We start from the raw sequence: 56,786 nt of genomic DNA, 5'->3' as shown, positions 1-56,786 counted from the left end.
CGCGTGCTGTTCGAAGCTGCCCTAAGACGTTAGCTCAGCAGTCCGACGCCTCCGATGGCAATTTCACGCCGAGCACGAAAGTTGTTGGATGAAATCCGACAATCAAGCCACCTTTATCGCGATATTCTGTAGATCGAAGCCGCTGCCGTCCCCCGCGACATCATGGAAGAACGACACGCTACATTCGCCCGATTGCGGATTAAGCGTGATGATGTCGTAACACATCGGTTTGCCCTCCGCGCCAGTTGACGAGCCGCACCCGACGATCGTCATCTGCTGGCCACCGCGCGTGATCGAGGCGAGGTGTGGGACATGCTTATGACCGTGCAGCACAAGACTAATGCCGCGACGCTCGCACCAGGTGAGGAACGCTTTGGCATCCTTGAACTCTATCAGCCGATCGCCTAATCCGAAGGGGGCCAACAGCTTCTCGTAGAAGGCCGTTGGCTGCCCAGAATAGTTTACCGGATGATGGTGGACAAGCGCGACCTTGAGATAGCCATTGAGTTCGGGCCGTTTGCTCAGCAAGGCATCAAACTTTACCGCGCGATCTAGGCGCTGGCGCTGATTGACCGAGCCCTGCGCGGCATCACCGTCCTCGCTCGAATTGAATGAAAAGAAGACCGTTTGCAGATCGTCGTCGATCTCGAGCGGTGACCAGCCCAGATCGATTACTTGGTCCGCTTGGCGACCAAGCGGTCCCCAAGCATTGCCCTTGATGCGGACGTCGTGATTGCCCGGAATGACGAGTAGACTCTTTGTTGTCAGGCGTTCGACATCGAGCCGTAGCTCGTCGAATGAAGTCCGGTATTCCTCCTTCGGCGTATCAAAGAGATCACCCGTGACCACGACGCGATCAATGCCGGGGAGCACGCCTGCCAGATGCTGTTTCAGCCACGAGCGACGCTGTGTTGCTTCTGGCCGTCCAATATGGAGGTCGCTCAGATGCAGGATCCGTTTGCTCTGCTGCCGTTGAGCTACTCGTCGGATTGCATCGTCTACCTGTCGGCGACCATGACGCAGAGCGGTCACGATTGCGTCGCGATAAAAGGTGCGTGCATCTTTGAGCGGCAGCGCACAGGCACCTCCAAAGGGTGTCCAAAACAGGACCCAAGGCGGGGCAACCGGATGGTCGGCAAGTTCACGCAGCGCGGGGAAGGGATCGACGAACTGCGCCACACCGTTTTGGGGCAGTTCGTCGGGCAGCAGGATCAGTCCAGATTTCTGCGATCCGATCGCCGCTTCGACGAAGAATGAAAAACTCTCCCGATCCTGGTCCCCCCGTCCCTGCGGGAGAACTAGCGCAAAGAAATCATATCCCGTGAAATAGGGACGCAGCGGATCCAACAACGCTCGAACTTCAAATGGTTCGACAGGGCTTCGGTCGCCGAAATTGAACTGTGCACGTCTCAGACAAGTCTCAGCGATGTTCCGAACTTGATCGGTCCAGTCGTCTGACGTGCCTTGGGTCGAACTGATAAGATTCTGGCCATACGCAAGGGACATCAGGAAAGTGCCCAACGTCTCGCGGTCCACTCTCGGCGCCTTGGCTTGCCCTTCAGTCGTGCAATACCCAATGAGATTAGTATGCTTTACAGCGAATTTTGCGCCCATGTTTTCCCCTTTGCAATAGCAATATATCGTCCTTGAGCCGCTGCGGCTAGTCTTGGCACCCATATCACTTTACCAATGCGAGAATGTTCCCGGCGAGCATGTGTCTGTCGTCCGTTCGACATGACACCTTAGCTATCTTGATACACTTTCTGGTTTATTTTGCTCTGTGTCGGGAGGCTGATCGCCTTCGCTACGATTGCGTTGCCTGAATGGATAGCCGCTTTTGTGGATCTGAAACCAGATTCTGGCCGGTCTCCAGCGTGCGCCTCTACCGACGCACGAGGCGCAAGGTCAACGTCCTCTTGTGACAGCAACAAGTCATCCGCTCGGGCCGCTGAGAATGGCAAGAATATCCCAAACGTGGTCTATCACGACTTGCCTGACAATGTCGGCTTTCGGGCACCCGCCACTATCACTTTGATGCCTGCCTTGTAGGCGTAAGCAGACCCTTGCGTTGATAAAAACGCGATCGCGTTTTGTAACCTAATTAAGGGATTTTTTCGTATCAATAAGGAACATTCGCATAATTAAGGGTATCAATAACGTGCTGAAATGTCGGAATATTGACTAACATAATTAAGGAATTTCGACACACGCCCTATGAATACATCTGCAAAATATGGACTTCAGAACCAGATCGATTCATCATCAACCCACCCCATCAAACCCCGGGACTAAACACCTAGATCGCTGCAGAAGGTTGGCGCACCTTTTCTTGATTGCTTCATCATGGCAACCCGCTAAGAATGAAAAGCATTCATACCATAATTGTTGATTGATAATATTTTTTATTCATGTCAAAAAATTATGTGTTCTGGTCGATTGCACAATAGGAAATGAGTTTATGGCAAGCCTAAAAAAATAATATTAGTACAGAAAATATAAAAGTAGAATAAATCATATAGTGAAAGGATTCTTATGCAAAAGTTAGAGATAAGAGGGTTCCTTGGTATTAAGGAAGCAGACATTATCATTGATGGACTTACGGTCTTAATAGGCCCCCAAGCATCCGGGAAAAGTATTATTGCAAGACTTTTTTATTTTTTTAATGAATATTTTTCGGATTTTGACGATCTAGCTCTTATGAAAAACGAGCACAAAAAAACATATGACAAAAGGAAAAAGGATACATTTTCTCAATTATTTCCTCCTTATTCGTGGGAAGGTGAGACTTTTGAAATAAAATTTGAACGACACCCTCATAGTGTGAAAATATTTTCCAAAAAAGGGAGTTCAAGCATAGAATTACAAACATCAGAAAGTGTCGCACAGCATTTTAGAGAATTAAAGAGAAAATTCAGTGAATTTGCTAAGTCTATAGAGGAGCAAGACGGCAACAAGACGATACCTTTGGCTAAATCGAAAATAATAAGACATTTTCGTTTTATGAAAGAAGAGTTGAATGTCGACACGTATGGTCAAGCTCTATTCGTACCTGCTGCTCGATCTTTTTATGCCGCCATTAGGGAAGAAATATTCTCCATACTATCAATAGATGAAAAAATAGATAAAATAATTATACAGTTTGGAGAATTCTATGAGAGTGCAAAAAATTATATGTCTAGTGATAGTTTCCATAGAATAAATAGCAGAAAATCAGCGAATAACTATCATATTGATTACTTTAATAGTGTTATTCGTGGAAAATATGTACGCATAGATTCAAAAGACTGGATAGAAATGGATCGCGGTAGGATAGAGGTCAGTAAAGCTTCTTCAGGCCAGCAAGAAGCACTTCCTCTGCTGGTGGCGCTGACGCGTTTCCCAAGGAGTGGACGTACTTTAATAATAGAAGAGCCTGAAGCACATTTATTCCCAGATTCTCAAGTAAAAATACTTGAATTTATCGTAATTCAATCCATGAAACGAAACACTGATATATTAATAACTACTCACTCCCCATACATACTATCATCTCTAAATAACAATATTCTAAAAGGCCGCATAAACAGAGATCTTCTAGGATCCATACCTATCGATAAGGTAAAAGCTTACGCGATTCAAAATAAAGTTGCAAAATCTCTAATAGATGAAGAAACACAACTTGTATCTGCTGAATACATAGATTCTGTATCTGAGCATATATCTAAAGAATTTTATGAGCTTTTGGAGAAATTAGATGAGCAATGATATTCTGGATTATAAAAATAGTCCATGCTGTCGAATAGACAGCAATAAATTAGTCAATGAAGAAGAGAATGGAAAAGTATTTTCTATAAGAAATGACGACAAAAAACCAATTATAGTTTGCCGCGTTGATAATTGTTTAATAAGTAGCAACAATGATGAAAAATGTGATTTTATGTTTATTGTAGAAAATGACAAAAAAGAAAAATATATATTGGTAGAATTGAAAGGGAAAGATTATACCAAAGCAGTTCGGCAGATAATAAATACGGCAGAGAAATTAAAATTTTCTTCCTTCGATAAGAGCATCGTTAAAGAGAGTTATATTGTTGGGTCTCCAGCCCCCAAAATGGCAACAACATTTCAAAATGAGTTACTGAAACAGAAAAAACGATTTACAGCAGCAAATATTTCTCTTCCTGTACGGAGAAACAAAAAAATAGAAATATCGTGTTAGTTATCAAAACATTCGATAATTAGGCTCAGGGCTCGTAACCAGAACATAACAGTGCAGCGAGACAGATGGCGAAAAAGAATAGGTGGGGGCATCTGTCATAGCGAATAGCGACACACCTATAGGGTTTTTCGAACCCTCCACATGATAATGAGGCTGCGGCTCTTTTTCGGGACTGATATAGGAAGCTTGGTTTTCGCTGTCTCAAATGGGCGGCACTAGCTGGCTTGATCGATTTGATGAAAGACGCGTTCCAGCTCTCTTTTTGAATAATTCAGCGCACGAAGTTGTCATTTAGGGCCAGGATTGAACCGTACCGGGATTGACAGAAGCCAATCTTGACACACCGCGATCCATGTCCGCTTCGGGAAAGCATAGCGCTGCGCTTTAATGTCCGAAAAGAGGGCGAGAGTTGCCTGTCTGCATTGTCCATGTAGAGCGGACCACCGGTTAGACGACAAGCGCGCTGTCAGCTTAGTGGCTTTTATTGATAATTCCCACTCGATTGTCGTTTAGAACAAAAATATATTTTAAATCAATGTATTGTAAAGCAGTTTCCGTTTGATGCCATGAAAAATACCATCCAACACCAAGGGAGTATTGAGCCAGTATCGTCAGCCTTGACGATACTGGCCAGCCCACCGGTGCGCCATCTACCCTTTTGACAGTACGCGGGGCCAGGTCGCCAGCTCATCGTCGGTGAGACCCTACCAGGATTTTGGACAGTTTCTTGGTAATGACGTGGCTTGGCGGCTAGAACACATGTCCAGCCGCGATCAGTTCGGCCTCGACTTCCTCGGTGATAAAGAACGGTTCGTTCTCATCATGCATGTTTCATGCTGTCACCCTATCAGCTTTCCCGTCAGAACGAGATGCTGTCATCCGACGCCGTGGCTGCTCTGGTTGCCGCTGCCTTGGCCTTAATTCTGGTCTCCAGGGACTTGATGAAACGGATCGAGGCTGCGACGTGGTTAAAGATCAACAGGCTTTCCTCGTAATTGAGGATCGGGTTGTCGTGAGCGAGGCTCTTGTTATTGCGCACATCATTGAACGCCTCCAGCACTGAGATCGAGGACTTCAAGATGCGCTCGGTCATGGCCGATTCGAGGTGGCCACCGTCGCGCAGAGCGCGCACATACTCCCCGAACACGCTGTGCAGCGGCTTATTGCGGTTGATCTCGATGCCATGAGGCTCACAGGCAATGCGCACGAACTTGATAACGAACGTATGCAGCCGATCCAGTGCACCCTCCGGCTGGTTCTTCTCAATGGCTTCGCGGACGTGCTCCGCCACCACCTCAAAGTCACGCTCATCAGCGGTCGCTGCAAGCGCGTCCAGTTCGGCCACGGGCTGGTCACTGAGCAAGCGTTGGGCAATCTTTCGGCAGTCCTCGATCAAAACCGGGTTGCTATCGCCGAAGCAGCTCTCGTCAGTGGCATAGTCGATCAGACCACCAATGACGCGACCGGCAACATAGTTCGCGTCCAGTTCCCAATGTGCGCGCATGCGGTTGGCTTTGGACGTACCCCGCGTACGGTAGCGCTCGGCGTCAATCTCGACCCTGTACTCGTCGAAGAAGTCGCCGAAGGTGCGGTCGGAGAAGTTGAGGACGTACCCGCTGCCCATGCCAAGCAGCTTTTCCAACTTCCGGCGTTCACTCCCGCTGAGGTCTGACATGAGTGCGCCTCACACCGTCGCCAACTCGACCCCGGTCGTGTCCGGCTCATTATCGCCATTCCCGCCCCCTGGACCAACGAGCAGCCGGATTTCCTCCAGATCGATCTTGATTTCCTCAAACCCCAGATCACCGGCAGCTCGCGCGATCAAGGTCTGCGCTGCCCCAATTACGAAGCGATCGCCCGCCGAGATGCGAAGTCCGGCGGTTTGCAGTCGCGCTACCAACGTATCAACGGTCTGGCGCACATCTTGAAGAGCGGGCGACTGGTGCTGAGCAAACGCCTTCTTGCGACACACCAGGATCGCATCAAGGCTGATCGGGTCTTTGGCCGCTGTCTTGGGACTCGCCGCGCGCAGCTCAGCATGAACTGGATGCGCCGCGACCACGGCCAGACCTGCCTTGTTGATCGCCTCATAGATGGCCGCCCACCCCTCTGCGCGCGAGTGGTGGAAGCTAAAAGCCAGCACACCATCATCCTTGAGCACACGACACGCCTCGGTAAATACCGATGCAAGCTGCCGGGCGAACACGCGCGGGTCTTTGTGTTGCACCTCGCCTTGGTCAGACGAGTCCTCGCGGGCCATCCACGGATAGCGCTGCCGCAGCGCAGGGGAGAGCCATGCAAAGAAGAAGTCGCTCAACTCCGAATAATGTACGAAGTCGAAGTAAGGCGGATCAGTCACAACGGCATCCACCGAACCCTCAGGGATCGGGAGCTTTGAGCTGTCGCCATTGAGGATCATGAGGCCATAATCTGAAGCCGCCAGTTCCTGCCAAGTTTCGACGCGCCGGGCGCAGATCGGGTGGCTGGCCACCGTCTTGCGCGAGCCTGCACGGTTACCATCCTGGTCATGGTCGAACGCGATCTCGAACGGTTCATTGAGGTAACGCTTTGCCCGTAACAAGCGAGATTCAAACAGCGTGCTGAACGTCCCGCTGCTTTTGTCAGTGCCCCACACGGAGTTCTCCAGCGGGGTACGCTCAGGCTTGAGGATATGGTTGGAGAACATGTGCCGAACGGCACCTGTCCCCTCACCCTTGAAGCTGCAAAACAGATTGTTAAATTCCAAAGTGCTGGAGAACAAGCACAGCATCTGCTCTTGGATGTCCAGTTCGTCGATGGTCAGAATTTCCCGTAGCAGCAGGCCGAGACATAGCAATTGACGCGCATTGAAAAACTCGCGCCATTGGGTGTAATTATAACCTCGCGCTTGGTCGGTGTTGTGGCCCGAACGAACAGAGGTTTCCGGCAGCGGCAGCACCTCGGTTGCGAGGCGCTCCTGGGCCTCCACGTAGAGGGCCAAGTCCTCATCTCGCACTGGCAAATAGACTTTTGATCCATCAGCACGCAAGGCCATCATCGCGTACATGCGATGAGCGGGTGGCATGCCATTCTTGGGCAGCAACTCCTTGATGCGATAGCGCTGGCCGCTTTTCGTGGTAACGTACTGACCTGCGGCAGGACCTTTCTGCGGATTGAATTCGTGGCCACAATGCTGACAATGCAGGTCGGTCGCGTCATAACGATCCTCCAGCACGCCCCAGCAGCTAGGGCACACGATCTGCGCTCGCGGTTTTTTCTTCGGGTAGGCGTCCTGCGAAAACACGTAGCGTGACAACAATGGGACGACTTCGCCCTCGGGCGTCGTCACCGTCTTGACCCAGAAGTAGTACAGCACTTGGATCAGCTCGCCTGTCAGAGGATCGCGCGTCTGGTAGTAGTGCCGAATCTCCGGTGCAACATTACGCTCCAGCCGCTCAAACGCGGTGCGCAATTCGGCCTCGGACACCGGCGTGAACGCTTGGCGTACGAGAAAAGTACTAACTGGATTGATGTCGCAGCCAATAGCTTTGGCACCCACCTTAACTGCCTCACCGAGCGTCGTACCGCTACCCATGAAGGGGTCAAGAACAACCTTGCCCGCCAAGTCGTGCGTCTTGTAGAACTGCGCCCAAATGTCGGTGCCAGGCTGGCTCAATGTACCAAGGACGATGCCACGAAATACTGACCCAAGTCGAGTCGCCCACCACTTATGAATGTGATAAATTGGCCGATTGATCTCCTTTCGCCAACTTTCTTGTTCCGCAATTTGGCTGATTTCAACCAACGGGAAGTCGCCCTCCAGCGCGGTCGCAGCGGCGGGAGGAGTGAACCCGATCGTGTCGGCGATGGCGCTCATTCGCATCCGTCTGCAGGCTGGTAGTTCTCGTCCGGCTGCACCGGTGTGCCAGTCATGGCGACAGCCTTGCCAGCCTGCCCCTTGAGCCGATAAGCAACAAATCGGTGCTCATTTCCCTTTTTGGGATTGGGTACGCGATCGGCCTTCAGTTCGTTCGTGCGCAGGTCGAAGTTGTAGCCGACCACCAGTGTTTCGGCTTCGACGCGCGTGAGGCTGCCAACAATCTGGTAGCGATCATCGCCGCCGAAGTCCTCTGGGAGGATCAAGGTCATCAGGCCCGTCGTGCCCTCAGTAAGCGCAAATGGCGTCGGCGCGACGTACATCTTACGGTCGCGAATCATGATGTCGCCGTAGGTACCAAAGCCCTTTACGCTCTTGTTTTTGTGAACATAGTTATGATCGGCGTTGAGGAAGTCGCCGTGGCAAACCACAAGGTCAACCACTGGGTACTGCCTGCATCCGTTGCCCTGATCGGCATAGCCAGATAGGTCAGCCGGGTAGCGGCCGAACACGTAGAAGATTTGGCGCCCGTTGTGGTGTCCGGTCGGCACCTGGCTGTTCGAGTCGTAGTCACGCTCGCGGCCAGGCCATGCAAGACCTTTGATCTCATACCCCTCGGTGTGCTCCACCAAGCAGAAATCCGGATAGGTGTTGCGGCCAGACCCTTCAAAGTGCATCGAGAGACTTTGAAGTCTCTTCTGAAACCAGTTCTGGAAATGAAATTCCTTGTCCTTCGCAGAAACGGATTCGATCAGTTCCCCGCCCTGAATTGCTTGGACGCATTTCTCGAACACGTCGAAAGCGGTTGTCTTCTTGGCCATGTTATCCCTTCAATCAATTCGCTCGGCGGCACCACACCGCAATACTTATAAATCGTTGTTCGTGAAACTCTGTAGTCACGAAGCACTTCGGCTACCCTATGCGTTGATTCATTGACTGAATCAGAACACTGAAAAATTGACGTGTATATTAACACTCATCAACAGCTTCGGCGATCCCACATAGGAACTCCGCGGAGTGTCTAGAAAGCCACCGTTTTCTGGACAACACGCGCAATTTATAAAAAACCAACCGAAGAGCTATGAACAGTAGAGCCTCTCGATTGAGTAATGCGCCGTCTGGCAATCTCCGGACAGAAATGATGCCTGCTCACTTAGTGCCTGTGCCATAAGCAGATGATCAAAGGGATCACGGTGATGCATGGGCAGTCCCATCAGGATTTTCAGGTGCTCGGGGGTAATCTGTAGTAGCGTGAACCCTTCCGCCGGAATCGCATCCGTGATCTCGTTGAGATCTGCATCCAGTTTCCCAATCTGGATTTTGATTGCGATCTCCCAGAGCGAGATAATACTAATCAGAATGTCGCGGGCCGGATCCGCAATAATCTCACGTGCTGCAGGTCCCAGCTTATCGGAATCTGACAACCACCATAGCAACGCGTGTGTATCGAGCAGAATCTTCACAGACTTCCATCCATGCTGTTGAGCATGTCCTGCGGCGTCTGGTCAAAATCATCACTCAGCTTGATCCGCCCGCGCAGCCGACCCGGCTGGCGACGGGGCCGATAGGACGGGGATGGCGGGTGCAGCTCGGCCACGATCTCATCATGGGACGTGACCAGGATCGTACTACCCTGTCGCACCTGACGAAGGTAAGCGGTCAGGTTACCACGGAATTCTCTTACCCCGATTTTCAGCGGCGTACTCTGGCTACCAAAAAGCTGTTCGCTCATGTGACTCCCCCTATGCGTCATCATACCATGTACACACATAGGGAGAGAGCAAACGGCAAATGCAGAAAGACGTCATATGCCTAATGCAGCGTTTTCAGTCGTCGTGCAACCGAAGCTCCAGATGCTTTTCGATTTCCTTCGCAAGGGCTTCCTTTCCTTCGTCAGTACGAAGAATCCTGTCGAACTGGCGAGGTCCAAGAGCCGGAGTCCCTCGGTCAGTAACCAGAAGAAGAAAAAAATAGTCCTCTGGCATGAGAATCCGAATTTGGGCGCATAGAAGGTAGGAGGTTGGTGTACCTTCAAACTTGATCGTCGTCTGCTGGATGCGTCCCTGGCTATCCTCGAAATAGACGAAATATCTCATGGCTTTGGCTTCCCGGCCTAGGATTGACGTTTCTTCTTCTCCTTGGCGATGATCTCTCGCGCATGCTCCAGATAGGACTCGGATATATTGGGGAATGGATTTTTGGGGTCGGTTCCGGCCAGTCTTTCTTTCACCATGAGTAGTGCCGCGAGCAGGCGCTCTCGATTGCCTTCAGGCAATTTGGCCGCCCGGACTGTGGTTCCCAGGAGAACAAGCTTGTGTGCTCTTTGCGCGCGTGCCCGATCGTCAAAGCGTTTTTCGACTTTTGCTGCACGGGCAGCAGACTCGCGAGCATCAGCGCGAAGACGTTCGGCCTCAAGAAGGGCGAGCAGAGTTTCCTTATCGATCGATGTTAATTCGGTGAGCGCTAGAATTTCCCTGATTTTTCTGCGACGGCCCTTGAGCACCGAAATATCAGCGGCCGCAATTTCGGCGATGAGCGCCTGATTTTTTGGGTGTCCCCAATTATTCTGAGCCACTGGATCGTCCTCCGAACGGAAAGTGATTCGCATCCCTATTTTACCAGTGATCGGTGAAATTAAATCCGAAAAGGCACGCTAGTGACTTGATAAAATCCTCCCGCCTTCGGCTCCGGATTTGATAAAGTCGCGTGATGAGGGAAACCCCCATACCCCGGCCTGCGGCATGTCAGCATTTTGTGTCTTTTTATCTTCGGAATGAGGCCCATGGAAACGACAGCGCACTTCCATTTCCGGATTAAAAACTTCGGCCCGAGAGCCCTGAGCGATCGCTTGGATTACATTACCCGCATGGGAGCCTCCCGAGATCGGGAGGATCTTGTCACCGTTGAGTCCGGCAATCTTCCGGCTTGGGCGACCTCCGCCAGGATGTTCTGGGATGCGGTGGAACGGCGGGAAACCGGCAACGCCGCCGACTCATTTATTCTCTCCGTGCCACGCAATTTGAGTCCGGAAGCCATTGCGAGACTTCGAGAGCGCTTCGGCCAGACGCTAGCCCAGGGCCGTCCCTATACACTTGCCGAACATTGTGATGTTGCCGGTGACTATGAAGAAAACCGCCATTTCCATGCCCTGGTGAGCCCGCGAATGCTCGACAGCTTCAACCGACCGGAGGCCCAGTTCTTTACGCGTTATCGACCAAAACATCCGGGAGGGGGAGGCGCACGCAAGAACACACGCAAGGGGCCGAAAAAGGAACGCGAGCAGATCGTCTTCGGCATCCGTGAACGATGGGCGTCCGAACTCAACCGGGAACTCGAAGCTGCGGGTCTGCCCCCAGTCGACCCGAGATCTCTGAACGACCAGGGGATCGACCGGAAACCGATCAGGCGTCAAAACCCCGAAGCCCTCGTCCGCGCCCGTGAGGTCCAGGGCCGGGCACGCGGTGCCGCATTCAAGTTGAGGATGGCCGCGAAACAGGCGGAGGCGCGAGCCGACGCCATAGTCATGATACGCGAGACGCCCCTCCAGGCAAGAACGCGCTGGGATCATCAGGACGAGTTCGCGCGTATGCTGGACAAGGTTCGCCGCAAAAAAGCGGTGGAACTGGCCAGACAAACGAAGGAACGGGTCGCTCAGTCGACACGCGGTGACGACGCCGTCGTTCTTCAGGCCAGAGAGCGGGCTCAGGCATTGTTCGATGCACGTCTGAGGCGCCCCGAGGAGCTCGAGCGCCTGATCCGGCATTACGGTTGTGCATCCCCTGGCGCCGCCACGCTCCGCATCAACATGCCGCAGCGGATCGGTGCCGTCATTCCGGAGGTTCTCATGGGCTCAGTCCATATTCCGGACCCCAGGATCTACAATCACGTGGTGGTGGGGCACGTCGCGATCGAAAGCCTGGCCCGGAACCTATCACGCGCCTCCCGGACGACGATCGAAGAGACGCTCAAAATCATTGTTCATCATGGGCTCGAACCCGTGCCCGACCGACGGGCTGTCAAGAATGCGCAGCAGGGACGCGATGCCGTATCGAGAGCGCAGGATGAAATCGAACGGCAAGCCGCCACAGGAAAAGCCAGAGGATGGAATATGGATTTCTGATTTCGGGATTTTTTATTCCTGTATTGCGGTCGTTCTGTATGACGGCCTGAGCGGTGTTTCGAGGGTTCTTGTCTTTTCTCGTCGTGAGGTCTCATACCCGTAATTCCCCAGAGGATTTGTTGTCTTCTGGAGTGTATCGGTCGTGTGGGTGTGAGCCTCATTCTTCCAACATCGAATGAGAAAATCTTCATGTCTCAACACATCATCTTATCGTCCCGCGTGGAAGCGGACATCATGCAGATCGCCGCATTGCACGGTCTTCTGGATTTCGCCCTCAGCGAATGCCTCGCTGGTAATGACGCCGACGGCACGGTCCTCGAAGGGGCCGTCGTGCTGACGCGCCACATCCGTAAGAAGTTCAGGCACCTGACCAGCGCACTCCTGAGCTGTGATGCCGTAAAGCGCGACTGAGCGCTTCACGCCAGACCGACGGCAGGCTGCCGTCACCTTCTTGTCTTCCCTTACAATTCGCGCGTTTTTGCATCGGGCTCATGGACCCGAGGGAGACGTGCGCCGTTTCTGGACTATCGTCATGATCAACGACCACCTGAACAATGCCCTTCCAAACTGGGTCTCCCGCAATCTTTTCCGCGACGAGGATCTGGACCGCTATGCTGCTCTGTCAAAGGAGCTTCTCGTCACGCCGACGCAACAGATGCTCGAGTTCTGCGGTGGCGGCCACGCTCTGGTCGACCGCTACAGCCGCGACAAGCCTCTGTGGAAGGCTTTCCGTCAGGCCGTGACCCAACGCCATCCGACGCTGCCGGCCTGGCAGGGCGACGTCCGGATCAAAGGCTATCGCATTGAATCCATCGTCGAACTCGCCGTTTATCGCCGGATCGAGCGCATCTGTCCGCAAGCGGTGCGCGTGATGGTTCAGCCGCCTGTCAGAGAGAGTGTTGTCCAGGCGCGAGCCGACTTCGGGCTCTATGTCCGAGGGAAACCCACGTTGTATGTCGAAGTGGTCGGCACCGTCACCCGTGACGGACGCTCGGTCTCAGAAGACGCCGAAGGCCTCCGCAACGCTATCGAGGAACGCCTGCTCCGCTATGTCGGGATAGCTCCGGTCGAAATCCTTCACATTGATGAGGTGTGTGATCCTGCCACCCTGACGGCGCGTTTAGGTCAGGCTTTTGCTAGGGCTCAAGCCTTGTGAGCGCCTAACCTCAGTGAAGGCAAACGGGGGCGTGCATCAGGACAAGCCCCCGTCGGCTCCGGGTCAATGATGGAGCATGATGAATCGTATTAGCAAGGCCGCAGCGATCAGATAGAAAATGAGTGTCTCCAGTGCCACTGGAAGAGGCTGGGAACAGGCCCGACCGCGACGCGTTGAACCGCAAGGTCCACCTGATTCCATATCAGGGACATCCGCCCGGACCACCAGCTTGAGGACGTCCGCCAGAAGGAAGAGCGTTTTCCGGCCGAACTTGTATTTCGGGAGGAGCCCCTTGGCGACGTATCGGTCAACCGTCGCAACGTCGCATCGCAGATAAATCTCTGCTGCCTCGAGCCGGGTGATAAAGCGCCCCAGTAGGCCAGACGTCTGTATGTCGTGCACCGCATGCACTCCTCAAGCCATGACGGTCGACCATCGACCGTCTTGTCGAACCACCTTGCCGAGGAGCTGGGGTGATTGGAGCTGGGGCTGTCTTGGGGAGGACGTTTGCCCTCGGTCACGAGGGACTATGCTATGTTCTGTCGGGATGGGGGAATATTAAACGAAAAGGCTCCTCAGCGCATTCTTGTTTTGTTCTATCAGAACACGCGGCGTTTTGCCAACAAAAATCGTTCCGACACGGTTTGAGGCCGCCCGACGCTGCAGGAAACCGCAAACCATAAGGTGGGATGGATGATGGGAGCGTAAAATAAATCACTCGCAACACACTGATTTGTTTGATGTTTTTTGATTATGTTGGCGGAGGGGATGGGATTCGAACCCACGATACGGTTACCCGTATAACGATTTAGCAAACCGTCGCCTTCAGCCTCTCGGCCACCCCTCCGCAAGAAGAGTATGAAGTGTACACGACGTTTGCAGGGACGCTTTTAGGGGGTTCTGAGCATTCCGTCAAACCCCCTGAAAGACTTATTTGCAGGATATTTTAACCCCCTGCAAAAATTTTACACCGGGCTGTGGCCCTCAGGCGTCCAGCTTGGACTTAAGAGCGCCATTCACCAGCGCGGGGTTGGCTTTCCCCTTGGTTTCCTTCATCACCTGCCCGACAAAAAAGCCGAACAGCTTGTCCTTCCCGGAGCGATATTCAGCCACTTTATCCGCGTTTTTGGCCATAACGGCGTCAATCGCGGCATCAATCACGCCGGTATCCGTCACCTGACGCAGGCCTTTTTTCTCCACGATGGCATCCGGGCTTTCACCCGTTTCCACCATGTCTTCAAACACCTCTTTGGCAATTTTGCCGTTGATGGTGCCGTCCGCAATCAGGTCCAGCATCTGGCCTAGCGCTTCCGCGCTGACAGGGCTGGTTTCAATGGTCTTGCCAGTGCGGTTCAGAGCAGCGAACAGATCCCCCGTTACCCAGGACACAGCCAGTTTGCCATCCCGCCCTTTGGCCACGGTTTCATAAAAATCCGCCACAGACTGTTCAGCCACCAGCACACCCGCATCATAGAACGGAATGCCGTAGTCAGACTGGAAGCGGGCGCGTTTGGCATCCGGCAGTTCCGGCAGAGCCGCTTTGAGCGCATCCACCCAGTCCTGTTCAATCACCAGCGGCAGCAGGTCCGGGTCCGGGAAGTAGCGGTAATCATGCGCATCTTCCTTGGAGCGCATGGTGCGCGTCTCACCCCGGGCAGCGTCAAACAGGCGGGTTTCCTGATCAACCTCGCCGCCATTTTCCCAGATTTCAACCTGACGGGCGGCTTCCACCTCAATGGCCTGCATAACAAAGCGGATGGAGTTGACGTTCTTGATCTCACACCGTGTACGGAACGGCTCACCCGCCTTACGCACGGACACGTTCACGTCCGCCCGCATGGAGCCTTCTTCCATATTGCCGTCACAGGTGCCCAGATAACGCAGGATCTGGCGCAGCTTGCGCAGATAGGCCCCGGCTTCTTCCGGTTCACGGATATCCGGTTCACTGACAATTTCCATCAGCGCCACACCGGCACGGTTCAGGTCCACCATGGATTTGGTGGGGTCCTGATCATGGATCAGCTTGCCGGCATCCTGTTCCATATGCAGGCGCGTGATGCCGATTTTCCGGGTTTCACCGCTGGATAGCTCGATTTCAATCGTGCCCTCACCCACAATCGGGTGTGCGAACTGGCTGATCTGATAGCCCTGCGGCAGATCGGCATAGAAATAGTTCTTCCGGTCAAACCGGCTTTCCAGATTGATGCGGGCATTCAGCCCCAGTCCGGTCCGCACGGCCTGCGCCACACATTCCCGGTTGATCACCGGCAGCATGCCCGGGAATGCGGCGTCAATCAGACTGACCTGAGAATTCGGGTCCGCCCCGAAGGTGGTGGAGGCACCAGAGAACAGCTTGGATTTGCTGACAACCTGTGCGTGGACTTCCAGCCCAACCACAATTTCCCAAGACCCGGTTTTGCCTTCAATCACGTAGCTCATACGCCTGCCTCCGCATGCAGGGCGGGCTTGTGGGCAAAGCCCGCAGCCGCTTCCAGCGCGCCGCCCACGGACAGCACGGTTTCTTCATCAAAATGCCGGCCAATAATCTGCAACCCAAGCGGCAGACCTCTGGAATCCAGCCCGACCGGCACGGACATTGCCGGAACCCCGGCCATGCTGGCGGGCACGGTGAAGATGTCATTCAGATACATCTGCACCGGATCATCCATATTTTCACCCTGCGCGAAGGCAGCACTCGGGGCAGTGGGGGTCAGCAGAACATCCACCTGCTCAAACGCCTGCACAAAATCCCGCTTGATCAGGGTGCGGACTTTCTGGGCCTTCAGATAATAGGCATCATAATACCCGGCAGACAGCACATAAGTGCCCATCAGGATACGGTTACGCACCTCCGGACCGAAGCCTTCCGCGCGGGTGCGCTCATAAATGCCATCCAGCGTGGCGGCATCCTGACGCTCACCGAAGCGAATTCCGTCATACCGCGCAAGGTTGGAGGAGCACTCAGCAGGGGCAATAATATAGTACGTAGCCAGACCATATTTGGTGTGCGGCAGAGACACATCGACTACCTCACACCCGGCCTCACGCAGCCAGGCGATGCCCTGCTCCCACATTTTGGCAATTTCTTCCGGCATACCGGGCGCGCGATATTCCGCAGGGATGCCGACCCGCAGACCTTTTACGCTTTTGCCAACCGCTTTGGAAAATTCCGGCACGGGGCGGTTTGAGCTGGTGCTGTCTTTTTCATCAAAGCCAGCCATGGCTTCCAGCATCAGCCCGGCATCGGCCACGCTACGCGTCATCGGGCCAGCCTGATCCAGAGAACTTGCAAAGGCAATGGTGCCCCAGCGGCTGCACCGGCCATAGGTCGGCTTCAGCCCGACAATCCCGCAGAACGCCGCTGGCTGACGGATAGAACCGCCCGTATCCGTACCGGTTGCGGCCAGCGCAAGGCCAGCCGCCACAGCAGCGGCGGACCCGCCGGAGGAGCCGCCGGGCACCAGAGCGGCATCATCACCCTGACGCTTCCACGGGTTCAGCACCGAGCCGAACGCGGAGGTAATGTTGGCGGACCCCATGGCAAATTCATCAAGGTTGGTCTTGCCCAGAAAGACCGAACCCGCCTCCAGCAGGCGCGCCGTCACGCTGCTTTCATACGGCGGCACGAAGTTGGCCAGCATCTTGCTCGCAGCGGTTGTCTTGACACCTTTAGTGCAGAACAGGTCCTTCACGCCCACCGGCAGGCCGTCCATCAGCCGCGCAGCGCCACTGGCGTAACGGGCGTCTGCGGCATCGGCCGCGGCCAGAACGTCCTGCTCCGGCAGCACCGTAATATAGGCATTCAGCTGCGTGTTCAGGCGGCCAATGGCGTCCAGATGCGCCTGAGCAAGCTCACGGGCAGAAAATTTACGGGCCGCAAGCCCCGCGCGCGCTTCAGTCAGCGTCAGTCCGGTCAGCATTATTCAACAACCTTGGGTACTGTGTAGAAGGGGCCGGATTTTTCCGGCGCGCAGGAGAGGATGGCGTCCCGGCAATTGCCGTCCGTCACCACGTCGTCCCGTTGGCGCAGCGCCTCAGTCTCGGTGCCCACCATGGGGGGCACGCCCTCAACATCCACCTCGGAGAGCTGATCAACCCAGCCCAGGATGCCGTCCAGCTTCTGGCGGACAGTTTCAAGCTCAGCATCTTCAAGGCCGATGCGGGCCAGTTTTGCAATACGTCGGGTGGTCGCGAGGTCGAGCGACATGAAAGCAGACTCTCTTCAGCTATGGAGGAAAAAAGCCCTAGCATAATCGGGCGCAAGGCAACATACCGTGCAGACATGGCTCTGTTCAACCTTACCGACCTCGCCGCCACTCTGGCCCGTGATGACCGCCTGCTGGGCATTGACCCCGGCCGCAAGCAGGTCGGGCTGGCGCTGTCCGATGTCTCCCGCATGGTGGCAACCCCGCTGGAGACCGTAAAGCGCGGCAAGCTGGGCGCCATGGCGGAGCATATCCGCGCGCTGGCGGCAAAGCATGGCATTGGCGGCATGGTGGTGGGCATTCCGCTCTCGCTGGATGGCACCTTCGGCCCCGCCGCGCAGGCCAGCAAGGACTGGGCGACTGCTCTTTCTGAACAGACTGGCCTGCCCGTGTGCCTGTGGGATGAACGGCTCTCCTCCTCTGCCGTCAACCGGATGCTGATTGAGGAAGCTGACCTCTCACGCAGCAAACGCAATGAAGTCGTGGATCAGCTCGCCGCAGCCTATATCCTGCAGGCAGCTCTGGATTGCATTCCCCGCACCTGACGAAACCTTCTGGCAGTTCAAGACGTTACGCCGTGAGGACTGAAGCGAGGTCACGCTCTGCCCCGGCATGGGCTGATCTCATATTTGCCATAAAGCCACGGCAAGACATTTGTAACGTAGCGAAAATCGTATGGAGGCTATTTCAATGACGTTTGCGACATTCCGGACCGCCCTGACCACAATGCTGGGGGCTGCGGCCTTCACCCTCACCCTGCCCGCAGCCCATGCTGAAGAACAGGGCGCCGTGAACCGGGCATGGAACGACACACGTCAGGCAACAGATAACGCGTGGGATAAAACCAAAAGCGGGTCTGAGAAAGCCTGGGACAAGACCAAGCAAGGCACCAGCAACGCTTGGGATAAAACCAAAAGCGGGTCCGAAAAAGCCTGGGACAAGACCAAGGACGGCACCAGCAACGCCTGGGATAAAACCAAAAGCGGGTCCGAAAAGGCCTGGGATAAGACCAAGGAAGGCACCAGCAACGCCTGGGATAAAACCAAAAACGGGTCCGAAAAGGCTTGGGACAAGACCAAGGAAGGCACAAACAACGCCTGGGATAAAACCAAGAGCGGGACTGAGAAAGCCTGGGACAAGACCAAAGAAGGTACGTCTGACGCCGCAAAATCCACCAAAAACTGGGGCAAACGGACAGGCAAAGCTATTGGTAACTGGGGCGATAAAGCCGGAAAAGATATCAGCAACACCTTCTCTGGTGACAGCAAATAACAGCACTGAACGGGGCAAGGTTTTCTTGCCCCGCCTTTGTAAAAAACCCCGCTCTCCTCAGGAGGCGGGGCTTTTTTACAAAATGGCTAAACGACCCGGCTATGGCTCAGACCACTCCCCGGCCACGCACCATTCACGCAACATTAAAGACACCCGACATTTTCTGAGCAGGCGCGCCGAAGCCTGCGCCGTTGCCGGATGGAGAGACGGACTTTGCGCACCCCATCCTTTAAAGCCAGCCAGTACGCCCAGAATGCCGTCATGATATCCTCTCAATACTGTGATCGTTCAAAATAATGGGCAATAATGGCCCCAGTATGACGCTCTTTGCTGCGTATATTAACAAAATGTTTCTTCTTTTTATTTCATAGAAACGTCACATCCGACCTGACATGATGGTGCTAGAACGCCGTCAGTTCCGCTTCCAAACAGCAGAAGACACTTGCTATGACACGCCTTCAGCCCACGACCGGCTCAGCACCTTCCAATGAAAAATGGCGCGAAGCCGTTCATGAGACACTTCGCAAAACGCTTCTCTATATCTGGGAACAACCCGATTACACTCCGCTTCAGGCCCGCCGGGACGCACAGAACAGCAAAACGCATTCTGCCTCCACCGCACTGGTTCTTTCCGGCCACATCGGGGGCTAACGCGCCGCGCCCGTTGTGGCTCCCTGCCAGAGAGCAACGCGCGCCTTAAAATTTAGGGAAACAGAGGACCTGTCCGGACGTCTCTATACAGACATGCCTGCACCAAAGGCATTCTGAGAGAAGGAGGAGAGGGTTCCAGATGCACTATTTATCCCGCCTGACGTTTGCAATCGGCAGCGTCATGCTCATGCTGCTTGCGGTGCTTCTGGCCGCATTTGGGATGTCTGGCCTGATAGAAACACTCCTGCATTCATGGCAGGACGGACAGAAGGCGGTGGTGCATGCCATCAGCTACGTCGTTATTTCCATGGCGGTGTTTGATGTCGCCAAATATTTCATGGAAGAAGAAGTCATTCTCTCCCGTGGCAAGCAGACTTTGGCAGAAGCACGGACCAGCCTGACAAAATTCATCACATCCATTATTATCGCTGTGTTTGTTGAAGGGCTGGTGGGTATTTTTGAAACAAACAAGGAAAGCCCCGCGACCATTCTCTACCCCGCCTCTCTGCTGCTTGTCGCCACGGGGATCGTGCTTGCGCTCGGCATCTATCAGAAACTGAGCGTGACAGCCGAACGCGAGAAAAAACAGGAAAATTTAACAGATTGAGAAAAGCCTTCCTGTGAAACAGCAATCAGTCACAAGGAAATTTTCTGAGGGCATGCGTCAGGCACAGATTCACAGATCAGGCAAAGCCTGCATGCAGCATCCGGATGCCACTAACGAAACTATTTTTTGGGGAACAAATTTTCTGGATAAAGAAGCAGAAATCACCGGTCAAAGATGGTGGGCGCAACAGGGATTGAACCTGTGACCCCTACCATGTCAAGGTAGTGCTCTACCGCTGAGCTATGCGCCCATCTTTGACCGTGGGCCGCGTTCTATCGTGCTTGCGTTCAAAGTGCAAGCCCTCAATGATAGCCGGATGAAAAATATTACGCATAGCCTGATTCAACGGGGTCTGGCCCGTGTCTTACCGGGCGTGCCCGCCAGCCTTCCGCAGGAGGCAGACCGCGTGCAGGCCCCTGCTCCTGTGCTGGTCTCCGGCCAGCCGGACACCCCTGTGGTGCTGGCCTCCCCGCATTCCGGTCGCTTTTACCCTGAGGCTTTTGTACAGGAGAGCCGCCAGCCGCTGAACATTCTGCGCAGCGGAGAAGACAGCTATGTGGAAGAACTGGCGGCCAGCGCGCACGCCCTCGGCCCCATATTTGTCCACGCGACCTTCCCTCGTGTTTTCTGTGATGTGAACCGGGCCGCGTGGGATCTGGACCCACGCATGTTCAGCACGCCGGTTCCGGCATTTGTGCGAGCCACATACCGGGGGTTGGCGGGCCTTGGGTCCGTACCCCGCATTGTGGCTGATAACCGCCAGATTTACCGCGCCCGGATGCCATTCATGGACGCCGCCCTGCGAATCCGGGATTACTGGATGCCCTACCACGCCACTCTGGCCGCAGCCCTGCGCAAGACCCATGCCCGGCATGGCATCAGCTTGCTGCTGGACCTGCATTCCATGCCAGACGCGCCGGAGGCTGGAAGCCCGGACTTTGTGCTCGGAGACGCGCACGGCGCAAGCTGCTCTGGCCTCCTGGTGCAGGCCGCTGAGAAGGTGCTGCAGAGCATGGGCTTTAAAACATCCCGCAACACGCCCTATGCAGGGGGATATATTACGCAGCATTATGGCCGCCCGCGTGAGGGCCTGCATGCCTTACAAATTGAAATGCGTCGTAGCCTGTATATGGATGAAAAAACGCGGGAAAAACACACTGGCTTCTCTGACCTGCAACACGCTCTTGCCCAAATGACAGAACGCCTGACCACCGCCCTCCAGACGCGCGAAATCAACGGCTAGAGCGTGTGTTTTCAGAAAGCGCTTAAAAAGCGCTCTGGAATTCTGTGCAGGCCGCTTTCTCCCCCGGCAGTGACAATCCCGGCAAGATCAAGCGTGTCTAAAGATGTTTCTGAACGGGTTTTCTGAAAAGCTCTGATAAACCCGACCATTGCCTGATCTTCCATACGGTGCGATTCTCCGTGCCGCAAAGCCCGGGCCTGCGCACTCCATGGCAACGCACGAGTAACACTGAGACGCTTGAGCACGACGTCTTCATCCGCATATTTCAGATGAAACATCCACAATGCTGTATCCAGCGTTTTGTGTTCTTTACAGTCATGGAAGCCCGGCCCCCACGTCAGAGGCACGGAAGACAGCAGGGTTTTACAGGACCAGACTCTGACCGCGCCATAAGGCCGCTGCCCCAAAATGGGATGATCCCACTGCACGGGCGGAAGATCCTGCGCAGCCGCAATCACATCTACCCCAACACAGCGGATACTGGCCGCTGGCGCATGGGCCGCATACGCCTGCAAGGACGCAAACCGCGCAGGGTCCGCTACCAGAAATTCATCACAATCCGTGAAAAGCACCGTCCGATATTTTTTGAGGAGCTTTTTCTGAAACGCCTGGATCTGCGCACAGCGGTCAACCTCATCCAGTTCGGCCCGTTTGAGGGGTGTAACCTCACATCCGGGCAGATCGGGCAGGCTGTCACTCCCGTGATCGAGAACGAAAATATTTCCCGCCCCTGCCTGTGCGCGGTAATATGCGGCCCAGACAGGCAACATACGGTGTTCATTATAAACCATGGTAAACACGGCCAGCGGCTTACGGGCGTCAGGCTGCTTCTGGCCCGGCCCGTGGCGGAACACCTGCGCAAAGGCGGCTCTGACTCTTTTCCAGATGGATGCCACAGGGCCCTCCGTTTTTGAGTGTGAGAGAAATTTGACGAGAGTGCCGCATTTATACCCTGATGCCGTGATGCTTTCAGCGCAGGACATGCCGCACGCACCGGGCTGGCTGGCACGCGACCAGAGCCATATTCAGGAGAAGACACACATGATCAACGTATTTTCTGCCTTTTTGGGCACACGCCATAAAAAACTGACCGGCACGGCCATGCTGGGTGCGGCCATGCTGGCACTGGCCGCGTGCCAGACAGCCCCCGCCACAGCCGGGGAGCCTGCAAACGGTTCCACCTCCGGCGCCGCTCTGCCACAGGGCGTGACCACACAGACAGCCCCTGCCGCAGGCACCACGACCACACCCGCTGCAACCTCCCCGCAGCGCAGCAAGCTGATTGGCATGGCAAACCCGGCCTCCGTCCACTGCATCAACGCAGGCGGCAAGCTGGAAATCCGCACCGGGGCCTCTGGCGGGCAGTATGGCATCTGCCACATGCCTGATGGCAACAGTTGCGAGGAATGGTCCTTCTTCCGTACGGGCAAATGCACGGCTGAAACCCTGAAAAACCGATAACATTCTGCACCGGGAGATATTGAAAAAATCTCCCGTTCATCTCATTTCTTAGCTCATGCAGGAGGTGGCAGCATTTGGCCTGAAGGCAAAGGCTGCTGCGCTCATGATGCAGTATGACGCATGAATGCGGGGAATGAGATGACTGAAACAGCCACGGGCGCCACGCCCGCACAGGGCAGCGAAACACGGGAATTCAGCGCGGAAGTCGGGCGGCTGCTCGACCTTGTTGTGCATTCGCTCTATTCCGAACGGGAAATTTTTCTGCGTGAACTGGTTGCCAACGCAGCCGATGCCACAGACCGCCGCCGTTTTGAGGCTCTGACCGATGGCGCCCGCGCGCTGCCGGAAGATGCCAAAATCCGCATCAACCCGGAAAAAGACGCCCGCCTGCTGACCATCAGCGATGATGGCGCGGGGATGAGCAAGGAAGAGCTGGTCTCCAATCTGGGCACAATCGCCAAGTCCGGCACGCGGGCCTTTGGCCAGAAGCTGGAAAGTGCAAAACCGGAAGACCGCCCGAACCTGATCGGCCAGTTTGGCGTGGGCTTTTACGCCGCGTTTATGGTGGCGGACAAGGTTGACGTCGTCTCCCGTCGCGCAGGCTCGGACGAGGCCTGGCGCTGGACGTCTGACGGCAAAGGCTCCTACACGCTGGCCCCCGCCACGCGGGAAAAAGCCGGGACGGACATTACGCTGCATATCAAGGAAGACGCAGACGAGTTCCTTGATAGCTGGCGTCTGGAAGCTGTTATCCGCAAATGGTCTGACCATATTGCATGGCCTGTCACCATTACAAAAGACGGCAAGGAAGAAGCCGCGAACGAGGGCACGGCCCTGTGGCGCAAGCCGCGCAGCGAAATTACGGACGATCAGCTCAACGAGTTCTATCGTCACCTGACCCATAATTTCGATACCCCGTGGGATACGCTGCACTGGCGCGCGGAAGGCACCATTGAATTCTCCGCCCTGCTGTTTGTACCGGGCAGCCGTCCGTTTGAATTTGCCGAGCAGACGCGCGAAAGCCGCGTCCGGCTGCATGTCCGCCGCATGTTCATCACGGATGAAGCCGAGATCCTGCCCACATGGCTGCGCTTTGTGCAGGGCGTTGTGGATACGGAAGACCTGCCGCTGAACGTCTCACGTGAAATGCTTCAGGCCACCCCGGTTCTGGCCCGTATCCGCAAGGCCGTGACCAACAAGGTGATGGGCGAACTGAAAACCCGCGCAAAGGATGAAGAGGCCTATGCCAGCTTCTGGGAAAACTTCGGCCCGGTGCTGAAGGAAGGCATGTGGGATGACCCGGCACACCGCACGGAAGTCGCAGCCCTCAGCCGCTTCCGCTCCAGTGCTGTCGAAGGGCTGATCTCTCTGGATGCCTATATCAGCCGCATGAAGCCCGAGCAGGACGCCATTTATTATCTGACGGGCGATAACGCTGAAACACTGGCGGCGTCCCCGCAGATTGAAGGCTTCAGGGCGCGTGGCGTGGAAGTCCTGCTGCTGTCTGATGCGGTGGATTCCTTCTGGCCGGAACGTCTGGGCACGTATGAAGGCAAAGCCCTGCGCAACGTGGCACAGGGCCAGACGGACCTTGAAAAATTCGGTGCGCCAGCAGAAAGCGATGCAGAAAAAGCCGACATGGAGACGCTGGTCCCTGCGCTGAAAACCGCTCTGGGTGAAACCGTGTCCGACATTCGCGCCACAGACCGTCTGGTCAACAGCGCCATGGTGCTGACAGCACCAGAAGGCGGCCCGGACCTGCAACTGCAAAAGCTCATGCAGCGCAGCGGCCAGAGCCTGCCGCCTGTCACCCCGGTTCTGGAACTTAACCCGGCCCATCCGATCATCCACCATCTGGCGGGACTGGTTAAAGACGGAAAATCTGTGGACACACTGGCCCATATCCTTCTGGATGTTGCCAGCATCCAAAATGGTGAGCCGCCGAAAGACGTGAATGCGTTCTCCCGCAGGCTGATGGACTATCTGGCTGGCGGCGTTGAAACCGCAGGCACGGAAGCGCCGTCCAAAGACTGATCAGCCCACCCTCTGTTCACGTGATAAAAACCGGCTCCTTCCTCAGAGGGGGCCGGTTTTTTACATTTTAAAGTCCCTGTTCAGCCGTCACGCTTTTTAACGCGGTTCCAGACATCATCCAGATACGCCACTGGTTCATCCTGCATGGACCGGCCTTCTGCCGCCAGTTCCGCCTCCACCGCCTGAAAGCGGCGGGTAAACTTGTCACACGCCTGACGCAGGCAGGCCTCCGGGTCCAGCTTCAGCCGTCTGGCCAGACTGGCGAGCGAGAACAGGACATCCCCCAGTTCATCCTGCATTCTGGCGCGGTCATTTGCCTGCATTTCCACAGCAAACTCTTCCATTTCCTCATGCACCTTGGCCACAACGCCCTGTACATCCGGCCAGTCAAACCCGACGCGGGCCGCCCGAGACGCAATTTTTGAGGCCCGCAGCAATGCGGGTAAGGCGGGTGGAATACCGGCCAGCGCGCTGGACTTCTGGCCCGGCGCACTCAGCGTCTGTCGCTCTTTTTCTTTAAGCTGCTCCCACTGTCCCGGCATCGCGTCGGCCGTTGTCCGGACGGCAGTTTCCTGCTGCCCGGCACCCAGCACATCCGGCCCGAACGTCACATGCGGGTGGCGACGAATCATTTTCTCGGTAATCAGGCGGGCAACAGTCGCAAAATCAAAATGCCCCTCCTCTTCCGCCAGACGCGCTTGATAGACCACCTGCAACAGCAGATCCCCCAGTTCATCCGGAAAGGCGTTCCAGTCCTGCTTCTGGATGGCGTCTAGAACCTCATACGCCTCTTCAATGGCGTAGGGGGCTATGGTTTCATGCGTCTGCTCTTTATCCCACGGGCAGCCATGCTCCGGGTCCCGCAGGCGGGCCATCAGCGCCACAAGGCGCGTTAGCTCACGGGCCGCATCCGTCTGGCCGACTGTTTCAGGCAAAACAGCCCCTGAACTGGCAATATTTTTTGCGACCATGACCCCCTGCGCTCCCTTCAATTCTGTGTGTTTTCCCGCATATCAGCCCTGCACCGGCAAGGTGTTTTTCACGCATCCCCCTTCCGCCACAAGGGACTTACCCCGTATATGCGGAAGCAGAGAGACCGAACAGCCCGCACGCCACAACTCCGTGGACAGGGCGGAGACAGGGAGCCTCCCGGTATCAGGGTGAGGATAAAGGCATGACACAGCAGCCCGTTATTTTTATCGATGGGGAAGCAGGCACCACCGGTCTGGGTATTCGGGACCGTCTGTCTGCCCTGCCCGTGCGCATCCACTCCATTGACCACACCCGCCGCAAAGACCCGGCTGCCCGCAAGGACGCCATGGCGGCGGCGGATCTGGTGGTGCTGTGCCTGCCGGATGAGGCATCCCGTGAGGCTGTGACCATCGCCGAAACACTCGGGAAAAACGCCCCCCGTATTCTGGACGCCAGCACGGCGTTCCGTACAGCGCCGGGCTGGGTCTATGGTTTTCCGGAACTTTCTGCCGCACAGAGCGAGGCCATTCAGGCTGCCCCCCGTGTTTCAAACCCCGGCTGCTATCCTACGGGAGCCATAGCACTTCTGCGCCCGCTGATTGAGGCGGGCATTATGGAGCCGCATTATCCGGTCTGTATAAATGCGGTCAGCGGCTATTCCGGCGGTGGCCGCACGATGATTGAAGCACATACGCGGGACGGTGGACCGGCTTTTGAGCTCTATGGCCTCGGGCTGGAGCACAAGCATGTGCCGGAAATCCACCTGCATGCCGGTCTGACGCGCCGCCCGGTTTTTGTGCCGTCTGTCGGGCATTTTGCACAGGGAATGATTGTTTCCATCCCCCTGCATCTGGATGACCTGAATGGCGGCGTGACGGTGGAGGACCTGCACACCGCACTGGCGGCCCGTTATACGGGGCAGGACCGCGTGCATGTGCTGGCCGCGGAGCCAAAACTCTCGGCAGAGGCTCTGGCGGGGCGTGACACCATGGAACTGCGGGTGCATGGCGCCCCCCATTCCCGGCAGGCTGTGCTGACAGCGCGGCTGGACAACCTTGGTAAAGGGGCGTCCGGCGCGGCGTTGCAGAATATTGCCCTCATGCTCGGCCTCCCGCAGGCCTGAGCGTTCGTCCCCTTCTTTTTTTCAAACAGGAGTTCTGAGCATGACACAACGTGTAGCACTGATCACTGGTGGTAGCCGCGGCATCGGGGCCGGTATTGCGGAAGCTCTGGCTAAAGACGGGTTTGATATTGCCCTGACCTATGCCCGCAACGCAGACGCAGCCGAAGCCACGGCCGCGAAGGTCCGCGCGCAGGGGCGCAAAGCTCTGTGTATTCAGGCTGACGGCACCACGGTGAAGGGCAACCAGACAGGCGTTGCTGAAACGGTTAAGGAGTTTGGCCGTATTGATACGCTGGTCTGCAACGCCGGGACGTATCCGTATGGCCCGATTGGCGAAATGAGCGTTGAGCAGATTGAGCATGTGCTGAACCTGAACGTGCGCGCCGTGATGGTGGAAACCATGGAAGCGGTAAAGCACATGAAGGAAGGCGGCCGCATTATTTTCATCGGGTCCGCTTTTGGCGCACGCGCGCCCTTCCCCGGTATTTCTCTCTATGCTGCCACCAAGGCGGCCCTGCGTGGCTTTGCACAGGGTGTTGCGCGGGACCTTGGCCCCAAAGGCATTACCGCCAACGTGGTGGAACCCGGCCCGATTGATACGGACATGAACCCCGCAACAGGGGACGTTGCCAAGCTGATCAGCAGTTTTGTGGCAACAGGCAAATACGGCACCGTGCAGGATATTGCCAGCATGGTCTCCTTCCTCGCCAGCCCGCAGGCAGGATACATCACCGGTGCAGCCCTGCCGGTGGATGGTGGTCTGGAAGCCTGATTTCCAGCACTGACGTTTTTAGACGACCGGTTGAGAATACCGGGGGAGCAAAAGCCGCTTTCCCGGTATTTTTTTATGTCTGCCTTGCGCGCCCTCACCCGGCGTTTTCAGGGGCAGCCAGTCTGACCAGAATACGGCCTCTGATTTTGCCGTCCAGAAGATCCGCCGCGGCCTGCTTCACGTCCGGCAGCGTAATTTCTGTCAGAATACCGTTCAGCTTTTCCGGGTCGATCAGCTCGGCCAGTTGCTGCCATGCGGCAAGACGCTCTTCCTTCGGACAATAGACGCTATCAATCCCCACCAGCGTGACCCCACGCAGGATGAAGGGCGCAACCGTCGCGGGAAAATCCATGCCCGCCGCAAGACCACACGCCGTCACCACGCCCTGATATTTCATGGACGCACAGATGGCCGCCAGCACGGCTCCCCCGGCCACATCGACCGCACCGGCCCATTGTGCTTTTTCCAGAGGACGTGTCATCCGCAGCAGCGTCTGACGCGGCAGAATATCCGAAGCCCCGAGCTTCCGCAGCACCGGTTCTTCTTCCGGGTGGCCGGTTACGGCCGTCACTTCATACCCCAGCTTACTCAGCAACATCAGCGCAACACTGCCGACGCCACCGGACGCGCCCGTCACCACAATCGGGCCGCTTTTGGGCGTCACGCCTTCACGGATCAGGGCGCGTACACACAGCATGGCGGTATACCCCGCCGTCCCGAGCGCCATGGCCTGCCGGGCACTCAGGGCAGAGGGAAGCGGGATCAGCCAGTCTCCCGGCACGCGCACCCGCTCAGCCAGACCGCCCCAGTGACTTTCCCCGGCCCCCCAGCCATTCAGCACAACACGCTGGCCAGCCACCAGACCGGGGTGGGAGGACGTCTCAACCGTTCCCGCGCAGTCAATGCCCGGCACCATCGGGTAAGACCGCACAATCGGCCCCTTGCCGGTAATGGCGAGGGCATCCTTGTAGTTCAGGGTAGACCACTCGACCCGTACCGTAACATCCCCCTCGGGCAACTGAGCGTCTGACAGAGACTGCTCGCTGACATTCTGGGCACCTTCGGACGTTTTTTCGATGAGCAAGGCTGGGAACATGGTCTATCTCCTTCAAAACGCTCAACGCCCTTTTTGCGTTGAAGATCACCCCACTACGCTCTTTTTTAGAAAAGGGTGATCACAAAGCCGCTGGGCGCTCAGGGCTGCTCGGCCAAATCTGGGAAAATAAATTAGGATTTTAAAAAGGCCGAAGGTATAACCTTGCCCAATAAGCTGTTTCTTATTGAACCCCGAGCGTGTCTTGATCCTTTTTCTTTCCGGTTTTCTCGCCCTCTTCCTGCTGATTGCTGTCAGTATCCTGATTTCTCTCTCCGAGATTTCCTTTGCCGCCGCCCGGGACGTCCGTCTCCGGTCCCGGGCAGAAGCGGGTGATAAGCGGGCACAGGCCTTTCTGGCCCTGCGCCGGAATAGTGGTCAGGTTATTACTGTTCTCCAGATCTGCCTGAACGGGGTGGGGATTCTGGGCGGTATTGTCAGCTCGGAAATGCTCTCTCCGCCCTGCGGCGCGCTGCTGCGCTACTGGGGCCTGCCGGACGGGCTGGCGGAAAAAACCGGCTCTGCCGTCAGCTTTATTATGGTCACGGGCCTGTTCGTGCTGTTTGCCGATCTGCTGCCCAAACGCGTCGCCATGAACGCGCCGGATAAAGTCGCGCTGTCCATCGGCTGGTTCCCTAAACTGGCCCTGCGGGTGCTGTATCCGTTTGTATGGATTTTCTCCAAAGTCTCGGATGCTGTTCTGCGGGCCATGAAAATCCCCGCGGCATCCGCTGTGGAGCCTGTCACACCAGAAGACCTGCGCGCCATTCTGGCTGCCGGCACGGCCTCGGGCGTGCTGCTGGAGCAGGAACATCAGATGATCCAGAACGTACTGGGTTTGCAGGACCGTTCCGTCACCTCCGCCATGACCCCGCGTGATGAAATTGTCTATCTGGACGTGCAGGACAGCGCGGAAAACAACCATGAAAAAGTGCGGGCCAAGCCCTATTCCCGCTACCCGCTGTGTGACGGCGGGCTGGACAAGGTTATTGGCTCCATCCGTGCGGAAGACGTTCTGGCCTCTGTGGTGGACCCGGCCAGCATTCCGGAAGGCCCGGCCCTGCGCGGCAACCCGATTTTCCGGATGCGGCGGGATGTACTGTCCGTGCCGGAAACACTCAACCTGTGGGATACGCTGGCCCAATTTGATACGCACGGCGTGGGCTTTGCCCTGATTGTGAATGAATACGGGCTGGTTGTTGGGCTGATTACGTTCAAGGACATCATGGGCGCGCTCATGGATGGTCTGGCCAACCCGTTTGAGGAACAGGCCATTGTGCGGCGTGATGAAAACTCCTGGCTGATTGACGGCGCCGCCCCGATCGGGGACGTCATGCGGGAACTGCATGTGATTGAACTGCCAGACAGCGCCCAGTTTGATACCGTTGGCGGGTTTGTCATGCACCGCCTGCGCCGCATGGCCCGCAAGGCGGACCGTGTAGATGCGGGCGGTTTCCGGTTTGAGGTGGTGGACGTGGAAGGCTTCCGCATCAACCAGCTTCTGGTCACCCGCCTGACCTGAGCAACCCTGTCCGGGGGCAGCCGGGCCTGAACCATCAGTGCGGCCCCTTATGCGTGCAAAAACGGAAAACCGGGCCAGCATCCCCTGATGCACTCAGTCTGTGCTATGCAGACTTATGCTTTCTGTCCGCTTTCTGTCCTGCCTGATCCTTGCAAGCTGCGCCGTCAGCCTCACCGCGCCGTTCAGCGCCCATGCCGAGCCTGCCCGGGCTGCGGCCCCCTCTTCCGGCGCGGTGCTGGAAAAAGTCCTGCTGGTTTCCCGGCATGGCATCCGCAGCCCGACCAAACCCCTTAGCACGCTGGAAAAGCAGACAGGCCGGGTCTGGTCTGTCTGGCCCGTCCCGCCGGGTGAACTGACGGACCATGGTCGCGCCAATCTGGCCCTGATGGGCACGTTTCTGCACCACTGGTACGCGCCTCTGATCACGCAGTCTTCCACACCCTGCGCCTCTGCCGCCGCCATTTTTGTGTGGGCGGATGCCGCGGACAACCGGACCCGCCAGAGCGGCGATATTCTGAGCCATGCCCTGACGCAAGGCTGCACCAGCACGGCGCACAGCCTGCCCGCTGGCCAGCATGACCCGCTGTTCAATGCTCTCGCCGCCGGGCAGGCACGCCTTGACCAGCAGCGCGTCATGCCGCCCCTCGCCCATGCCTTTCAGCAGGCCACCAAACCGGGCAGCCCAGAGGCAAACGCCGAGGCAGCCCTTCAGGCGGCCTTTGCGCCCGCCGGGTGCCAGCAGCGCACCGGCCCCTGTTTTTCAGCCCCGGCTGTACTGTCATGGAAAAAGGATCAGCCCCACACTACTGGCGGCCTGACTCTCAGCAGTTCCACAGCGGAAAATCTGCTGCTGGAATATGTGCAGGGCCTCCCCTCCACAGCCTTTGCCAACGCGGCTTTAACACCAGAGGACAAGGACGCCAGAACGCGCCAACTTCTCGCTGCGGTTCTGCCTGCTCATGCGCTGCTGAGTGACAGACTCAGGCGGCTCCCGGCCATTGTCGTGCCCCGCGGGCAGGTTCTGGCCGACGCCCTGCTTAAAAGCCTCGCTGACGAGCCTGTGCCTTTGCCAGATGGCTCAGCTCTGCCACCCGCTGCCCGCCTGATCCTGTTTGCCGGGCACGACACAACACTGGACATGCTGGCTACACTTTTTGGGCTGGACTGGTCCTTTACGGACCAGCCGGACCGGACCGCCCCGGATACCACGCTGGCCTTTGAACTGTGGCGGTTACCGGATGGGCAGAAAGATGTGCGCTTCCGTGTCTTCCATCAGTCTCTGGAACAGTTACGGCTGGCCCGGCCCATACACCCGCAGGCGGGAGAAGGCGCGCCACTCCTGCTGCACAGCCGGTTCTGCTCTGCCGCCGCACAGACGCCGTGCAGCCCGGAGGCGCTGGCCCTCGGTCAGAAAAGCCTTACGGAATAAGCGTGCAGGCCGTCCCCCGCGCGCCACAGACAAGCTGCTGCGGCTGCTCATTAAATGATTTGCCTGTGCTCAAAAAAATGCCAGAATCTGGTGTTTAACACGTGTCCAATTTCAACAAGAGTGTGTGTCATGAGCTTCAAAAAAGCGTCTCTCGTTCTTCTTCCGGCGCTTCTGCTGACTGCCTGCGCAGAAACACCGATGGGCCCGACCGCCATGGTGCTGCCCGGCCCGGGCAAGAATTACGCCACGTTCCAGCAGGAGCAGAATTTCTGCCGCTCTCAGGCCAGTGCCGCTGTGCAGGGGCAGGCAGGCAGCCAGAACCGTAAGGCTCTTTACGGCGGTCTGGCCGCAACGGCTCTGGGTGCTGGTCTGGGTGCTGCTGCGGGCGGCGGGGCTGGCGCAGGGATTGGTGCCGGTGCAGGGGCTCTGGGTGGCGCGCTGGGTGGTGGGGCATATTCCCGCAGCCAGCAGGGTGACATCCAGACCCAGTACAATAATGCCTATGTGCAGTGCATGGTGGCGTATAAGAACGTCCTGCCCCGCTAAAACCGGCCAGCGTCCGGTTTATTGGGCTTTACGGTCAGGTGGCTCGCGTCTAGCGGGCCACTTTTTTTATGCGGCGGAAAAGCCCTTGCCTCCCCAAAGCAACAGGCCGATGCTCCGCGGTATGAGCGCCTCTCTCCCTCTCCCCCGCATTGCGGCCCTTGTGCTGGCAGGTGGTTCCGGCTCCCGCCTTGGCGGATGTGATAAGCCCCTTCTCCCCCTTTCCAGGGCCCAAACGGTGCTGGATTACGTGCTGACAGCACTCCGCCCCCAGTGCAGCGCGCTGGCCATCAGCGCCAATGGGGATGCCGCGCGTTTTGCACCGTGGAACCTGCCTGTTTTGCCAGACACCGAGGCCGACATGGGGCCACTGGCAGGTATTCTGGAAGGCCTGCGCTGGGCAGAGACCCAAGACTGTTCCGTGCTGATCACGGTCCCCGGAGACACGCCGTTTATCCCGGCGGACCTGCCCCACAAATTGCTACCTGCGCCAGCTGTTGCCGTCACACAGACCCGGCGGCATCATCTGGTGGCAAGCTGGCCCGTGGCGTGCCGGCCTGCTCTGGAACACTGGCTTGAGCAACCGGATAGTCCGGACAAACGCCGTATCCGCTGTTTTGCCACATCGCTGGGGGTGCAGGACGTTGTGTTTCCTGACCACACTCCGGATCTGTTTTTCAACATTAACACACCCGATGATTATGCCTATGCCCGCGCACTGGCCCATGGAGGCCTGACCCATGTCTGACTTTGTCATGACCCACTGGCCTGTCACCCGTTTTACCGAGACGGAAACAGAGACCACCATACTGGCCATTGCAGAAGAAACCCCGGTCAGCTTTGTGTTTAACAGTGTGCCCTACGCGGTGATGATGGCAAGCCTTCAGGATCTTGAAGACTACGCCTATGGGTTTTCCATTACAGAGCGCCTTGTCTCGCACCCCTCCTCCATCAAAGCTGTCAGAACAGAGATCGGGGAGGATGGCGTAACCCTCTTTCTTGATATTGCCGGAGAGGACTTCCGGCGGCTGTTACAGTCTCGCCGCGCCATGAGGGGCCGGACAGGCTGCGGTGTTTGCGGGAGCGAGGATCTGAAAAGTCTGCACATAGCCCTGCCGACTGTGCCCGCCATGCCCCCCATCCCTCTTGCGGCTATCCGGCACGCCGTCAACACTCTGGCGGGGCATCAGACGCTGAACGCACAGGTGCATATGGTACATGGTGCCGCATGGTGCGCGGCAGATGGCAGCCTGCGCGTGATCCGTGAAGATGTGGGCCGCCATAATGCACTGGATAAACTGATTGGTGCAGGCCTTCGTCAAAATGTCTGTTTTTCTGAAGGATTTTGTCTGATTACCAGCCGCTGCTCTTTTGAAATGGTGCAGAAAGCCATTCTGGCGGGTTTTTCAACGCTGGTCGCTATTTCCGCGCCAACCACCCGCGCTTTGCGGCTGGCGGAACAGGCTGGTCTGACCATTGTGGCGCTCGCACGGCGGTCCTCCCAGTCTCTGTTTACAGGGACTGTTGGATAACTGCCTTTTCCCAAAATACTATTTTCAACAAAATCATTCTAAAAATCAGACCATAAAAAACCCCCTTCAGGCTACCCTGAAGGGGGTTTTTTATCATTCGGTCAGAACAAGCGTGCTGAAAGAGCCCCGGTCAGGCCTCTTTCAGACCGTGTTTTAGAAACCTGCCTGAATACGGGCAGCAACGGAGTTACCCGTGCGACCGTAGATGTTTGTGGCCTGCATGCTGCGGGACACGATGAAGTGGCTGTAATCAAGCATGATGCGGAAGTGGCGGTTGGGATACCAGTTCAGGCCACCCGTCCAGACCGTCTGCTGACCACCACGCACAACATTCTTCGCGTTGGCATCGTTCAGGCGGCTGTTGAGGTCGATCACACTGTAATGGCCGACAACTTCCAGCGCACCCCAGTGGTTACGAGCGGGGTCAAATTCCTGAGCTTCCGGCACGCCCGGAGCACCGAAGGCACCTTCTTTTTCATTATACAGACGCGGATTGCCGAACAGCGTGTAAGCCGCAGAGCCATACCAGCCCTGGAAACCAGCAGATTTCAGGCCCGGCGCGTCACGCTGAACACCCACGTGATAGTATTCACCCTTCACAATCAGGCGCTTCCAGCGAACACCCAGTTCCGGACCAGCAGCCCAGACCTGTGCGGCATTGCTGATGCCACCGGTTGCAGCCAGGTTGGCTTCACCAATGTCAAACTCAGGACGCTGGCCGAAAGATGTGGAGCGTGAGCAGTGATAGGCATCCGTGGAGTTACAGGCCAGACGGAAGGCAGAAATCCCGGAAGCGCCCATATGCACATCCCAGTTTTTCGTCGCAACCGGACGCCCGGCAACACGCAGGGTTGCACCAGTCTGGCTGTCCACCGTAGAGCCGCTGCCACCACCGTAATACGTGCTGCTCATGTCAGACGCGTTGCGGTGACCCCATTCCTGACCGGTGAAATAGCCTGCAATCCACCAGCGTTTTTCATAGTGCAGACCACCAACGCTAAAGCGGGCGTCACCCGCGGCGATGTTACGCACCATGTCGGTAATGCTGGGACGCTCAAGCGTGAAGAAGTCGTTGGAGCTTTCAGAATCTTCTTCCGTCACGCGCGGCTGGAAGTAGCCTACCGTCAGGATGGTGTTGTGCAGGCCGGTATAGTTCAGGTTACCTTCATACAGGCCGACATACCCGTCGTTATGGTTTGCGCCAAAGTCAGGTGTCACAGCCGCAACAAAGTTTTTGTAGCGGAAGGTGAACGGGATACGCAGGCGGCGCATGTTGCTGGTAAAGCTGTTAAACGCGCCACGCGCTTCGTTCCCGCGCGGCCCGGAATTAAAGAAGCCGCCGAAATCTTCATGGAACGCCAGACCGATGGACAGGCCGTAAGCACCATCTTCAGACGCAACCGTGAAACGACCTTTCGGGAAGCCAACGATCATGCCGCCGACATGCACGTTTTCATCACTCTTGGTGGCAGCGCGGAAAGATTTCCAGGACATAACGTCCCCGCGGTCAGACGTCGGGGTGCCGGCATTGGCCAGATGAATGCGGTTTGCAAAGGGAGCGGGTTCATTGAACTGCACGCTCGGGTCAACCGGTCCGGAGGCAATCTCACGATGAGCACGACCGCCATGAGCTGATGCGGTGCTCATGTGGTCCTGTTTGTGAGAGACGCTTTCTGTGCGGGCGAGACGGGATTTCAGCGTTGTGATCTGCCCCATCATCTCTTTGCGCATTTGCGCCATTTCAAGGCGAAGAGCGCGGATCTGCGCATCATCAGAGGAGGATGCCATTGCGACGGGGGCTGCGCCACCCATCAGAAAAGAAGCAAACGCAAGAGATGAAATAACCGGTTTACAGCGCATCATTGCCATTCCAGAGGAGAGAAGATGAACGCTGAATATCCCGGCGAACGCACTTTGTGCGTGATGGTTTCGTGATGCTTTCGTTACAGTTGTATGACAAAAAAGGCGGGCTGAATAATTCAGCCCGCCTTCACATATCAAAAGACTTTATGAACAGGATTTTTTATAAAGTCTTCTAAAAAGCATTTATAAAATAAGGGAAGGATTATTTTGCGCTTTTCCATGCGGACAGGATGCTGGTTTTAACAGCCTGCGGCAGAGCAACATAATCCAGCTTCTGTGCTGTTGCATCACCCTTTTCAAACGCCCAGGTGAAGAACGTGCGAACGGCTTCACCGCGTGCAGCATTTTTCGGAGCGATCGGAGTCAGCACATAAGTTGCGGAAACAATCGGCCATGCCCCTTTACCCTGCGTATCGAGCAGGTTGACCGCAAAGTGAGACGCATGCTGCCAGTCGGCGGCTTCTGCTGCGTGGGCAAAACTTGCCTGATTTGCAGCAACATCTTCACCCGCACGGTTGTGCAGCTTGACAGTCGTCAGATGGTTGCGGCTGGCATAGGCATATTCAACATAGCCGATAGCGCCTTCCGTGTTCTGCACGGTTGCAGCAACACCATCATTCCCACGGGCACCCAGACCACCGGGCCATGAGATGGAGGTGCTGGCACCCAGAGAATCGTGCCATGAGGCAGAAGCCCCGGCCAGATAGGACGTGAAGACAAACGTGGTGCCAGACCCGTCCGCACGGTGCACAGGGGCAACCGGCATATCAGGCAGTTTTACACCCGGGTTGAGGGCTGCAATTTTCGGGTCATTCCATTCCGTGATTTCACCGGAATAAATGCCAGCCAGCACAGCACCGCTCAGGCGCAGCGCATCAGCCTTGATGCCCGGGATGTTAATGACGGGCACGATGCCGCCCATAACCGTGGGGAACTGAAAGAGACCGGCGGATTCAATCTTTTTTGCATCCATCGGCGCATCGGAAGCACCGAAATCAACCGTTCCTGCCAGAACCTGATTCTGTCCGGCGCTGGAGCCAACGCTCTGGTAATTTACCGTCACGCCAGCGGCGGTCTTGGCGGTCTCACCCCAGGCTTCATAAATCGGGGCGGCAAAGCTGGAACCCGCGCCAGTGACGCTTTCAGCCCGGGAGATGCTCGGCAGTGCAGCGGTCAAGCACGTTGCAGCAAGCAGACACAGAGCAGGCCTGAAGGAAAGACGCATTTCGGTTTTATCCCTGGACATCATAAATAACGACGCAAATCGTTACGTCGGGGACAAGCCTTAGCGGGTTTAGCTTCGCCACGGCATGACATGTTCAAGACTGTTTTATGAAGGTTTTGTGACAGCAGACGCAGCCGCAAGCGGCAGCCAGATTTTGCATGTTGTGCCCTTGCCCACCGTGCTTTCCACCGCAAAGCGGCCGCCATGCCGCGTGACCACATGCTGCACAATGGCAAGCCCGAGTCCGCTGCCCTGCACGGAGGCGGCTGTCTTGGGCACCCGATAAAAATGCTCCGTCAGCCGGGGCAGATGCCGTGCGGCAATGCCCGGCCCGTTATCGGTCACACTCAGCACAACACCCGGCCCGGCTGGCCAGCGGGAATCGGGCGGAGCAAGCGTGCAGGAGACTGTTACGTGCAGGGCGGGCGATGCGCCGCCATCATGCGGCAAGGAGCCATATTTGACGGCGTTTTCAATCAGGTTGATCAGCACCTGCACAAGCTGGCTGGTATCTGCGGCAACGCACCATGCCGGGTCTGGCACAGGCTCAATGGTCAGCCTGACTTTTTTCAGCCGGAACAGCGCCTGAGACTCGGCCTTCAGGCGGCTCAGCAGATCCGCCAGCGCCACAGACCCGCGCGGGCGCTGATGCTCCACACGCTGCACGCGGGACAGATAAAGCAGATCATCCAGCAGATGCTGCATCCGCTTGCCCTGTGCCGCCATGATCCCCAGAAATTCCTGCTGGGCTTCCGGGTCATCCGCCGCCGGACCTTGCAGTGTTTCCACAAACCCCATGAGGGCGGCAAGCGGCGTGCGCAGCTCATGGCTGGCATAAGCGACAAAATCCGTATGCTGGCGCTCGGTATTATCGGCTTCCGTTTCATCACACAGCGCAACAAAAACCAGGGCGTTGTGCGCGCGTTCTGTCGAGGCGCTCATGCCCCGCGCACCAGTAAACAGCACAGCAGGCAGAACATGCTGCTGGAAACGGGCCTGTATGACCCTGTGATGCGGGACATCCAGCACAATACGGGCCGTTTCTGACGTAACCGCAGCCTCTGTGCTTCGCTCAGCCAGCCGGTCCAGCGCCGTCTGGAAAGCGGGGTGCCGTTTGATACTGCCCAGCGTATCCGCAAAAATCCGGTGTGCCTCTGGTGAGGCATAATGCAGCCGACGCTCCTCATCCAGCACCATCGTCGCCGCGGGCACACAGGCCATGACCTGTTCCACCCCTTCCGGCACGGCGGTTCTGGAAGACTGAAGCGTATCCTCCTGAGTGTAGCGGGGCGGTTCTGTTTTTTCCGGCCGGAGCCGGGCTGCCAGCAGGCTGGCGGTCAGCCCGCTGCCAACCAGCGCGCCTGCAACAGCAACGAGTGCCTCATGCATGATCAGGCACTCCGCTGCGTCAGAACGCTCTTAGTCCTGTGGCATATCAAGTGCATATCCCCGGGCGCGGACAGTTCTGATCAGGTCTTTCTCATCCCCTGCGTTCAGCGTCTGCCGCAGCCGTCTGATATGCACGTCCACCGTGCGCAGTTCCACACAGGAGCTGCGCTCCCATGCCTGTTCCAGCAGTTCCTCGCGCGAGAAAACCTGACCGGGATGCGTCATCAGGAATTCCAGCAGTCTGTATTCCGTCGGCCCCAGAGGCAGGAGACGCCCGTTGCGTTCCACCTTGTGCGCCACTCGGTCCAGCACCAGAGACTCAAACTTCAGCACATTGCCTGAAGGGGGCAGCCGGCGCAGCATGGCTTTAACGCGCGCAAAAAGCGTTTCCATGCCAAATGGCTTGATCAGATAATCATCCGCGCCAATTTCCAGCCCGCGCACGCTGTCCGTCTCCTGCCCGCGTGCACTGAGCATGATAATCGGGATGGACTTTGTTTTAGGCTGTTCTCTCAACTGCCGGCAGACTTCCAGCCCGGAAATATTGGGGAGCATCCAGTCCAGCAAAATCAGGTCCGGCGCACGGCGGCTGATCTGGTCAAGAGCTGTATGGCCATCACCCGCCAGCCGCACGTCATAGCCCTGCTTTTCCAGATTATAGCAGATCAGCCGGGAGAGTGCCGGGTCATCCTCAACAACGAGAACACTTGCATTGTGTGTCATGAACACCCCATAGCGATTCGCGCGCAGAATAAGCCGGGGGACTGAGGAAAAACAACCGGTGTCACAAAAGTTACACACTTTGCGACCTTTGCCGGGAAAGCTCTGCTGGGGTGCAAAATCATTCTATGCAAGCTCCGGAATTCTGGATTATGGAGCGCTCAGGAGCCGGACCGGCAATTGTGCCGGATGCGCCTCCAGGAAACGCTCGCATGAGTATTTTTCGCACATTTCTGCCGCAGCGCTGCAGAACCTTTTTCCAGACCCTGCAAAACCAGATCTCCCGCTCCTTTTCTGAACGCGGACTGCTCGAACTGGGGATGCTGGAAGGCATCTGCACCACGCTGGAAAACAAAGCCCAGCAGGAGCGTATCCGGGCACTGTATCCGGCCTCTGGTCTCTTCGGGGCGTTTGCAGACGCGGATACCGCGACGGCCATGCAGCAAAACCCGTTGCACCCTACGCCCTGACGGCGGCGCTGGCTCCAGACAACACGGCGTCTGGCACCGTTCAGCTTCCCCGGTGGCCGCCGCTTCCATTTCCGGGACCCCAACGGCATGGAAATGGCCATTATGCAGGCCGACTGACGGCCCCCCTGCCGTTCTGGATAAAAAAGACCCGCCTTGTGCCCCCGGCATCCTCACATAAGAGGAGGCCGAAAATCACGCAGCGGGTCTGAACACCGTTTTCAGAATGAATGTTTAATCAGTCTTCAAACGGGTCACGCATCAGGATGGTATCATCACGGTCCGGGCTGGTGGACAGCAGGGTAACGGGCGCTCCCACCAGTTCTTCAATCCGGCGCACATATTTAATGGCCTGAGCCGGAAGGTCGGCCCAGCGGCGGGCACCGTGCGTGGTGTCTTTCCAGCCTTCCATCGTTTCAAAAATCGGCTTGATCCGGGCCTGAGCCGCCGGGGAGGACGGGAAGCGGTCGGTTTTTTCACCATCCAGCTCATAGCCCACGCAGATGCGGATTTCATCGAACCCATCCAGCACGTCCAGCTTGGTCAGCGCCAGACCATTCACACCGCCCACGCGCACCGCATGACGCACCAGAATGGCATCAAACCAGCCACAGCGGCGCGGACGCCCCGTCACCGTGCCAAACTCATGCCCGCGCTCACCAATCTTGCGGCCGACATCATCAAACAGTTCTGTCGGGAACGGCCCTTCCCCCACGCGGGTGCAATAGGCCTTGGCAATGCCCAGCACAAAACCGGCGGCGTTCGGCCCCATGCCAGCGCCGGTGCCTGCGTTGGAGGCAACAGTGTTGGAACTGGTGACGAACGGATAGGTCCCGTGGTCCACATCCAGCATCACAGCCTGAGCGCCTTCAAACAGGATACGGCGGCCACCGCGACGGGCTTCATCCAGAATGTCCCATGTCGGCGCCATAAACGGCAGAACCTTGGGGGCAATCTCCGTCAGGAAGGCCATCAGCTCTTCCTTTTTAAACGTCTCGGCACCCAGACCAGCCAGCAGCGTGTTGTGGTGCAGCAGCAGTTCGTCCAGCTTCCAGTCCAGCGTTTCCGGCTCGGCCAGATCACACAGGCGGATGGCGCGGCGGGCCACCTTATCTTCATAAGCCGGGCCGATCCCGCGGCCTGTGGTGCCAATCTTGCGGTCCCCACGGGCAGCTTCACGCGCGCGGTCCAGCGCACCGTGCACAGGCAGGATCAGCGGAGCATTTTCCGCAATTTTCAGGGTATCCGGCGTAACCGTCAGCCCCTGTTCCTGAATACGGCCAATTTCCGCCAGCAGCGCCTGCGGGTCCACCACCACGCCGTTGCCGATAATGCCCAGCTTGCCGCTGACGACCCCTGAGGGCAGCAGGGAAAGCTTGTAAACCTGATTGCCGACAACCAGCGTATGCCCGGCATTGTGGCCACCCTGAAAGCGCACAACAATGTCTGCCCGGCTGGCCAGCCAGTCTACAATTTTACCTTTGCCTTCATCGCCCCACTGGGCGCCGATCACCGTGACGTTGGACATAAACGGTCTGCTCCTGGAAAATCTGCCTGAAAACCTGTGGGGATGATACGCCGTCCCCCGTGGTGGAAAAGGTCAGTCAAGCTTTGTGCACGTTGCACCGGAAAGAATGTGGCTGCACCCCAGACGCTGCGCCTCGGCCCGGTTCTGTTCGGGACCTGCGGCGTGGGGCGTGGAGGACAGGGCCGCCAGCGTGGCATGCCCTTCCGCCCGCAGACGCGCTGCAACCTGTGCATCCGCATCCGGGGCAAGATAAACGCGCGGGCAGGGCTGCGCAGGCGGAATGGTGCGGAACAGCACATCCGGCCGGAACGTCAGCCCGCAGGCGGGTTCATTATCACTGGAGAGGTACCGGCCACCACGGCCAAGCTCTTCGGCGCGGCCGACGGCAAACACCGTCACACACACGCCGGTATGATATTTCCAGCCACGGAATTCGACCGGGTCAACCGTCAGCCGCAGAGCCGGCGCCGTTTTGCGCACGGCGGCAACCGTTGCGGCCAGACGCTCACTAAAGGCGCGGGCACGCGGCGGCAGGCTGATATGGGCAAGCTGGTCAAGCGCCTGCTCCGCCGGACCTGCGGCCCGCAGCAGGGCAATCAGCGTCTCGGAAAGCGAGCCGCCGAGTTCCGCCACAGCGGCAGCATCCTTACGGTCCAGAGCGCGCATCAGCACAGGGCGCACGCTGGGAGAAATGCTGGCTTCTTCCAGTAAAGCAGGCACCAGCGGCGGCATTGTGAGATCAAACGAGACTTCCGGCACCCCGAGCTGGGCGAGGGCTTCCGCCCCCACGGACATCACTTCCGCGTCCGCCTGCGGGCTGTCCGGGCCAATCAGCTCGATCCCGGCCTGCATGATCTGCCGCCCGCTTTCTTCCGCAGCGGCAGGCATCACCACCACACAGGCCCCGGAATAAGACACACGCAGGGGGCGCGGGGCGGCACCAAGCCGAGTCGCGGCCATACGGGCAATCTGCGGGGTGATATCGGGCCGCAGGACCATCATCTTGCGGGTATCCGGGTCCATCACGCGGAAGCTCTGGTCCGCCAGAGTCGCGCCCGAACCCGCCAGCAGGGTCTCCTCAAACTCCATCAGCGGCGGCCTGACACGGTCATAACCATGTGAGGCGAACACGCGCATAAGGGTCGCAACCCCTTCTGCCTCGGTCCGGGCATCGGGGGTCAGGAGGTCTACAAAGCCAGCCGGGAGCAGAGCCGGGCTAAAGGGCGGGTCATCCGTCATGCTTCGGCCTATAGCACCGCGCGCCGCGCCCGTCATGCCCGCACACCAGCACTTTTTTAAGGAGTTTCACCCCTGAGGGACGCCGGGCAGCGTCTCCCACCCCGGACCAATGACGGTAATGACGCGCCGGCCCATCCCGTCAGCCCGCAGGACAATGATATTCCGGTCTTCCAGCCATTCCACCAGACGCCGGGCGCGCCCCTGCGAGACCGTGCCGTAGACGCGGGCAATTTCCGCATCGGACGGGCACGGCAGACGGCCAATGGCCGCACGCGCCAGAAACAGGAAAACAGATTGCAGGTCTTCCGGCAGGGCATTGGCCAGCGCCTCCGCCTGCTGCCAGTCCGGCGTGGTGGACATATCCTCGCTCACACCGCTACGGGCCGTGGCCAGCGCGCGGTTGAACGCCTTGAGGTCCAGCGCATTACGGCCCAGCCCGGCAATCCGGCAGCGCACCAAAAAATCCTGATACAACACGGCAGGAGCCCGGAAAGATGTTTCATCATCCGCCAGCATGTCCCGCAAAATGGCGTTCATGCGGGCTTCCCGCTCGGCCTGATCTTCCGGCGGTTCCTCCTGCTGCTGTTCGTCCTGCAGGGCAGTGGCCTGAGCCTCGCCATGCGCGGCAAGCTGGCTCAACAGGTCCGGCGGGGGGGCGGCAGGCGGCTTTCTGGGCCGGGCAAATGTTTCTGCCTGCGGCACAGGAGCCAGAATCAGGTCATGCACCGGGGCGGACGCCGGTTCAAACGGTGTCAGCACCGGGCCGGCGGACCGGCTTTCCGTTTCTACGGTGCCAATCCGCACCGGCATCGGTCTGCGGCTCAGCGCCGGACCAAGGGCGACAAAAGTGCCCCGCGCCAGATCGCGGAAGGCTTCCGCCTGCCGGCGCTCCATGCCCAGCAGGTCCGCCGCACGCGCCATGTCGATATCCAGAAAGGTGCGGCCCATGAGAAAATTGGAGGCTTCCGCCGCCACGTTCTTGGCCAGCTTGGCCAGACGCTGCGTGGCGATAATGCCTGCCAGACCACGTTTACGGCCACGGCACATCAGGTTGGTCATGGCACCAAGCGAGGCGCGGCGGGCTTCATCCGAGACCTCACCGGCAGCAGCAGGCGCAAAAAGCTGGGCTTCATCCACCACCACCAGCACGGGATACCAGTAGTCTCGCGGGGCCTCGAACATGCCGCCCAGAAACGCCGCCGCCCACTTCATCTGCTGATCTGCGTCCAGACCTTCCAGATTCAGCACAACAGAGGCCCGGTGCATGCGCATCCGTTCCCCGGCGGCATGCAGCGCCATTTCCGAACACTCGGCCCCGTCTATCACCAGATGGCCGAATTTTTCCGCCAGACTGACAAAATCGCCTTCCGGGTCAATAATCGCCTGCTGCACCATGCGGGCCGACTGCTCCAGCAGACGCCGCAGCAGGTGCGACTTGCCGGACCCGGAATTGCCCTGCACCAGAAGCCGGGTGGCCAGAAGTTCGGCAAGGTCCATCCGTGCCGGGCCACCCCCCGGCACATCACCCATCACGATCATGTTGCTGCTCATAGGGGCATCCGATACCGCTCCGGATGGGTCTCCCGCAACCATGCAAGCGCACCCTGCGCGGCACCCCGCCCGGTTGCAAGGCACGCGTGCAGCAGATAACCGCCCGTCGGCGCCTCCCAGTCCAGCATTTCACCAGCCGCAAAAACGCCGGGCAGCGCACGCAGCATCAGCCGGTCATCACACGCGGCCTGCGTAATCCCTCCGGCGGTAGAAATGGCGCGGGCCAGCGGCTCCAAGCCCGTCAGCCGCACAGGCAAGGCTTTAATTCGTGCCGCCAGAGCGGGCATGGAGGCAGGCACAGGCCCGGCCTCCCGCAACAGGGCCACCGCTACCGGCGGCAGGCGCAGAGCCTTGCGCAATTTGTTGGACAGGCTCTCACGCGGGCGCACAGCGGCCAGCCGTTTTGCCAGATCCTGCACAGACAGATCGGGCCGCAGGTCACACAAAAGCTCCGCCGCCCCATGCCGGGCCAGATGCTCCCGCAGCGGCGCAGACAACGCATACAGTGCGCCCCCTTCCAGCCCGGACGCCGTGACCACCAGTTCCCCCCGCACGGTCTGCCCGGCAAACGTGAGTGCGACCGGCTTGAGCGGTGTTCCGGCAAATCGCTCCCGGACCGGCTCTGACCACACGACCTGAAAGCCACAATTCGACGGACGCAAAGCTGAGACAGCAACACCCCGTTGTTCCAGCAGGGAAACCCAGCCGCCATCACTCCCCAGACGTGGCCAGCTTGCCCCGCCTAATGCCAGAATGACCGCGTCGGGCGCGGCAAAAAGCGAGGTGCCTTGTGCCTGCTCGGTTGCGGCAGACCGCGTCTCGCCCGCTTCAGACGGATTTTTGGCGACAGACTGCGCAAACGTCAGATGCCCGGCAGCATCCCAACCCGTCCAGCGGGTGCGCGGATGCAGCGTAACCCCCTGCTCCTGCAACCGCGTAAGCCAGGCCCGCAGCAAAGGAGAGGCCTTCATGACGCTGGGGAAAATGCGGCCAGAAGAGCCGACAAAACTTTCCTGCCCAAGCCCCGCCATCCACTGCCGGATATCCTCCGTGCTCCATGCCGCCAGAAAAGGCGCAAGCCACGGAGCGGCCCCGGCATAGCGGGCCAGAAACGGTTCCGGAGGTTCAGAATGGGTGATGTTCAGGCCGCCGCGCCCGGCCATCAGCATTTTGCGGCCAAGGCTTGGCATGTACTCCACAACCTGCACGGCGCAGCCTGCGGCAGAAAGCACTTCGGCGGCGGCCAGTCCGGCCGGGCCGCCGCCGATCACACTCACACGGAAGGGGTGCGTCATCCCTGCAAAGCGGATGCAAAAGCGTAAAAATGCTGCAAAAGACGAGTCATCCCGCCTTTTTCTCCCCGGCGCGCACGGCGGCAGCCAGCCCTTTGATCTGCTCCAGCACGCGGGGGAGTGTCTGATCTGTCGCCTTGCCGTCCGTATCCAGTGTTTCGGCCAGAGTAGACAACAGGGCAGACGCCACAACGGCCCCGTCCGCAATACCAGCCGCCGTTGCGGCCTGCTCAGGGGTGCGGATACCAAAACCGATGGCAACCGGCAGGTCCGTCGCGGCACGGATGCGCAGCAGAGCCGCCTGTAAATCTTCCGCGCTGGCCGTGCGCGTGCCCGTAATGCCGGTAATGCTCACATAATAAACAAAGCCAGACGCATGAGAGAGCACGTAGCGCAACCGCTCGTCCGACGTTGTGGGAGCCACCAGACGGATAATATCCAGCCCGGCGCTCTGCGCAGGGGCTTCCAGAATATCGGCTTCCTCTGGCGGCAGATCGACCAGAATCAGGCCGTCCACCCCGGCAGCAGCGGCGTCCTCACAGAAGCGCGCATGGCCATAGGCTTCTACCGGATTGAGGTAGCCCATCAGAATAACAGGTGTGTCCTGATCATCCTTTCGGAAATCCGCAATCAGGTCCAGCACACCCGCAAGCGTGGCCCCGGCCTTCAGGCCCCGGCGGGCGGCAAGCTGAATCACCGGGCCGTCGGCTGAGGGATCAGAAAACGGCATCCCGACTTCAATCAGGTCCGCGCCTGCGGCAGGCATCGCTTTGAGCAGCGCCAGAGACGTTTCAAAATCCGGGTCAAAGGCTTCCAGATACGGGATGAGTGCACCGCGCCCTTCTGCGGCCAGTGTTTTAAAGCGGGCGGCAATACGGCTCACAGCTTCACTCCCAGATGCTCGGCAACGGTGAAAATATCTTTATCGCCCCGGCCGGAAATATTGATCACCAGCAAGGTCTCTTTCGGCAGGGTCGGCGCAATTTTGGCGGCATAGGCAATGGCATGCGCGGATTCCAGTGCCGGAATAATGCCCTCCGTGCGCGTGCAAAGCTCAAAGGCTTTCAGGGCTTCATCATCCGTCGCGCCAACATATTCCGCACGCCCAATATCGCTCAGCCAGGAATGTTCCGGCCCCACACCCGGATAGTCCAGACCGGCGCTGATGGAGTGGGCCTCATCAATCTGCCCATCCGCGTTTTGCAGCAGATAGGTGCGGTTGCCATGCAGCACGCCGGGGCGGCCCCGCTCAATAGATGCCGCCGTTTTGCCGCTATCCAGACCACAGCCAGCAGCTTCCACGCCAATCAGGCGCACAGAAGGGTCGTCCAGAAACGGGTGGAAGATCCCCATAGCATTGGAGCCACCCCCAATGGCGGCCACAATCACATCCGGCAGACGGCCTTCCTGCGCCTGCATCTGCTCTTTGGTTTCATCCCCGATCACGCTCTGGAAATCACGCACCATGGCCGGATAGGGGTGCGGGCCAGCAACCGTGCCCACCAGAAAATAGGTATCCGCAATATTGGCAACCCAGTCGCGCATGGCTTCATTCATGGCGTCTTTCAGCGTCCCGGCCCCGGCGGTAACGGGCACCACCTCCGCCCCCAGCAGACGCATGCGGAACACGTTGGGCTTCTGGCGCTCAACGTCCGTTGCCCCCATGTAAATCACGCATGTCATGCCAAACAGGGCGCAGACGGTCGCGGTCGCCACGCCATGCTGCCCGGCCCCGGTTTCCGCCACAATGCGGGTGCGCCCCATGCGGCGGGCCAGCAGAATCTGCCCCATGACGTTATTGAGCTTGTGAGAGCCGGTGTGGTTCAGCTCCTCACGCTTCATGTAAATTTTAGCGCCCCCCAGCTCTTCCGTCATACGGCGGGCAAACCAGAGCGGGCTGGGGCGGCCAACATAATCGCGCAGATAAAATTCCAGCTCTTTATGGAACGCCGGGTCCGCCTTTGCGGTCTCATAGGCCTGATCCAGTTCCAGCAGCAGCGGCATGAGGGTTTCTGCAACAAACCGTCCGCCATACCGGCCACCAAAATGGCCGCGCGCATCCGGACCGTGCCGGAGAGAATTGGCCTGAGTTGCTGCTGTGCTGTGCTGTGCTGCCGGGTCCGCCATGGGTGGTTCTGCCGCTCCTGATTTTTGCGTCTTATGCCGGGGCCGCCCTGCCCCAAAACAGAACGTCTGGCTTACCAGAAGCCACAAGCCCTTGCCCAGAGGGGAGGATGTCTAAATTTTGAGATAACCTTGAGGAAAAACCCCTGGCCTGTGTGAAGACCTTTCGTGACCCCACGCAGGTGTGCGCACGCTCTGAACATATCCCCGTGACAGAGAGCGAATAAGCGGATGCAAACAGGTGGTTGGGGGCTATTCAGGACTGTCACTTGTCACTGCCCGGCTGCTCTGGTCATATTTGCGCCGCCCGCGCCCCCCCGGTCTGGCCGGCCGACACACGCGACTGCGCCCGCTGCCACGCTCAAGGAGAAGTTCATGTTTCTGGCCCACAAGCCCGGCGCCCCGGCCCGGGCGATTGAGAGTGAGGCCGACGCCCACGGCGTAGCATGGATTGACCTGCTCAACCCCACGCCGGAGGAGCAGGATCTGGCTGCGCGCATCTGCGGCCAGCCGCTCCCAACGCTGGATGATCTGAACGAGATTGAAAGTTCCTCGCGCATCAGTGTGCGGAATGGCGCTGCATTTCTGTCCACGCCGCTGCTCAAGAAAACGGGGCTGGAGTTTGAGGCTTTCCCGGTTGGGTTTGTGCTGACGGCGGAACGCCTCATTACCATCCGCTATCAGCCCTATCCGTCTTTTGAGAGTGTGGCGCAGCTTGTGGCGGACCATACGCTGCCCCCCTCCCCGGCCGCCACACCGGCACCCAGCACGGTTGTCACCCCCGGGCAGGAGCAGAAAGAAGCCACATCGCCCAAAGCCCCGCCACAACAACAGCCGCAGCCGCAGCCGCAAACTCTCGTACCCGCCCCCATTGGCCCCGGCGAGGTTCTGGTGGCCCTGATTGAAACCATTGTGGACCGGCTGGCGGATATTCTGGAAAGTGTCGGCATGTTGCTGGACAAGCTTTCCAGAGATATTTTCAAGCGGCGACAGAACAAGCCTGCCGTCCGCAGTATTGCCGCCTGGCAGCGGGAACTGCTGGAGCGCGTCGGCAGTTCCGGGGATCTGTGTTCACGCGTGCGGGACACTCTGCTGGGGCTGGAACGCATCACCATTTTTTTAAGCGAGAGCAAAAAGGACGGCATGGCCCCGGCCTCCGGGCTGCCCGTCACATCCCGGCGGTTTGAAGCTGGCGTCACAACCCTGCCCACAGACAACGCGCCCTATGCTCTCTCCGGCGCTTTACGGTCCCGTATGGCAACCGCGAACCGCGATCTGTCCTCTCTGAGTGATTATGTCTCTCAGGCGGCCAGCAAGGTCGAATTCCTGCTGGATGCCACGCTGGGCTTTATCAGTATCGAGCAGAACGGCGTGATGAAGGTGCTGACCGTTGTCAGCTTTATCGGCGTGGCCCCCACCCTGATTGCCGGGGTGTATGGCATGAACTTCAAGGATATTCCGGAACTTAACTGGTCCTTTGGCTATTGGTATTCACTGGGGCTTATGGCGGCGTCCGTCGCGCTGCCGCTCCTGTGGTTCTGGCGCAAAGGATGGCTTGGAGGCATTAAATGACACAGCGTACACTGTTTTCCCGCACTCACTGCGCAACACAGAGGCAGGCGACCAGAACGCTGCGTCATGCACTGGCGGCAGCGGGTATCTGCCTCCTGAGTGTTGCCACCTCCGCCACCGGACTGGCGGCGGCGAGACCAAACCCGGCCATCAGTCAGGCAACCTATCAGGCTCTTTTCAACCAGCTCAGTGCGGAACCCCTGCGCTATGGTGGCCTGGCCTCCGCGCATAACCGCCGCATTCTGATCGGCCTGCATCAGACCGGCACCGGCACCGTCGCAGGGGAGATGATGCGGCTGGATTCCGCCATGCGCCCTCTGGATGCCGGACCGGTCACAGGCACTCTTACCGCTCCCGGCTCCGCACAGTTAAGCCATTGCCACCTGAACGTGACCCTTTCTGACCGGGATATCACGCTGGATGGCCCCTGCTCCGCCACCCTGCTGTCCGGCGCGCTGACCACCCGCCCCAGACCCAGCCAGCTCTGGTCTCAGGTGACCAATTTTATCTCGCCCGATACCTCGGTTTCGCAATATTGGCTCAGCCGGGACACCTGGCAGGCCGCTGTCACGCCAGCCGCTGCCCCCTGATACACCCTGATACCCCTTGGGCGCCTGTAAAGTCTGGTTGACGAACCAGACTTGCGGACTTATTCTTCGCCTCCAGAACTGGCTGACTTCACCTGTCCAGTGCTTTCCCTCATGTCAGGATCATCCTGCTATCCGGGCCGCCGTGGCGCACCTGTGCTGTGCCACCCCGTGCTTCCGGGCTTTGCGCAAGACTGGTCCGGACCTCCCCATTTCTGAACTATTGCCAGTCAGGGCATTCCTAAATGCATCTTGCGGAACTCAAGGCCAAGTCTCCGGCCGATCTTCTGGCCTGTGCCGAAGACCTGAATATTGAAAACGCATCATCCCTGCGCAAGCAGGACATGATGTTCGCCATTCTGAAGACACTGGCCGATAACGATCAGGCGATCTACGGTGATGGCACACTCGAGATCCTGCATGACGGGTTCGGTTACCTCCGCTCTCCCGAATCAAACTACCTCCCCGGTCCGGATGATATTTACATCTCCCCCGCTCAGGTGCGCCGCTTTGGTCTGCGCACGGGTGATACGGTTGAAGGGCAGATCCGCGCCCCGCGGGATGGCGAACGCTATTTCTCGCTGCTGAAAATCAACAGCATCAATTTTGAAGCGCCGGAAGCCGTCCGGCACCGCATCAATTTCGATAACCTCACCCCGCTCTATCCTGAGCGCCGCCTGCAGATGGAAGTGGAAAACGCTGCCCCGCCGGTGAGTGAGGCCAAAGGCAAAAAAGGCAAAAGCACGCAGGATTTCACGCCCCGCGTGATTGATCTGGTCGCCCCCATCGGTATGGGCCAGCGCGCCCTGATTGTGGCCCCGCCGCGCACCGGTAAAACGGTCATGCTGCAGAGCATTGCCTCCTCCATTTCCGCCAACCATCCGGAATGCTTCCTGATCGTGCTGCTGATTGACGAGCGGCCGGAAGAAGTGACCGACATGGCCCGCTCCGTGCGCGGTGAAGTGATTTCCTCCACCTTTGATGAACCGGCCCACCGCCATGTGCAGGTGACGGAAATGGTGCTGGAAAAAGCCAAGCGCCTGGTGGAACACAAGCGCGATGTGGTGATCCTGCTGGACTCCATCACCCGTCTGGCCCGCGCCTACAACACGGTTGTGCCGTCCTCCGGCAAGGTGCTGACCGGTGGTGTGGACGCCAACGCCCTCCAGCGCCCCAAGCGCTTCTTTGGTGCGGCGCGTAACATTGAAGAAGGCGGCTCTCTGACCATTATCGCCACGGCGCTGATTGATACCGGCAGCCGCATGGATGAAGTGATTTTTGAAGAGTTCAAGGGCACGGGTAACTCCGAGCTGATCCTTGACCGCAAACTGGCTGACAAGCGCACCTTCCCCGCAATTGACATCACCAAGAGCGGCACCCGTAAGGAAGAAATGCTGGTGGACCGCGCCACCCTGTCCAAAATGTGGGTCCTGCGCCGTATTCTGGCCCCTATGGGCACGATGGACGCCATGGACTTCCTGCTGGACAAGCTCAAATACAGCAAATCCAACAATGACTTCTTCGAGGCCATGAACAACTAGACCTGATCCCTGACTTTCAGGGCAGGGCGCGTTCTCAGACCCCGCCCGGCGGCTGCCTTCAGCCTGCCGGTGCGGGGTCTTTTTTCTGGACTGTCAGCACGATGCTGCCATCCTCTGCCGCCTGCTCAGCCAGAACGGCGTGCCCCAGCGCCAGCACGGACCGGCGGACATTTCTGTGCGGTTCTTCCCCCCTCAGCCGCACCACCAGCACACGCCCTGCCGCCATCCCGTCCAGCGCCAGACGGGTGCGCACAAATGTCATCGGGCATTTTTCATGCGTGATATCCAGCATAAGCGCTGCGGAGGGCGCCGAATCCGCATCCTGCTGTTCTGACGGGTCTGCCGGGTTTTCCATAGACACTCCTCCTGAACGGCCGCACAGGCCGGGTATAGAAACCATTTGAAATCAGAGCTTAAAAAACCTGCAGGTCTGTGTAAAATTGGACAACCCTCCCCCTTTTCGGCTACCTGATGGTTCATGAACGCAGGTGGTAACAAGCAGGATTTGCGCCCTTGAAGTCACAGTCGACAGAATCACGGATTGCGCAGCTGTGCATCGAACATGGCCTGAAGATGACGGGGCAGCGGCGCGTTATCGCACGCGTTCTGTCAGACGCGGATGATCATCCCGATGTGGAAGAACTCTATCGTCGCGCCTCAGCGCTTGATTCCCGCATTTCCGTCGCCACAGTCTATCGCACCGTGCGGTTGCTGGAAGAAAAAGGTATTCTGGAACGGCGTGACTTTGGCGGGGGCCGCGCCCGCTATGAAGCCACGGAACATGGCCGCCACCATTATCACCTGATTGATGTGGATAATGGCAAGGTTATTGAGTTTGAAGACCCTGAGCATGAAGAGCTGATGCGGCGCGTGGCCGAACGGCTGGGGTTTGACTTTGTGTCCATGCGGCTTGAACTGTTTGGCAAAAAGCGCCCGCAAGCCACGCAGGCGGCCAAGGCCCCTCAGGCTGCTAAGCGCAAAGGAGCCGCCTCTTGAGCACGGACCAGTTGCCCTCAGGCTCCCTCTCCACGCTGGATCTGGAACGCAAGGGTTTTCCGGAACTCCGCGGCGGCAATCTGAGCGTCCGTATTGCCACGACTGATGATGAACGGGACGCCGCACAGGCCCTGCGTTACCGCGTCTTTTATGAAGAAATGGGCGCGCACCCGGACGCGGAAACCCTGCGCCTGAAGCGCGACATTGATGAATTTGATGCCGTTGCCGACCATCTTCTGGTTATTGACCACGCCATTGCGTCCGACGCCCGCGGCGTGGTGGGCACCTATCGGCTTGTGCAGGGCGATGCCGCGGCCAAAATTGGCCGCTTCTACTCCGCCAGTGAATATGACATTTCTCCCCTGACGGAATTTCCGGGGCGTCTGCTGGAAGTTGGCAGATCCTGTGTGGATAAGGACTATCGCGGCCGCGCTGCAATGCAGCTTTTGTGGCGCGGGATTGCCTCCTACATTTTCCTGCACCGCATTGATGTGCTGTTTGGCTGCGCCAGCCTGCCGGGCACCAACCCGGATTCCATCGCCAATGAACTGACCTATCTCTACCACAACCATCTGGCCCCCCCCGCTCTGCGCGTGAAAGCCCTGCCGGAACGGCGCGTGGACATGCTGCGGGTTGACCCCCATTCCATCGACTTCCGCAAAACACTGGCCCGTCTGCCGCCGCTGATCAAAGGCTATCTGCGTCTGGGCGGATATGTGGGGGACGGCGCGGTGATTGATCCGCAGTTCAACACCACGGACGTTGCCGTTCTGGTGAAAAGTGAACTGCTGGCTGATAAATATTACCGCCATTATGAACGCCGCCTGCGTGATGCGCTCGACTAAGCAGGTTTCATGGGCTGATCCGGCCTTCCCTGCTTTTTCGCCCCTAACACTTCCGTGCATCCTGCCCGTTCAGTGCTGAGCCGTCTGGCCTTCTGGCGCGCTCCGCAATCCAGCCTGCCTGCCGCCAGCGGGCAGACCCCACACACCCGGCTTGCCCGCTGGCGTCAGGCAGGCCTGATGCTGGGCATGGGTGCCCTCTCGGCCCTCGCGCTGCCGCCAGTCCATTGCCTGCCGGTTCTGCTCATAACGTTTCCTGCTCTGGGCCGGGCCATAAACCGGGCATCAGACTGGAAAAACGCCGCGTGGGCCGGAGCACTCTTCGGCTTTGGCTTCTATACCGCCAACCTGTACTGGCTGGTAAACGCGGTGATGATCCGGGCTGAAGAATTCTGGTGGTTTGTACCCTTCCCTTCACTGGGGTGCGCCCTGATTCTGGCCCCCATGGTCGCGGCTGCGGCAGCATTCAGTTGCCTTGCCCCGGCGGGACCGCGCCGCCTTCTGGCCCTTGCCGCAAGCTGGACCCTCTTTGATATGGGTCGCGTATTTCTGTTCAGCGGGTTTACATGGAACCCGCTGGGCAGCGCGCTGGCTGTTCCCGGTGCGGTAGGAGACGTGCTGATTCAGCCTGCCGCATGGATTGGCGTGGACGGCCTGACTTTTTTTGTGGTTCTAGGCGCTGTGTTTGGTGGTCAGGCCCTGCAAGACGCAGTGCGGGTCCACATGGGCCGTTCCGCACTTGTCTTCCCCCGGCGCGCTGACCGCCTGCGCATTGCGGCCTGCGCAGCTTTCATGCTCTGCGGCAGCCTGACAGCGAGCATTATGCGCGTGAACACGGTTCACCCTGCCGGAGAGGCTGGACCCGTGACCGTACTCGTACAGGGCAACGTGCCGGAAACGGAAAAAGTCGGGCATCTTAACCCGCGTGATATTTTCATGCGCTACCTGCATCTGACCGCAGATGGGGTCCTTCAGGCGCGCAAGCTGCAACCACAACCAGCCTTTGCAGATGCCGTGACGCGGCCGATTGTCTTTTTGTGGCCCGAGACAGCCTTCCCCGGTTCCGGCCTGTTGCAGGACAGCCCCCGCGCCCGCCAGATGATTATGGACTGGGCACAAGGGGCTGATGCCGGATTTATTGGCGCGCTGCGCGTGGATGATAACGGACGTTACCGCAACTCCGTTATCGCACTGGCGCCCGGTGGCGAGATGACGGCATTTTATGACAAGGCCCGACTGGTGCCCTTTGGCGAATATCAGCCCCCGTTCATCCCGCTGCAAATTGTCCCGCAAGGCGGCATGGCCGCGGGCCCCGGCGCGCAGACATGGCATCTGCCGGGCATCCCGGCCGTCGGGCCTCTGGTCTGTTATGAAGTCATTTTCTCCGGGCTGACGGTGGATCGGCATGACCGCCCGCGCTGGCTGGCGAACGTGACGAATGATGCCTGGTTTGGGGACAGTGCCGGCCCGCGCCAGCATCTCTCCTCCGTCCGGCTGCGCGCAGTGGAAGAGGGGCTACCCATTGCCCGTGCCGCCAATACCGGCATTTCCATTGCCTATGATGGTTTTGGGCATGAACTCGCCCGTCTTGGCTGGGGGAAAACCGGCACTCTGGTCGTCCCCCTGCCCGCAGCACTCCCTGCGCCTCTGTTTGCGCGCTGTGGCCGCAGCCTGCCAGCTCTGCTGAATCTTGCAGTTTTTCTGGCTGCTCTTGTTCGCATTCAACGCAAACCTGTAAAATAAACAACCCTGTAAAGTATTCCTCGTTCTAAAATAAGTTTACATAAAAAATGAATCGGGGCATTAATTGATCTATATTTATCTATGTTAATTATTAACAAACAATATTTACAAGGAAATTAATAATATTGAAACTGTTTTTATTTTTATCAGAGTTTTTTCTATTCAAAAAATAATATGTCTTCCAGATCTAGAAACTTTAACAAATGGTTTATAATCTGTCATTTAACCGGCTTATAGACTACGCCCTTCCCTTGGTGAGAAACCGCGTGACAGCAACTGCCTCCCCCCGCCCTGATCCAAAACCGTCCACCCCGCGGGCGGGTTCGGTCGATATGCATGTCGGGCATCGCATCCGCCTGAGGCGTACCTTGCTGGGACTTTCACAGGAAAAGCTGGGGGAAGCGCTAGGCATCACATTTCAGCAGGTGCAGAAATATGAACGCGGCACAAACCGCGTAGGCGCATCCCGGCTTTATGATCTGGCCGCTGCCCTTGATGTGCCCATCAGTTTCTTTTTTGATGATATGCCCCCTCCGGGGCAGACAGAAGGGCAGCCATCCCAATCGGCCTATCACTCCGGGTTTTCACAAAGCCGGAAAGCGTTTGAGACCCCGTTTCAGACCGGGATATCGTCCGTTTTTTCAGATCAGGACGCGTCTCTCTTTTCCCGCAAGGAAACAGTTGAGCTGATCCGCGCCTATTATCGCATTCCTGACCCGGTTGTACGCAAACGTGTGCTGGAACTCGTGCGCTCCATGGCTCCGGCAAATGAAGCCGACACACATGGCTAAATAAAAAAGGGCGACCGAAGCCGCCCTTTTTCTCTCAGGTAAGCGGATCAGAATTCCTGATCGCCGCCCCAGTCCCCTCCTGAATCGCCACCGGCGTCCCCGCCCCAATCATTGCTTCCGGCATCAAAGCCCGGATCAGCAGAGGTTCCGGCTCCGGCAAACGGGTCAGCCCCGGCTCCATCGCCATAGTTGTTATTGATAATCGTCTCGCTCGGCTGGCCAGCGCCCCAGCCAGCATCTGCTCCGCCACCGTGATGCCCGCTGAACAGATCCGTCAGCGCATTTGCGGCCAGCATCCCGCCCGCCACGCCGGTCGCGGTAGACAGCGCGGTACCGAGAAAGCCAGAGCCACTCCGGAACATACCGGGCTGTGCCCCATAGGGCAGAGGCTGCGGCTGATATTGCGGCGCGGCGGCCGGACGGCCACCCCAGCCCGGAGGTGCTGACTGCTGCGGCTGACCCTGCTGCGGAGCGCGCTGACCACCGCCGAACAGACCGCCCAGAAAACCACCGCTACCAGCAGGCTTCTGCTGTGCCTGAACCTGCTGCAACGCCTGTTGCGCCTGCTGAAGCTGGAACTGGAGCTGCTGGATACGGTTCTGCGCTTCAACCAGCGCCATTTCCTGCACAACCGCCATCTGCGTGATGCGGTAGCGGGCTTCCGGATATTGCTGGAATTCCTGCACCAGAAATCTGTCTGCTTCCGGGTCGATCGGAGGCAGATTGGGCTGCGTGCTGGGCACACTGCCAAAACCGGACTGGGACGCACCGCCCACTCTGGCTACAAATTTCGCAATGAGGTCGCGTTCCTCGTTGGTCATCGTCTTCTTTCCCTGCCTGCGGCAATGCTACCAGCGTGATGCACTGGTTTGCAGTCTTAAAGCGCCACTCTGTCCAAGATGTGGCGAGGCGGCAAGAGCGTTGCAAGAGGCAGGCCACAGGGAGTTGCATGCCTTCTCTTCCTGAATGGTGTCTGCGCCTGTATGGTGTGCCGCATCGTGCGCACTCAGCGCATAGTCTGACTGTCCTACTGCGGAGTTTCACCCTGACCATGGACCCGGCGTCTCCCCGCCCTACCGAGCGGCCTCTTTCCTTTCAGGACCTGATCCTGACCCTTCACCAGTTCTGGTCAAAACAGGGGTGCGCCATTCTTCAGCCCTATGATCAGGAAATTGGTGCGGGCACGCTGTCCCCCCACACCACGCTGCGGGCGCTGGGCAGCACCCCCTGGAAAGCCGCTTATGTGCAGCCCTGCCGCCGCCCGTCTGATGGCCGCTATGGGGAAAACCCCAACCGGCTCCAGCATTATTACCAGTATCAGGTGTTGCTGAAGCCCACGCCGGAAGAAAGCCAGAAACTGCTGCTGGACAGCTACCGCGCCATCGGGATCGACCCGGACCGCCACGATATCCGCTTTGTGGAAGATGACTGGGAAAACCCGACCATCGGCGCATGGGGTCTGGGCTGGGAGGTCTGGTGTGACGGGATGGAAGTCACGCAGTTTACCTACTTCCAGCAGGTTGGCGG

General features: G+C 58.1%; 55 protein-coding genes and 2 tRNA genes (1 of these 57 only partly in view). 29 read left to right on the top strand and 28 right to left on the bottom strand.

The window, feature by feature from the left end; all coding sequences use genetic code 11:
- Positions 1–102: 102 nt before the first annotated feature.
- Positions 103–1,614, bottom strand: coding sequence for a metallophosphoesterase family protein (locus JK199_RS09845; RefSeq protein WP_212375539.1), 1,512 nt, complete (start codon positions 1,612–1,614; stop codon positions 103–105).
- A 918-nt stretch (positions 1,615–2,532) separates the two neighbouring features.
- On the opposite strand from JK199_RS09845, the gene JK199_RS09840 reads away from it, so the two are divergent.
- The gene (locus JK199_RS09840) at positions 2,533–3,744 is read left to right on the top strand and encodes an AAA family ATPase (RefSeq protein ID WP_212375538.1); all 1,212 of its coding nucleotides are present in this window, start codon (positions 2,533–2,535) and stop codon (positions 3,742–3,744) included.
- Positions 3,734–4,198, top strand: a complete 465-nt coding sequence (locus JK199_RS09835; protein ID WP_212375536.1) for a hypothetical protein — start codon at positions 3,734–3,736, stop codon at positions 4,196–4,198. Before JK199_RS09840 ends, JK199_RS09835 begins: the two co-directional genes overlap by 11 nt.
- A gap of 859 nt (positions 4,199–5,057) precedes the next feature.
- Here the strand turns inward: JK199_RS09835 and JK199_RS09830 are convergent.
- From JK199_RS09830 to JK199_RS09800, 7 genes are all read right to left on the bottom strand, one after another.
- Entirely contained in the window at positions 5,058–5,873 is an 816-nt protein-coding gene (locus tag JK199_RS09830) for an abortive infection family protein (RefSeq protein WP_212375534.1), read from the bottom strand.
- 9 nt (positions 5,874–5,882) lie between these two features.
- Entirely contained in the window at positions 5,883–8,054 is a 2,172-nt protein-coding gene (locus JK199_RS09825) for a DNA methyltransferase (RefSeq protein WP_212375531.1), read from the bottom strand.
- Positions 8,051–8,875: a hypothetical protein gene (locus JK199_RS09820; protein ID WP_212375529.1), complete on the bottom strand. Its 825-nt coding sequence runs from the start codon at positions 8,873–8,875 to the stop codon at positions 8,051–8,053. The genes JK199_RS09825 and JK199_RS09820 overlap by 4 nt, the downstream gene beginning before the upstream one ends.
- Positions 8,876–9,133: 258 nt before the next feature.
- Positions 9,134–9,517 (bottom strand): type II toxin-antitoxin system VapC family toxin, encoded by a 384-nt coding sequence (locus JK199_RS09815; RefSeq protein ID WP_212375527.1) that lies wholly within the window; start codon positions 9,515–9,517, stop codon positions 9,134–9,136.
- Positions 9,514–9,810, bottom strand: coding sequence for a type II toxin-antitoxin system Phd/YefM family antitoxin (locus tag JK199_RS09810; RefSeq protein WP_212375525.1), 297 nt, complete (start codon positions 9,808–9,810; stop codon positions 9,514–9,516). Before JK199_RS09810 ends, JK199_RS09815 begins: the two co-directional genes overlap by 4 nt.
- A gap of 70 nt (positions 9,811–9,880) precedes the next feature.
- Positions 9,881–10,150, bottom strand: coding sequence for a hypothetical protein (locus JK199_RS09805; RefSeq protein WP_061507240.1), 270 nt, complete (start codon positions 10,148–10,150; stop codon positions 9,881–9,883).
- 17 nt (positions 10,151–10,167) lie between these two features.
- Positions 10,168–10,629 carry a hypothetical protein gene (locus tag JK199_RS09800; RefSeq protein ID WP_061507239.1) on the bottom strand — a complete coding sequence of 154 codons (462 nt, stop codon included), beginning with the start codon at positions 10,627–10,629 and terminating at the stop codon, positions 10,168–10,170.
- 207 nt (positions 10,630–10,836) lie between these two features.
- Between JK199_RS09800 and JK199_RS09795 the strand changes: the two genes are divergently transcribed.
- The 3 genes from JK199_RS09795 to JK199_RS09785 all read left to right on the top strand — a co-directional run bounded on the left by JK199_RS09795 (position 10,837) and on the right by JK199_RS09785 (position 13,330).
- A complete protein-coding gene (locus tag JK199_RS09795; RefSeq protein ID WP_212375523.1) occupies positions 10,837–12,174 on the top strand; it encodes a MobA/MobL family protein in 1,338 nt (445 codons plus the stop codon).
- A gap of 189 nt (positions 12,175–12,363) precedes the next feature.
- The gene (locus JK199_RS09790) at positions 12,364–12,585 is read left to right on the top strand and encodes a hypothetical protein (protein ID WP_212375522.1); all 222 of its coding nucleotides are present in this window, start codon (positions 12,364–12,366) and stop codon (positions 12,583–12,585) included.
- A gap of 121 nt (positions 12,586–12,706) precedes the next feature.
- Positions 12,707–13,330, top strand: coding sequence for a hypothetical protein (locus tag JK199_RS09785; RefSeq protein ID WP_244985050.1), 624 nt, complete (start codon positions 12,707–12,709; stop codon positions 13,328–13,330).
- Between the two features lie 757 nt (positions 13,331–14,087).
- Here JK199_RS09785 and JK199_RS09780 read toward each other — a convergent pair.
- From JK199_RS09780 to gatC, 4 genes are all read right to left on the bottom strand, one after another.
- Positions 14,088–14,177, bottom strand: a tRNA-Ser gene (locus JK199_RS09780).
- Positions 14,178–14,314: 137 nt separating this feature from the next.
- Positions 14,315–15,769, bottom strand: coding sequence for an Asp-tRNA(Asn)/Glu-tRNA(Gln) amidotransferase subunit GatB (gene gatB / locus JK199_RS09775; RefSeq protein ID WP_212375518.1), 1,455 nt, complete (start codon positions 15,767–15,769; stop codon positions 14,315–14,317).
- Positions 15,766–17,250 (bottom strand): Asp-tRNA(Asn)/Glu-tRNA(Gln) amidotransferase subunit GatA, encoded by a 1,485-nt coding sequence (gene gatA / locus JK199_RS09770; RefSeq protein WP_212375516.1) that lies wholly within the window; start codon positions 17,248–17,250, stop codon positions 15,766–15,768. Before gatA ends, gatB begins: the two co-directional genes overlap by 4 nt.
- Positions 17,250–17,537, bottom strand: coding sequence for an Asp-tRNA(Asn)/Glu-tRNA(Gln) amidotransferase subunit GatC (gene gatC, locus JK199_RS09765; RefSeq protein WP_061490245.1), 288 nt, complete (start codon positions 17,535–17,537; stop codon positions 17,250–17,252). Before gatC ends, gatA begins: the two co-directional genes overlap by 1 nt.
- Positions 17,538–17,612: 75 nt before the next feature.
- Here gatC and ruvX point away from each other — a divergent pair, with 75 nt between their 5' ends.
- From ruvX to JK199_RS09740, 5 genes are all read left to right on the top strand, one after another.
- Positions 17,613–18,080 carry a Holliday junction resolvase RuvX gene (ruvX, locus tag JK199_RS09760; protein ID WP_025829096.1) on the top strand — a complete coding sequence of 156 codons (468 nt, stop codon included), beginning with the start codon at positions 17,613–17,615 and terminating at the stop codon, positions 18,078–18,080.
- A gap of 145 nt (positions 18,081–18,225) precedes the next feature.
- Positions 18,226–18,807 carry an endoglucanase gene (locus JK199_RS09755; protein ID WP_212375514.1) on the top strand — a complete coding sequence of 194 codons (582 nt, stop codon included), beginning with the start codon at positions 18,226–18,228 and terminating at the stop codon, positions 18,805–18,807.
- A gap of 447 nt (positions 18,808–19,254) precedes the next feature.
- Positions 19,255–19,458 (top strand): hypothetical protein, encoded by a 204-nt coding sequence (locus JK199_RS09750; RefSeq protein ID WP_077930484.1) that lies wholly within the window; start codon positions 19,255–19,257, stop codon positions 19,456–19,458.
- 139 nt (positions 19,459–19,597) lie between these two features.
- Positions 19,598–20,065 carry a hypothetical protein gene (locus tag JK199_RS09745; protein ID WP_086655932.1) on the top strand — a complete coding sequence of 156 codons (468 nt, stop codon included), beginning with the start codon at positions 19,598–19,600 and terminating at the stop codon, positions 20,063–20,065.
- 52 nt (positions 20,066–20,117) lie between these two features.
- Positions 20,118–20,270: a hypothetical protein gene (locus JK199_RS09740; protein WP_212375513.1), complete on the top strand. Its 153-nt coding sequence runs from the start codon at positions 20,118–20,120 to the stop codon at positions 20,268–20,270.
- Here the strand turns inward: JK199_RS09740 and JK199_RS09735 are convergent.
- Positions 20,241–20,315 (bottom strand) — tRNA-Val (locus JK199_RS09735). The two genes, JK199_RS09740 and JK199_RS09735, sit on opposite strands and share 30 nt — an antisense overlap.
- 66 nt (positions 20,316–20,381) lie before the next feature.
- Between JK199_RS09735 and JK199_RS09730 the strand changes: the two genes are divergently transcribed.
- A complete protein-coding gene (locus JK199_RS09730) occupies positions 20,382–21,308 on the top strand; it encodes an N-formylglutamate amidohydrolase (RefSeq protein WP_212375511.1) in 927 nt (308 codons plus the stop codon).
- 11 nt (positions 21,309–21,319) lie between these two features.
- On the opposite strand, the gene JK199_RS09725 is transcribed toward JK199_RS09730, so the two are convergent.
- Positions 21,320–22,204: a glycosyltransferase family 2 protein gene (locus tag JK199_RS09725; protein ID WP_212375509.1), complete on the bottom strand. Its 885-nt coding sequence runs from the start codon at positions 22,202–22,204 to the stop codon at positions 21,320–21,322.
- 40 nt (positions 22,205–22,244) lie between these two features.
- Between JK199_RS09725 and JK199_RS16000 the strand changes: the two genes are divergently transcribed.
- Positions 22,245–22,769 (top strand): putative hemolysin, encoded by a 525-nt coding sequence (locus JK199_RS16000; protein WP_342356309.1) that lies wholly within the window; start codon positions 22,245–22,247, stop codon positions 22,767–22,769.
- Between the two features lie 138 nt (positions 22,770–22,907).
- On the top strand, positions 22,908–24,803 hold the full coding sequence (gene htpG, locus JK199_RS09715; RefSeq protein WP_086656019.1) for a molecular chaperone HtpG: 1,896 nt from the start codon (positions 22,908–22,910) through the stop codon (positions 24,801–24,803).
- 80 nt (positions 24,804–24,883) lie between these two features.
- Here the strand turns inward: htpG and mazG are convergent, their stop codons facing one another.
- Positions 24,884–25,774, bottom strand: a complete 891-nt coding sequence (gene mazG / locus JK199_RS09710; RefSeq protein WP_212375507.1) for a nucleoside triphosphate pyrophosphohydrolase — start codon at positions 25,772–25,774, stop codon at positions 24,884–24,886.
- Positions 25,775–25,977: 203 nt separating this feature from the next.
- On the opposite strand from mazG, the gene argC reads away from it, so the two are divergent.
- Together argC and JK199_RS09700 are read left to right on the top strand one after the other, a co-directional pair.
- Entirely contained in the window at positions 25,978–26,898 is a 921-nt protein-coding gene (gene argC, locus JK199_RS09705) for an N-acetyl-gamma-glutamyl-phosphate reductase (protein WP_212375505.1), read from the top strand.
- 40 nt (positions 26,899–26,938) lie between these two features.
- A complete protein-coding gene (locus JK199_RS09700; RefSeq protein ID WP_212375503.1) occupies positions 26,939–27,670 on the top strand; it encodes an SDR family NAD(P)-dependent oxidoreductase in 732 nt (243 codons plus the stop codon).
- 94 nt (positions 27,671–27,764) lie between these two features.
- Here the strand turns inward: JK199_RS09700 and acuI are convergent, their stop codons facing one another.
- Positions 27,765–28,766, bottom strand: a complete 1,002-nt coding sequence (gene acuI / locus JK199_RS09695) for an acrylyl-CoA reductase (NADPH) (RefSeq protein ID WP_212375501.1) — start codon at positions 28,764–28,766, stop codon at positions 27,765–27,767.
- Between the two features lie 202 nt (positions 28,767–28,968).
- Between acuI and JK199_RS09690 the strand changes: the two genes are divergently transcribed.
- The 5 genes from JK199_RS09690 to fdhD all read left to right on the top strand — a co-directional run bounded on the left by JK199_RS09690 (position 28,969) and on the right by fdhD (position 33,789).
- The gene (locus JK199_RS09690; RefSeq protein ID WP_077931698.1) at positions 28,969–30,285 is read left to right on the top strand and encodes a hemolysin family protein; all 1,317 of its coding nucleotides are present in this window, start codon (positions 28,969–28,971) and stop codon (positions 30,283–30,285) included.
- 115 nt (positions 30,286–30,400) lie between these two features.
- Positions 30,401–31,714, top strand: a complete 1,314-nt coding sequence (locus tag JK199_RS09685; RefSeq protein ID WP_244985049.1) for a histidine-type phosphatase — start codon at positions 30,401–30,403, stop codon at positions 31,712–31,714.
- 129 nt (positions 31,715–31,843) lie between these two features.
- Positions 31,844–32,260 carry a glycine zipper family protein gene (locus JK199_RS09680; protein WP_035373683.1) on the top strand — a complete coding sequence of 139 codons (417 nt, stop codon included), beginning with the start codon at positions 31,844–31,846 and terminating at the stop codon, positions 32,258–32,260.
- 121 nt (positions 32,261–32,381) lie between these two features.
- Complete coding sequence (mobA, locus tag JK199_RS09675; RefSeq protein ID WP_212375499.1) at positions 32,382–33,005, top strand: molybdenum cofactor guanylyltransferase; 624 nt, start codon at positions 32,382–32,384, stop codon at positions 33,003–33,005.
- Positions 32,998–33,789 (top strand): formate dehydrogenase accessory sulfurtransferase FdhD, encoded by a 792-nt coding sequence (fdhD, locus tag JK199_RS09670; RefSeq protein WP_244985048.1) that lies wholly within the window; start codon positions 32,998–33,000, stop codon positions 33,787–33,789. Before mobA ends, fdhD begins: the two co-directional genes overlap by 8 nt.
- 153 nt (positions 33,790–33,942) lie before the next feature.
- Here fdhD and JK199_RS09665 read toward each other — a convergent pair whose 3' ends face one another.
- From JK199_RS09665 to phoB, 4 genes are all read right to left on the bottom strand, one after another.
- On the bottom strand, positions 33,943–35,658 hold the full coding sequence (locus tag JK199_RS09665; protein ID WP_077930494.1) for an OprO/OprP family phosphate-selective porin: 1,716 nt from the start codon (positions 35,656–35,658) through the stop codon (positions 33,943–33,945).
- A gap of 196 nt (positions 35,659–35,854) precedes the next feature.
- Positions 35,855–36,877 carry a phosphate ABC transporter substrate-binding protein PstS gene (gene pstS / locus JK199_RS09660; RefSeq protein WP_086656022.1) on the bottom strand — a complete coding sequence of 341 codons (1,023 nt, stop codon included), beginning with the start codon at positions 36,875–36,877 and terminating at the stop codon, positions 35,855–35,857.
- Positions 36,878–36,982: 105 nt separating this feature from the next.
- Positions 36,983–38,266, bottom strand: coding sequence for a sensor histidine kinase (locus JK199_RS09655; RefSeq protein WP_212375497.1), 1,284 nt, complete (start codon positions 38,264–38,266; stop codon positions 36,983–36,985).
- 30 nt (positions 38,267–38,296) lie between these two features.
- Positions 38,297–38,989 (bottom strand): phosphate regulon transcriptional regulator PhoB, encoded by a 693-nt coding sequence (gene phoB / locus JK199_RS09650; RefSeq protein WP_077930497.1) that lies wholly within the window; start codon positions 38,987–38,989, stop codon positions 38,297–38,299.
- A gap of 209 nt (positions 38,990–39,198) precedes the next feature.
- Between phoB and JK199_RS09645 the strand changes: the two genes are divergently transcribed.
- Complete coding sequence (locus JK199_RS09645) at positions 39,199–39,456, top strand: hypothetical protein (RefSeq protein WP_212353885.1); 258 nt, start codon at positions 39,199–39,201, stop codon at positions 39,454–39,456.
- A gap of 235 nt (positions 39,457–39,691) precedes the next feature.
- On the opposite strand, the gene JK199_RS09640 is transcribed toward JK199_RS09645, so the two are convergent.
- From JK199_RS09640 to trpB, 6 genes are all read right to left on the bottom strand, one after another.
- A complete protein-coding gene (locus JK199_RS09640; protein ID WP_077930499.1) occupies positions 39,692–40,981 on the bottom strand; it encodes an adenylosuccinate synthase in 1,290 nt (429 codons plus the stop codon).
- Between the two features lie 72 nt (positions 40,982–41,053).
- The gene (locus JK199_RS09635; protein WP_077930500.1) at positions 41,054–42,256 is read right to left on the bottom strand and encodes an ATP phosphoribosyltransferase regulatory subunit; all 1,203 of its coding nucleotides are present in this window, start codon (positions 42,254–42,256) and stop codon (positions 41,054–41,056) included.
- A 30-nt stretch (positions 42,257–42,286) separates the two neighbouring features.
- A complete protein-coding gene (locus JK199_RS09630; RefSeq protein WP_086655943.1) occupies positions 42,287–43,771 on the bottom strand; it encodes an ATP-binding protein in 1,485 nt (494 codons plus the stop codon).
- Positions 43,768–45,066, bottom strand: a complete 1,299-nt coding sequence (locus tag JK199_RS09625; protein WP_212375495.1) for a TIGR03862 family flavoprotein — start codon at positions 45,064–45,066, stop codon at positions 43,768–43,770. Before JK199_RS09625 ends, JK199_RS09630 begins: the two co-directional genes overlap by 4 nt.
- Positions 45,067–45,112: 46 nt before the next feature.
- Positions 45,113–45,946, bottom strand: coding sequence for a tryptophan synthase subunit alpha (gene trpA / locus JK199_RS09620; protein ID WP_212375494.1), 834 nt, complete (start codon positions 45,944–45,946; stop codon positions 45,113–45,115).
- Positions 45,943–47,190: a tryptophan synthase subunit beta gene (trpB, locus tag JK199_RS09615; protein WP_025826275.1), complete on the bottom strand. Its 1,248-nt coding sequence runs from the start codon at positions 47,188–47,190 to the stop codon at positions 45,943–45,945. Before trpB ends, trpA begins: the two co-directional genes overlap by 4 nt.
- 372 nt (positions 47,191–47,562) lie before the next feature.
- On the opposite strand from trpB, the gene JK199_RS09610 reads away from it, so the two are divergent.
- The 3 genes from JK199_RS09610 to rho all read left to right on the top strand — a co-directional run bounded on the left by JK199_RS09610 (position 47,563) and on the right by rho (position 50,887).
- On the top strand, positions 47,563–48,759 hold the full coding sequence (locus JK199_RS09610; RefSeq protein WP_212375492.1) for a magnesium transporter CorA family protein: 1,197 nt from the start codon (positions 47,563–47,565) through the stop codon (positions 48,757–48,759).
- A complete protein-coding gene (locus tag JK199_RS09605; RefSeq protein WP_212375490.1) occupies positions 48,756–49,349 on the top strand; it encodes a hypothetical protein in 594 nt (197 codons plus the stop codon). The genes JK199_RS09610 and JK199_RS09605 overlap by 4 nt, the downstream gene beginning before the upstream one ends.
- 242 nt (positions 49,350–49,591) lie before the next feature.
- A complete protein-coding gene (gene rho, locus JK199_RS09600; protein ID WP_077930506.1) occupies positions 49,592–50,887 on the top strand; it encodes a transcription termination factor Rho in 1,296 nt (431 codons plus the stop codon).
- Positions 50,888–50,945: 58 nt separating this feature from the next.
- Here the strand turns inward: rho and JK199_RS09595 are convergent, their stop codons facing one another.
- Positions 50,946–51,179: a sulfurtransferase TusA family protein gene (locus tag JK199_RS09595; RefSeq protein WP_237590915.1), complete on the bottom strand. Its 234-nt coding sequence runs from the start codon at positions 51,177–51,179 to the stop codon at positions 50,946–50,948.
- A 281-nt stretch (positions 51,180–51,460) separates the two neighbouring features.
- Between JK199_RS09595 and JK199_RS09590 the strand changes: the two genes are divergently transcribed.
- The 4 genes from JK199_RS09590 (at position 51,461) to JK199_RS09575 (ending at position 55,259) form a co-directional block, all read left to right on the top strand.
- Positions 51,461–51,883, top strand: a complete 423-nt coding sequence (locus JK199_RS09590) for a Fur family transcriptional regulator (RefSeq protein WP_244985057.1) — start codon at positions 51,461–51,463, stop codon at positions 51,881–51,883.
- Positions 51,880–52,728, top strand: coding sequence for a GNAT family N-acetyltransferase (locus tag JK199_RS09585; protein ID WP_025826283.1), 849 nt, complete (start codon positions 51,880–51,882; stop codon positions 52,726–52,728). The genes JK199_RS09590 and JK199_RS09585 overlap by 4 nt, the downstream gene beginning before the upstream one ends.
- A gap of 177 nt (positions 52,729–52,905) precedes the next feature.
- A complete protein-coding gene (lnt, locus tag JK199_RS09580; protein ID WP_212375597.1) occupies positions 52,906–54,468 on the top strand; it encodes an apolipoprotein N-acyltransferase in 1,563 nt (520 codons plus the stop codon).
- Between the two features lie 332 nt (positions 54,469–54,800).
- A complete protein-coding gene (locus tag JK199_RS09575) occupies positions 54,801–55,259 on the top strand; it encodes a helix-turn-helix domain-containing protein (RefSeq protein WP_212375595.1) in 459 nt (152 codons plus the stop codon).
- A 47-nt stretch (positions 55,260–55,306) separates the two neighbouring features.
- On the opposite strand, the gene JK199_RS09570 is transcribed toward JK199_RS09575, so the two are convergent.
- On the bottom strand, positions 55,307–56,080 hold the full coding sequence (locus tag JK199_RS09570) for a DUF2076 domain-containing protein (protein ID WP_212375487.1): 774 nt from the start codon (positions 56,078–56,080) through the stop codon (positions 55,307–55,309).
- Between the two features lie 230 nt (positions 56,081–56,310).
- Here JK199_RS09570 and JK199_RS09565 point away from each other — a divergent pair, with 230 nt between their 5' ends.
- A protein-coding gene (locus tag JK199_RS09565) for a glycine--tRNA ligase subunit alpha (protein ID WP_035373697.1) crosses the window boundary here: on the top strand, positions 56,311–56,786 show its 5' portion. The gene runs 409 nt beyond the window's last position; 476 of the gene's 885 nt are visible here — the first part of the coding sequence; it begins with the start codon at positions 56,311–56,313; its stop codon lies beyond the right edge, outside the window.

Source organism: Acetobacter persici, from assembly GCF_018256955.1.
Lineage (GTDB): Bacteria > Pseudomonadota > Alphaproteobacteria > Acetobacterales > Acetobacteraceae > Acetobacter > Acetobacter persici.
The sequence above is the reverse complement of the archived record's forward strand: the minus strand, read 5'-3'. Positions and strand labels throughout refer to the sequence as shown.

Bases quoted from the DNA above. Each gene is read 5' to 3' on its own strand.
- JK199_RS09845 (WP_212375539.1), bottom strand. From the start codon at position 1,614: ATGGGCGCAAAATTCGCTGTAAAGCATACTAATCTCATTGGGTATTGC.
- JK199_RS09840 (WP_212375538.1), top strand. From the start codon at position 2,533: ATGCAAAAGTTAGAGATAAGAGGGTTCCTTGGTATTAAGGAAGCAGAC.
- JK199_RS09835 (WP_212375536.1), top strand. From the start codon at position 3,734: ATGAGCAATGATATTCTGGATTATAAAAATAGTCCATGCTGTCGAATA.
- JK199_RS09830 (WP_212375534.1), bottom strand. From the start codon at position 5,873: ATGTCAGACCTCAGCGGGAGTGAACGCCGGAAGTTGGAAAAGCTGCTT.
- JK199_RS09825 (WP_212375531.1), bottom strand. From the start codon at position 8,054: ATGAGCGCCATCGCCGACACGATCGGGTTCACTCCTCCCGCCGCTGCG.
- JK199_RS09820 (WP_212375529.1), bottom strand. From the start codon at position 8,875: ATGGCCAAGAAGACAACCGCTTTCGACGTGTTCGAGAAATGCGTCCAA.
- JK199_RS09810 (WP_212375525.1), bottom strand. From the start codon at position 9,810: ATGATGACGCATAGGGGGAGTCACATGAGCGAACAGCTTTTTGGTAGC.
- JK199_RS09805 (WP_061507240.1), bottom strand. From the start codon at position 10,150: ATGAGATATTTCGTCTATTTCGAGGATAGCCAGGGACGCATCCAGCAG.
- JK199_RS09795 (WP_212375523.1), top strand. From the start codon at position 10,837: ATGGAAACGACAGCGCACTTCCATTTCCGGATTAAAAACTTCGGCCCG.
- JK199_RS09790 (WP_212375522.1), top strand. From the start codon at position 12,364: ATGTCTCAACACATCATCTTATCGTCCCGCGTGGAAGCGGACATCATG.
- JK199_RS09785 (WP_244985050.1), top strand. From the start codon at position 12,707: ATGATCAACGACCACCTGAACAATGCCCTTCCAAACTGGGTCTCCCGC.
- gatB (WP_212375518.1), bottom strand. From the start codon at position 15,769: ATGAGCTACGTGATTGAAGGCAAAACCGGGTCTTGGGAAATTGTGGTT.
- gatA (WP_212375516.1), bottom strand. From the start codon at position 17,250: ATGCTGACCGGACTGACGCTGACTGAAGCGCGCGCGGGGCTTGCGGCC.
- gatC (WP_061490245.1), bottom strand. From the start codon at position 17,537: ATGTCGCTCGACCTCGCGACCACCCGACGTATTGCAAAACTGGCCCGC.
- ruvX (WP_025829096.1), top strand. From the start codon at position 17,613: ATGGCTCTGTTCAACCTTACCGACCTCGCCGCCACTCTGGCCCGTGAT.
- JK199_RS09755 (WP_212375514.1), top strand. From the start codon at position 18,226: ATGACGTTTGCGACATTCCGGACCGCCCTGACCACAATGCTGGGGGCT.
- JK199_RS09750 (WP_077930484.1), top strand. From the start codon at position 19,255: ATGACACGCCTTCAGCCCACGACCGGCTCAGCACCTTCCAATGAAAAA.
- JK199_RS09745 (WP_086655932.1), top strand. From the start codon at position 19,598: ATGCACTATTTATCCCGCCTGACGTTTGCAATCGGCAGCGTCATGCTC.
- JK199_RS09740 (WP_212375513.1), top strand. From the start codon at position 20,118: ATGCGTCAGGCACAGATTCACAGATCAGGCAAAGCCTGCATGCAGCAT.
- JK199_RS09730 (WP_212375511.1), top strand. From the start codon at position 20,382: ATGAAAAATATTACGCATAGCCTGATTCAACGGGGTCTGGCCCGTGTC.
- htpG (WP_086656019.1), top strand. From the start codon at position 22,908: ATGACTGAAACAGCCACGGGCGCCACGCCCGCACAGGGCAGCGAAACA.
- mazG (WP_212375507.1), bottom strand. From the start codon at position 25,774: ATGGTCGCAAAAAATATTGCCAGTTCAGGGGCTGTTTTGCCTGAAACA.
- argC (WP_212375505.1), top strand. From the start codon at position 25,978: ATGACACAGCAGCCCGTTATTTTTATCGATGGGGAAGCAGGCACCACC.
- JK199_RS09700 (WP_212375503.1), top strand. From the start codon at position 26,939: ATGACACAACGTGTAGCACTGATCACTGGTGGTAGCCGCGGCATCGGG.
- acuI (WP_212375501.1), bottom strand. From the start codon at position 28,766: ATGTTCCCAGCCTTGCTCATCGAAAAAACGTCCGAAGGTGCCCAGAAT.
- JK199_RS09685 (WP_244985049.1), top strand. From the start codon at position 30,401: ATGCTTTCTGTCCGCTTTCTGTCCTGCCTGATCCTTGCAAGCTGCGCC.
- JK199_RS09680 (WP_035373683.1), top strand. From the start codon at position 31,844: ATGAGCTTCAAAAAAGCGTCTCTCGTTCTTCTTCCGGCGCTTCTGCTG.
- mobA (WP_212375499.1), top strand. From the start codon at position 32,382: ATGAGCGCCTCTCTCCCTCTCCCCCGCATTGCGGCCCTTGTGCTGGCA.
- fdhD (WP_244985048.1), top strand. From the start codon at position 32,998: ATGTCTGACTTTGTCATGACCCACTGGCCTGTCACCCGTTTTACCGAG.
- JK199_RS09665 (WP_077930494.1), bottom strand. From the start codon at position 35,658: ATGGCAATGATGCGCTGTAAACCGGTTATTTCATCTCTTGCGTTTGCT.
- pstS (WP_086656022.1), bottom strand. From the start codon at position 36,877: ATGCGTCTTTCCTTCAGGCCTGCTCTGTGTCTGCTTGCTGCAACGTGC.
- JK199_RS09655 (WP_212375497.1), bottom strand. From the start codon at position 38,266: ATGCATGAGGCACTCGTTGCTGTTGCAGGCGCGCTGGTTGGCAGCGGG.
- phoB (WP_077930497.1), bottom strand. From the start codon at position 38,989: ATGACACACAATGCAAGTGTTCTCGTTGTTGAGGATGACCCGGCACTC.
- JK199_RS09645 (WP_212353885.1), top strand. From the start codon at position 39,199: ATGAGTATTTTTCGCACATTTCTGCCGCAGCGCTGCAGAACCTTTTTC.
- JK199_RS09640 (WP_077930499.1), bottom strand. From the start codon at position 40,981: ATGTCCAACGTCACGGTGATCGGCGCCCAGTGGGGCGATGAAGGCAAA.
- JK199_RS09635 (WP_077930500.1), bottom strand. From the start codon at position 42,256: ATGACGGGCGCGGCGCGCGGTGCTATAGGCCGAAGCATGACGGATGAC.
- JK199_RS09630 (WP_086655943.1), bottom strand. From the start codon at position 43,771: ATGAGCAGCAACATGATCGTGATGGGTGATGTGCCGGGGGGTGGCCCG.
- JK199_RS09625 (WP_212375495.1), bottom strand. From the start codon at position 45,066: ATGACGCACCCCTTCCGTGTGAGTGTGATCGGCGGCGGCCCGGCCGGA.
- trpB (WP_025826275.1), bottom strand. From the start codon at position 47,190: ATGGCGGACCCGGCAGCACAGCACAGCACAGCAGCAACTCAGGCCAAT.
- JK199_RS09610 (WP_212375492.1), top strand. From the start codon at position 47,563: ATGTTTCTGGCCCACAAGCCCGGCGCCCCGGCCCGGGCGATTGAGAGT.
- JK199_RS09605 (WP_212375490.1), top strand. From the start codon at position 48,756: ATGACACAGCGTACACTGTTTTCCCGCACTCACTGCGCAACACAGAGG.
- rho (WP_077930506.1), top strand. From the start codon at position 49,592: ATGCATCTTGCGGAACTCAAGGCCAAGTCTCCGGCCGATCTTCTGGCC.
- JK199_RS09595 (WP_237590915.1), bottom strand. From the start codon at position 51,179: ATGCTGGATATCACGCATGAAAAATGCCCGATGACATTTGTGCGCACC.
- JK199_RS09590 (WP_244985057.1), top strand. From the start codon at position 51,461: ATGACGGGGCAGCGGCGCGTTATCGCACGCGTTCTGTCAGACGCGGAT.
- lnt (WP_212375597.1), top strand. From the start codon at position 52,906: ATGCTGGGCATGGGTGCCCTCTCGGCCCTCGCGCTGCCGCCAGTCCAT.
- JK199_RS09575 (WP_212375595.1), top strand. From the start codon at position 54,801: ATGCATGTCGGGCATCGCATCCGCCTGAGGCGTACCTTGCTGGGACTT.
- JK199_RS09570 (WP_212375487.1), bottom strand. From the start codon at position 56,080: ATGACCAACGAGGAACGCGACCTCATTGCGAAATTTGTAGCCAGAGTG.